Source organism: Martinezella lusitana (assembly GCF_900094565.1).
Lineage (GTDB): Bacteria > Pseudomonadota > Alphaproteobacteria > Rhizobiales > Rhizobiaceae > Rhizobium > Rhizobium lusitanum.
Window position 1 is genome coordinate 115,034 of sequence record NZ_FMAF01000011.1, and the last position, 57,671, is coordinate 172,704.

Consider the following 57,671-nt stretch of genomic DNA (forward strand, 5'->3'; position numbering starts at 1 on the left):
CGTGGGACAACGTGTTCTCCTGCGAGCTTTTCCAGCACTACAAGCCCGATCCTGAGACCTACCTCGGGGTCTGCAAACTCCTTTATCTGGAGCCCGGGGCCGTCATGATGTGCGCTGCCCACAACTACGATCTTGCCGCCGCGCGCAGCCTTGGCCTTAAAACCGCATTCATCGCACGACCCACCGAATACGGCGAGGGCCAGACGACCGACCTCACAGCCGAGCAGCGCTGGGATTACGTCGCCGACGATCTCGAAGACCTCGCCCGACAACTCGGATGCTAGAAGAGAGAAAGACAATGCAGACATACAAGATGTTCATCGACGGCAAGTGGGAAGACGCTGCCAACGGAGATACGTTCGAGACGAAGAACCCTTTCAACGGGCAGACCTGGGCCGCTATTCCGAAGGGCGGCAGGGAAGATGCGGAACGAGCAGTCGAGGCTGCGCACCGCGCCTTCACGAGCGGTCCGTGGCCGAAGCTCACCGCGAGCGCCCGCGGACACCTTCTTCGGCGTCTTGGCGACCTGATCGCCGAGAATGCGGAGCATCTCGCGACGATCGAGGTTACGGACAACGGCAAGCTCATCAACGAGATGCTGTTTCAGCTCAAATACATCCCGCAGTGGTACTACTACTTCGGCGGGCTGGCGGACAAGATCGAAGGAGCGGTCATCCCGATCGATAAGGCGGACACCTTCAACTTCACTCGTAATGAGCCGCTCGGCGTCTGCGTCGGGATTACGCCGTGGAACTCCCCTCTCCTGCTGCTCGCCTACAAGCTGGCACCGGCACTCGCCGCAGGGAACACATTCGTGGCAAAGCCCTCGGAGTTCACGTCTGCTTCGACCCTTGAGTTCGCAAAGCTCGTCGAGCAGGCTGGCTTTCCCGCGGGCGTCTTCAACGTCGTCACAGGGTTCGGCGCAGATGTCGGCGAGACGCTGACGACCCACAAGTACGTCGCCAAGATCGCTTTCACGGGAAGTGAAGGCACCGGGCGCAAGATCGGCGAGCTTGCAGCGCGCAACTTCAAGAAGGTTACGCTTGAACTCGGCGGCAAGAGCCCGCACATCGTCTTCGACGATGCGGAGATCGACAATGCCGTCAACGGGGTGATCTCCGGCATCTTCGCTGCCACCGGACAGACATGTATTGCGGGCTCACGATTGCTCGTGCAGCGAAAGATCCACGACCAGTTTCTCGAGAAGATCGTCAACCTCGCAAAAACGGCGAGAATGGGCGATCCGCTCTTGACGTCGACGCAGGTTGGCCCCGTGACGACGCCGCCGCAACTCGAGAAGATCCTCGGCTATATCAACATCGCAAAAGGCGAAGGCGCCGAATGCGTTCTCGGTGGGGGGCGGCCGGACAATGCCGAGCTCTCCAGGGGCTGGTTCGTCGAACCTACGATTTTCTCCGGGGTCCGAAACGACATGCGCATCGCGCAGGAGGAGGTCTTCGGCCCGGTTCTGGCGGTCATCCCCTTCGACAGCGATGAGGAAGCCGTGCATATTGCCAATGACACCAATTACGGGCTGGCCGCGGGCTTCTGGACCCAGGACATGCGTCGTATCCTGAAGGTTTCGGCCGCTATCCAGGCTGGCACCATCTGGGTCAACACTTACCGCGTCATCAGCTATATGTCGCCGCTGGGAGGCTACAAGCACTCCGGCATCGGTCGCGAGAATGGCATCGCCTCGATCCAGAACTACATGCAGACGAAGAGCGTGATGATCTCGACCGCTGAAGACGTCGCCAACCCCTTCATCATGAGGTGATTCATGGTGGCCGCCGGAAAGTTGCTGGTCGGCTGCGTCGCCGACGATTTCACGGGAGCGACCGACGTCGCGAACATCTTCGCGCGCGCCGGCCTCAAAACGACGGTGCTGATCGGCGTTCCTGAAGACGACAGGGACATTGACGCCGACGTAATCGTTGTCGCCCTCAAGACTCGAACGACACCTCCGCAAATGGCGGTCGAGCAGTCCTTGGCCGCGCTGCGATGGCTGCGTGGCTGTGGCGCGCAGAAGTACTACTTCAAGTACTGCTCGACGTTCGATTCCACGGCGAAGGGCAACATCGGCCCGGTCGCCGACGCGATGCTTGCGGAGCTTGGCCAATCCATAACGATCGCCTGCCCCGCCTTCCCTGCCAACGGCCGGACGGTTTACAAGGGCAACCTGTTCGTCGGCGACGTGCCGCTGGACGAGTCCGGCATGCGCAATCATCCGTTGACGCCGATAACAGACGCGAACCTGCTGCGGGTGCTCGGGCCGCAGTCGCGGGCCGAAATCACCGGATGCTATTACGAGACGGTGAAGCAAGGGGCGTCCGCCATCGCCGAATGGGCCGCCCCCATTCACGGCGACGGCACGCGTATTGTCGTCATCGACGCCCTGGCTGACGAGGACCTTGTCGAGATTGCCCAGGCATTCAAGGATCTCGTGCTGTTCACCGGTGCGTCGGGCCTGGCATATGGGCTGGCTCGTGTTCTTCTTGCCGGCGGGAACAGCCGCGACGCTGCCGTTACGACTGACTTGGAAGAAGGCTACAGAGCCGTCGTCTCCGGTAGCTGCTCGGTCGCAACCAACGGACAGGTAGAGGCGATGCTCGCAGACCACGAGGGTTTCCGCGTCGACCTCTCAAAGCTGGCGGACGGCGGCGATGTCGTCGGCGAGGCCGTCGAGTGGGCCTCGTCCCGTCTGGGCCGCAAGCCTGTTCTCATCTATGCGACGGCTCTGCCCGACGAGGTGAAGGAAAACCAACGCAAGTTGGGCGCCGCGCAGTCCGGCGAGATGGTCGAGGCCGCCCTCTCCTCAATCGCGCGAAGGCTCGTCGAGAAGGGTGTGAGCGATCTCATCGTCGCCGGCGGCGAGACGTCGGGAGCGGTGGTGAAGTCGCTCGGCGTCGACCAGCTCTCGATTGGCAACGAAATCGCCCCCGGAGTGCCGTGGGTACACGCAAAGAGCCAGGGGCGATCTCTGTCGCTCGCGTTGAAGTCCGGCAACTTCGGCGAACGGGACTTCTTCATGAACGCTTGGGACCGGCTACGATGATAGGCTCCATATCTGAAGAGACGAAGGTCCGCGACGAGATAGTCGAGGTCGGTCGCTCGCTCTTCGACCGCGGGCTGACCGCAGGATCGACCGGCAACATCAGCGTCCGTCTGTCGGACGGTCGAATTTTGATGACGCCCACCAACGCTTCGCTGGGCGTGCTCGATCCAGCACGGCTGTCCTGCTTTTCGGCGGAAGGCGTGCATGTCGGAGGTGACAAGCCCACCAAGGAGGCGTTCCTCCACAAGTGCATGTATTGCGGTAAGGACAATCGCCGAGCCGTCGTCCACCTGCATTCAACCTATTCGGTTGCCGTCAGCTTGTTGAAGCAGGTCAACGAGCGCGACGTTCTGCCGCCCCTGACCGCCTACTATGTCATGCGTATCGGTTTCCTGCCGCTCGTGCCGTATTTTCCTCCCGGAGACGAAGCGCTGGCGGCGGCGGTGGGAGCCGCCGCCGCGAACCATCATGCGGTGTTGATGGCAAACCATGGACCTGTCGTCGCGGGCAAGTCCCTAAAGGACGCCCAGTACGCGACAGAGGAGTTGGAGGAAACGGCGAAGCTCTTCTTGCTCTTGCAGAACCACGAGGTCCGGCCGCTCACCGCCGAGGAAAGGGCCACCTTGATCAATCTCTCGAGGTGACAAGAGCGCGTTACGAACCAGGAGGAACCCAGCGGGTCTGGGTGCCGTAACCTGCACTCTCGTTCGTGCCATTGTGCGGCCCGTAAAGGGGAAATGCCATGAAACTTCTGGTCACTGGAAGCAGCGGACGAATCGGGCGCGCGGCGATTGAACGCCTTCTCGAAGAGGGGCACGAGGTCATCGGAATCGACGAGGTGCCGTCATCCGACATGAGGTGCCCGTTCGCCCGCGTCGATATGCGGGACTATGGCCAGGTCCTTGATGCGGTCGCCGATATCGAATCCGGGATTGATGGCATCGTCCATCTTGCTGCGATAGTAGGCGCGAAAGTCGCTGCGAGCACGCACATATTTCACACCAATACCGCCATCAGCTACAATGTTTTCCAATCTGCAAGGATCGCGGGCATAAAGAACATTGTTTCTGCGAGCAGTGAGACCTTGCTGGGCGTCCCGTTTGACGATCCACCTGCCTATTTTCCGGTCGATGACAAGCTGACCTCGAAGCCTGAGAGTAGCTACGCGCTTTCCAAACTTGTAGACGAATCCGTCGCAGCCGAATTCTGCCGCTCGGATCCCGCGCTCAAAATGATCGGCCCGCGGTTTTCTTGGGTAAAAGAGCCCCACCAATATGATGCAATGAAAGCTTGCGAAGATAATCCCGGCGTTCAGAAATGGAACCTGTGGTCCTATGTTGACAGACGGGACTGTGCCCAGGCCATTTCGCTTGCGCTCAACGCAAGCCTCAATGGTTTCCATCACTTCGTGATAGCAGCAGATGATACCGTGTTGGCGCGGCCCACACGTGCCCTTAGGGCTGCTTATTATCCCAATGTACCGCTACAAGGACAACGTGCTGAACATGGCAGTCTTGTCTCAAGCCTAGTGGCCCCGAGACGTTCTATGATATCGCCCGAAGTACAGCTGGCGTGACATACCAGCGGGGGTCTCCTAGCTTCTTAGGCTGCTGTGACCTTTCAAAAGAAGGTCGAACGCGGATCAGCAGATTTATCATATCCGGGCGGGCTTCCAAGTTGCTTGCATTCGCTTCATAAGGTTCGCCGGTGTTTGCACTTCTGAAAATGGGGAACACAGACGTGATTTCGAAGGGTGCGGAAGAAGCAGCGTCGGCAACGACGTCTCCTTGTGTACACATCTCTCGTCCAACTGCTTTCAAACAGCAGACGGCAGACTTCAACTCCGAGCTTCACGCTCGACCGTCGATCTATTTCACCGGTCCGGCAATTGTTGAGCACGTTGCTTTCATGCCCATAGACGGTGTGATCAAGGAGTTCCACGACAGTCTCGAAGCTGATGGCACGATTTCGGTTAGAGTCGAAAGGCACACTGAATTCGTGACGGTTACGCGCGTCCGGAAACTTGACAGCGAGCCAGGGGGCTGGCCGGAATCTGACCTCCTTGAAAGTGATTTTGCCGAGCTCGCAGGATTGAACTCACCGCTGCTCGTTTGTCACGTCAGCATCCTTGTCCTCGGGAACCCTCCTGACAAGCTGGGACCGGTGCTGGAAACCTTCGGCTTCGGTGATACCGCCGCCTCATTGATCGGTGGGGGCGCGGCGCAGGTTTGCTCCGATTTTCGTGTTCGAGGGGACAATTCAAGTAGAATTATCCTGTTCAACAAGGACCTGAACGCACACCGACTGGGGCGCATGGTACGCCGCATCTTCGAGATCGAAACCTACAGATCCATGGCGCTTCTCGGATTGCCGGAAGCGCGTCGTCTCGCCCCGCTTCTCGGCGGATATGACACGGAGTTGGTTCAACTGACCAATCGCAATCTTCGTACGCCCGCACATCAGCACAAGCAATTGCTCGAGGAGATTACCGCTCTCTCATCCCATGTCATTTCGGCCACCGCCGAGACCAGAAACAGATTCGGCGCAACCGCAGCCTACGCCAAGATCGTTGAGGAGAGGATCGCGCTTTTACGGGAAACGCACGTCGTCGGCTTTCAACGCTTCGGTACCTTCGTGGAGCGGCGGTTCAAGCCAGCGGTGCGTACCTGTGAAGCGACCGCCTTGAGGCTTGAGCAACTATCGAGGGCCGCGATGCACTTGCTCGACTTGTTGCAAACCCGAATTCAGGTCGAGATCGAATTCCAGAACGCGACACAGATCCAGGCCATGGCTGATCGCGCCGCGACGCAGGTCAAGATCCAGCGCGCGGTCGAAGGCTTTTCGATCATTGCAATAAGCTACTATTTGTTGAGCTTGCTGAAGTTCGTGTATGAAACGGCAGACCACGCTGGGTTCCATTTCGATCCAATGATCATGCTCCTCGCTGTTCCGGTCGTTGTGGGATCTGTTGTGATCACTATTCTGCGCGTCAAGCATGCGCTGAAAGCAGAGAGCTAGCGGCGCGCAACCTCGCCTCAACAAGCTCGATCAATCAAGCAGCTCTTGAGTATCTCCACGAGGCGGTTCAGCGGAGGCGGTCATCTCTTCTTCAGGTAATGGCTCGCTCGGGGACTGCGTTTTGAATCTAAGATTTGGCAGGCATTCTCGCCACCACGACGTCGGCGACAATCAATAATGCCAGAGACGACGCACTTTTAGCTTTGCCGAAAATTCCGATGGGAGCTTTGATCCGGTTGATCGGCCTACGCAATAGCCGTCGTCGGCCAGAGCCTTGATCCGCTCGCCAGCCGGCTGAGGGTTCTTTCGATCGTATCCTGCATTGGCCTTTGCGCCCTTCAATTTCGGTTAAGGTATTACGTATAAGGTTATACCTCATACGGAGTTCAAAAGGTTTGCTCGGGCGGAGGGGAAATAATGTGGAGGATTCGGAAATTTGGCGTGGCGATACGTTTGTCTATCGCATTCGGGTTGCTGTTGTGCGCAATGGGAGTTCTGTCTCTTTCGTCAATCAGCCAGGTCGACGAGATCAACGGGAAGCTCAGCCTCATAAATGGCAGTAATAGCCAAAAATTTCGGAATGGCATCGATATGCTGGGCTCGGTCCGCGATCGAGCGGTAGCATTGCGCGACATCGTTTTGACTGACTCGAATACGGATCAAGCCACGACAATCGTGATGATGAGAAAGCTACAGGCATCCTACGCTTCCAACTTCGCGGAGTTGCAAAAGGCCGTTAATTCCGACGTCGCCAGCACCCCCGCAGAGCGTCGCCTCGCTGAGGGTCTGACGGCTTTTCAGAATGACGCCGAGCCTTTGATTGCCGACGTCACCAAGTTGACGCTCGACGGAAAAAGAGACGAGGCAAAGCCGCTGCTCTTAAATGAACTGAGACCCAAGTTGACGGCATGGATTGGTGCTCTGAACAAGTTGATCGATTACGAGCAAGCTCTAAACCAAGGCGTTGGTGGCAAAGTTAAAGCAGCTTCTGATGAATTTAAATTTCTGACGCTAGCTGCGCTCGGCATAGCTGCCTTGTTCGGAGTAACCGCGGCATCGCTCACTATCCGCTCCATCATCGTGCCTCTGGCGAAACTACAGCAGTCAGTCCTGCAAATGATCGCCGGCGACATGGAAATTGACCAAATACTCGAGCGACGGAAGGATGAAATCGGTCAGCTCGCGCGGCAGATATCCGGCCTTAAGAATCATCTTTCAGAAAAAGCGGAGCGCGATGCGGTCGCCGAGCATCATCGACAGGATGCCGAGCGGCGGCGTTTGGAGAACGAAGGAGAGGAGCGCCAGCGGGCTGCCGAACAGACCAGTTCCGCCGTCGAACAAGTTGCCGATGCACTGAGGCAGTTATCGAAAGGCAACCTTCACATTCAGCTTGATCGGCCTTTCACGGGAGCTCTTGAGCCGCTCAGATTGGACTTCAATTCAGCGATTAGCCAGCTTCGCGATGCAATGTCCGAAGTAAACGACAATGCGCAGGCGATTGCTGCGGGGGCTGAAGAAATCCGTACTTCCTCGAACGAACTCGCGGTGAGAACGGAGCAGCAAGCTATAGTCGTCGAGCAAACGGCTTCTGTCCTCGCAGACATGACAAGGCAGGTGGTGGACGCAAGCCATAAAGCTCACGCAGCAGGGATCCTCGTCGGCGAGACCAAGGAACATGCCGAGAGGTCAGGCACCATAATGCGCGAGACTATTGAGGCCATGACAAACATTCGGTCTTCTTCGGTCGAAATAGGCAATATTATCGGTGTCATCGATGAAATCGCATCTCAGACAAACCTTTTGGCTTTGAACGCAGGCATTGAGGCGGCTCGGGCCGGGGAGACTGGCCGAGGGTTCGCGGTAGTAGCGCAGGAGGTCAGAGACCTGGCGCAAAGGTCTGCGGCGGCGGCGAAAGAAATCAAGTCTCTGATCAAAATATCCAACCTGCATATCAATGATGGGGTCCAGCGTGTGCAACAGGCCGGCAACGCTTTGGGCCAAATCGTTGTTCAGGTGCAGAGCGTCAATCAGAACGTCGACGCCATTGCTCAGGTTTCTCGCGTCCAAGCCGACGGGCTCAAGGAAATCAATTTCTCAGTCGGTAAGATCGAATCAGCGACACAGCAGAACACAGCTATGGTGGAAGAGTCGACTGCTGCCGTGAACAATCTCGCGAAGGAGACCGCATCGCTTTTCGAGATGCTATCCAGGTTCCAAATTGCCGATGGGCCGGCAAAGACGAACCGCGCAGAGGAGCCAACGCTTTATCTAGTCGTGGCATAGCAGAGCCGATGCAAAGCAGGACTTTCATTTTATGCCCGGTGTGATCTCCCTCCCCCAGAGGGACTAGCATCTGCCGAGGACCGAAACCCGACGACGCAGCAATCTACGGAGGGGAGATTGGCGGCGCTGGAAACTCAGAGGGCCGCTGACCTGCGGTAAGCGGCCGGAATTTTTGAGACGCCTTTTTATTAACCGGAAGGTCAATAAGGCGGCCCGGCGTTTTAAGCCGGCAAGGCACGTTCTCCACTTAAGACGCGCCAGGTTCGCCGCTCTCGAAGGACTAGGGACGGAATAGGGACATCGAGCCGGCACAAGCGTTCGGTTGCCGTTTTCGGGAGTCGAGTTGCGACGGCGCGATGATAGGATGCGGCTTGCCCTGGTCGCCAAACAGGACTCGTCGGCTCCAAGATCTCCTAACATTTGTGCACACAAGGCAGTGGAACCTCGATGTGGTCGAGGGCAATTCTCTGCGATCAATCCAGTGACCGATCGATGCCTCGACGGAGGCCGTACTCGTTGCCCTTCAAGACTCCACCAAACGGCAGAAAAAGTGCTTGCCATATTGGGTATGACATCATACCTTATACCTACGCGCAGAGGAGCACAGTGCGCGGAATTCGTGGGAACGCACTTTAGAGACCACTCCGGAAACCGATCGGGCTTTTCCGAGAGGAGCAGTGCGCCCGCGCGAGCGTGGGAGGACAGGTTTTGAGAAATACCCGACTGCGTTGCATCCGCACGCAAACGATCAGGCCTTACCTAATGGGGAGGCCACTATGACGGTTCACGGAGCCATCGAAGATGTCGCAAGGACCTCAAGCCTGGCAGCAATGGCACGCAAGATCGAACATGCCTTGGTAAGGTGCCTGGAGATACCGGTAGCACTTCTGGTGCTTTGCGAAATTCTTCTACTGTTTTCAGCCGTTGTCGCCCGGTACGTATTCCACGTCCCGCTGGTTTGGTCGGACGAACTGGCGTCAATCTTGTTCCTCTGGCTTGCTATGCTTGGTTCCGCCGTCGCTTTTCAGCGGCAGGAACACATGCGCATGACGGCGGTGGTCACCGCATTGAAGGGCGATACACGCCGCTTCGTCGAACTGGTTTCGGTCGCCGCAGCACTTGCCTTTCTCGTACTAATCCTGCCCGCATCTCTGGAATATGCCACCGAAGAGTCCTACGTCTGGACGCCCGCGATGAATATTCAGAACTCATGGCGCGCCTCGGCGTTGCCGACGAGCTTCGCTTTGATGCTTGTTTTCGCGGTGTTGCGGCTTCTGCAGAGCTCGAATCTCCGTCTCGCGCTCGGTGCGATTGCTGCCGTGGCAGCGGTCTTCTGCTTGTTTTGGGCGCTGAAGCCGGTCTTCGCCGGTCTCGGAAACCTCAATCTTCTCGTCTTCTTCGTCGGCGGCGTTGCGGCGTGTGTTTTCGGCGGCGTGCCGATCGCCTTTTCATTCGCGATCGCTACATTCGGCTACCTTATATTGACCACCAGAACGCCGCCTCTGATCATTGTCGGCAGGATCGATGAAGGTGTCAGCCATCTGATCCTTCTTGCGATCCCTCTGTTTGTGTTTCTCGGCCAACTTATCCAGATGACGGGTATGGCACGGGCGATGGTTGCGTTCCTCGCCAGCCTTCTTGGCCATGTGCGCGGCGGGCTTCACTACGTGCTGGTGGCTGCGATGTATCTTGTATCTGGGATTTCAGGATCGAAGGCCGCCGACATGGCCGCCGTCGCGCCCGTGTTGTTTCCGGAGATGAAGGCGCGCGGCGCAGACGAAGGCGATCTTGTCGCACTTCTGTCGGCGACGGGCGCCCAGACTGAGACAATCCCGCCTAGCATCGTCTTGATTACAGTGGGATCCGCTACCGGGGTGTCGATCGCCGCGCTGTTCACCGGCGGTCTTCTCCCCGGCCTTATTCTGGCGGTAACCCTTTGCTTCTTGGTCCGCTGGCGCTGCCGCAACGATGATCCGAGCCACGTCAAGAGGGCAAGTCGACGGCAGATCGGCAAGCTGCTTCTCGCTGCACTGCCTGCCCTTGCGCTTCCGTTCGTCATCCGCTCAGCTGTCATCGAAGGTGTCGCCACGGCGACGGAAGTTTCGACAATCGGCATTGCTTACTCGGTAATCGCGGGCCTTCTGTTCTACCGTCAGTTCGATTGGCGCCGACTCAAGCCGATGCTTGTCGAGACGGCGAGCCTATCCGGTTCGATCCTTCTGATTATCGGCGCGGCCACGGCGATGGCTTGGGGCCTGACGCAATCAGGCTTCTCGACAGCGCTGGCTCAAAACCTTTCAACGCTCCCGGGCGGTGCGGTGACCTTCATGATCGTCTCGATCGTCATTTTCATCATCCTCGGCAGTGTGCTCGAGGGGATACCCGCAATCGTACTGTTCGCACCGTTGCTGTTCCCGGTTGCTCAGCAATTGGGCATCCATCAGGTGCATTACGCCATGGTTGTCGTGTTGGCGATGGGTATCGGCCTCTTCGCTCCACCCTTCGGTGTTGGCTACTACGCTGCCTGTGCAATCAGCCGAGTCAGCCCCGACGCCGGCATGAAACCGATCGTCGGCTACATCGTCGCCATGGCCATTGGTCTTGCTGCGGTTGCTGCGGTTCCGTGGCTCTCGATCGGCTTCCTGTAGCCCGACCTCGACCAACCAAAATTACAGAGCTTATTTGGAGGAGAACGAAATGGTAAATCTGACAAGACGCGCATTCACAGTGACGACGACGCTTGGTCTCAGCGCCACGGCGCTCGGGTTTTCGATGAAGCGAGCGGCCGCAGCCGAGTATTCCCTGAAGTTCGCGTTCAATCTGGCCGAGACCCATCCGATCACCACGCGCGCAAGGGAGGCGGCAGCACGCATCCAACACGAGACAAACGGGCGGGTGGAACTGCAGGTCTACCCGAACAACCAGCTTGGTAGCGACACTGATATGCTGTCGCAGGTGAGAGCAGGCGGCATCGATCTGTTCCTGAACTCTGGTATCAATGTACTGTCCACGATGGTCCCGGCGGCCTCGATCTACGGTCTCGGCTTCATTTTCCCGGACTATGATACGGTTTGGAAGACGATGGATGGTGAACTCGGTGCCGCTCTGCATAAGCTCATCGAAAAGGTGAATCTCCTCCCGATGGAAAAGATGTGGGACAACGGGTTCCGGCACATCACCACCAGTACGCACCCAGTCAACTCGCCCGCAGATCTCGCCGGTATGAAAATCCGCGTTCCAGTCGGAGCGCTGTGGACCTCCATGTTCCAGACGTTTGGGGCAGCTCCGGCGTCCATTAATTTCAACGAACTCTATTCTGCACTTCAGACGAAGGTCGTCGATGGACAGGAAAATTCGCTGGCCAACATCAAGACCGCAAATATTGTCGAGGTCCAAAAATACTGCGCATTAACCCGGCACATGTGGGACGCGTTTTTCTGCGTTGCCAACAAGCGCAACTGGGCAAGCCTGCCGGCGGATGTGCAGGAGGTCGTGAGCCGCAACATCAACCTAGCCGCGCTTGATGAGCGCCAAGATATGGCCAAGTTGTCGGAGTCCCTCAAAGAGGTCCTGGCCAAACAGGGCCTTGTATTCAATCAGCCCGACACTGAGGCGTTCAGGCAGAAACTTCGCGACGGCGGCTTCTACACCGGCTGGCGCGAAAAATATGGCGAGGAATTGTGGGCAATTCTCGAGAAGACGGTAGGGAAACTCACGTAGGCCCCTAGAAGGTATATGTTCTCCCAGAGGCCGGCTGTCCGGCCGACTTCCGGGTCTCGTGAGAACATCACGAGACCCGGCTTTTTTCGTGACTTTGTGGCAATCGCGTGCAGCGGGTGGCGCCGGCGGATCATACTCGGGCGCCTTGAAAGGATCGGAACCTTCGACCCTGTTATTGAAATTGAGCTAACACCGAAATTCCTCAATACAATAGGGAAATGGGCCAGAGCGGACTGGCTGCTAGTCGGCATTGAGTACAGATAGCTTCCGATGACCCCATCAGCCAAGGTGCCACCGACTGCGCCTTCCTAGTCTACTGGGTGGCTTAGAAACGCGGTCCTCATGCGGGCGGAAGTTAGTTCTTCGAGCGTTCTCTTGTGACAGAAAGAGGCAATGCGGATATTCTCGGCAAATGCCCCCAGGTCCCGCAAGACCTCCGTTTCATTCCCATCACCTAGTCGGGCGCAAGTCGGCCGGGAGACACTAGCCGCGCCAATCTAACCGTTCGGCCTGCTCGTCCTCGCGTCTCGCGTCTCGCTCGTAATAGTCAGCAAGCCGGATCAAAGCGTTGGCCGTGCGGGGATAATCAAAAATGATCGCATCCGCCGACTTACGATAGCGCGCTTCCTCTCTTCGCTCCAGCAATCCGCCGTCGCGAGGCATACGGGTCGTCATGCCGCGGCGGTTCATCTTGCCCACGACAAAGCCGTCGATCATTTCCTTGCTGTGGAAGAGATCAATGACCTCCCGAACAGCCTCGGCTGGCCAATTGCCATCCTTGCCATCTGGTGACGAGGAGAGCATATGCCCGATGCGGCTGTCGCCAATATCAAGGCGGCCCGCCTCGCGGGCGAGCTTCCTCGCCTCTTTGATCCATTCGGTCAGTCTGATCGGATCGATTGAGCTATCGTTCTGTGTCCCAGGAATTCTGTTCCAGTGTCCGAGCAATGCATAAGCGCGGCTCGCCACTGCTTTCGCCATTTCAGGTGTCGCGGGCACAGGCTCGTCCGCGTCACCGTCTTCATCATCGCTTTTTCGATAAACGGCTTTCAGGAGATCGACAAAAAGCTTTGGTTGCTCCGAGAGCTCGGCGAGGAGCGCTTTTGCAGGTCGCTGGGAATGCTCCAAAACTTCGAGATAGTTCCATTCAAGCGTCGCGAGCGCTTCTCGTTCGACATCATCGCGATTGTCCAGGATCTGCATGAGCTCCGCAACATGATGGCGAAACATGCCGAGTTCATTATGACCTGGATCGCCAGTGAAGGGTTGCTTTGCTGCCTCGGTCAGTACCTCAATGACTAGGTCCGAAGGAAGATCGGACTCCCGCATCCGGCTAGCGAGCCCCACCGCTCGCAGTGGCGCGCCCGTCTGAATGAGCTTGCGTACCGCATAGACGATGTCGTCCTCGCGATCATCAATCCACATGACCCGCGCGGTCCGCCAGTATGTCGTTTCGATCGCGCCGCCAATTTCGGAGATTTGGTTCCAGACCCAGCGCTCGATAGGCAGGGCGCGTAGCAATGTGAGCAGTGCCTCATCGGCCCACTTTTCAGCAAGTGCTTTCTCAATCAAGCCCGTGGACCATTCTCTATCGCGATCACGTGACGAGCAGACAACGAGACCATGCGCGACATCCCGCTCCAAAGCGTTATCGGATTTCAGGAAAGACTGAAGCAGGTCGTCGAATTCCGGCGGAGACAGGCCGGCGTCGTAGAGCGCCTTGCCGATATAGCCTGGGGCTTCCACTTGTCTTGCAAGTTTCTCGATCGCCGGAATTCCTCCGGCTTCGAAAACTGCCGCAGCGGCACGCTGGCGCGTTTCCTCAATATCGCGCTGCTCCGTTTCCCACCCAGCAGAGCCGCGGTCAGGGAGCTCCACGGTCTGGTTGAATAGCCATGCTACCCGCTCGATCGGATCGGCAGGAGCGAACCGATGATAGACTTTTTCCAAGGCAATCAAGACAGGCTCGTCCAGCGACCAATCGGCATCGGGGAATTGCCGATGTCTGTGGAGAGTTGAACGGAGCTTGCGCCACAGGGTAGCGCGAGCGTCCTCGTCGATCATCTTCGGCTCGGCGGCGGCAAGGTTCACCAGTGCGACTTCCGTGCCCGGAACGAGGTCGGCGAGGCAGTCCAGCAGGTCCGACCACCGCTGCGGATCGAGCCCTGCATCATCGAGCAAACGCTTGCTGATTTCCGTTGTACCTCGTTCTACGAGCCCCCAAGTGAGGGCTTCCTCGTCATCAACCGAATAGTCACGCCACCGCGGCACGGCAGACGGCGTCATGTGGTCGCGTCCTTGCGGAAGTATCCCGATCATCAGCTTCCAGGCACTGGCTGGCTCGCGCTTCCTGATCAGGTCAAGTGCTTTCAGCCGCTCGTCGAGTGTCGCAAATGTCTCTGGATGCCATAGAAGATGGATGTTGCGGAGGCTGTTGGCCGGACCGTTCGTGAAGCGACGCGGTTTTGTATCAATCGCGTCGAGGCGCGCGAGCACATAGGTGACACGCGGCATGAGTTGCTTTGACCAGGCAAGAGATTCGAGTGCCCACATCAGGTCAGCCAAATGTTCCTGCCCGGTAATCCCACCTCCATCGCTTCCGAAAAGCGCCTCGATTGGGGGCTGATCACGATCAAGGCTTTCCTCGATAGCGTCCAGGAATGCACCCGGAGAGGCTTCCGCGAGGAGCCTGAAATCACCTGAGAGAGACCACCATCGATGCCCGTCGGCTCCCTGAAGGAGTTTTCGCACGATATGATCAACACGTCGCCCCACGTCTGGAACCGTCCGGACCCTGTCGCCCCATAGCGCCATCAGTATCATCGAATGGCCGATCCCGTGACGCAGGAGGCCAGAGTACGGAGGTTGAATTCCGCGGACGTTGGCCATCCAGCGGTCATCTGGTTCCATCTCGAAACGGGGGTCCGATGCGCCCAAAACATCCAATGCCGCAGCCTCATATCGGGAGATGTCATCATTGGTAAGATTCTGAGCAAGCAGAAACCAGGCATCGATTGGCGAGGTTACACGCCATGCCGGCCCGACTTTCTGCAAGGGGCTGTCCAGGTCGCGAACCATAGGAGTGAGCTCCTTGATGATTTCTTCATACGGCTGGCCAGCGATTTCCTCAAGAATGCGGCAATCATCCTTTCTCTCATCGTGCCAGCCGCCGATCAGCAGCGCTGCCAGCAGGGCGCGAGGGGGTGACGTGACTGCCCAAGCCGGCAGGCGGCCTGGTGCACCCGGCAGGCGTCGCCGCAGGACCGACAGCTCGCGCGCACTGTCGCGCGCAAGCGTCTCCGCCCGCGTATCGGACATGCCCGCTGCAATAAGCGCGTTTGCAATGCCTTCGCGAGATGGCCGGGCAAGCGTCCTCACATCTCCATCGCCAGCCGCACGCTCATCATAGATCTGAAGGACGAAATGGCCCTTCCCGGCTAGGACCCGGCTGAGGCCTGGGTTTGGAGCCGTCAAAACGAGTATGAGAGACCCCGAAGCATCTCCAAGCTGTCGCGCAGCATCCTCGGTGGTAGCCACAAGGCAGCGTGCGCGGTAAGTCTGTGCAAATTCATCCGGCAACTCGCTCAATGCCGCGTGAAAAAACGCCACCGCTTCGTCGGCCGTCGTCGCCCGGAGGGACATGACCGACGGGGGGCTTCTCAGCCATCGAAGCACGGCCGCGACATCCTCGTCGCGGTCGGTAAGGACGAGATCGGCCGTGAGCGGCAGTTCTGTTGCCTGCGACCACTCGCTCCACACGTCCTCCAGTTCACGGGTTTCGTCGGGGCGCTTGCCGAGCCTTCTGGCCAGCCAGGCACCGACGGCCGGGCTTTGCTCGATCCAATGCACCAGGTCGTTTGCATCATAGACCCGAACGTCGCGCCACGGACCCTCCTTCTTTCGCGTCTTCGCCCATTCGTCTTTCCCCGGCCAATGCCGGGGTGTAACGAAGATGTAGGTCGCATTGGCAGGCTCGATGGGTGACGGATCCAAGCTGCGCTTCGCGTAGTCTTCGCTGGCTTTATGAGAAACATTCTTGCGCTGGGCGCCGATCTCCCAGCCAGTCTCACCTTGCGGGACGTAAATACTTCCTTTGGCAGCAATTGTATGCCCGTCCCAGCCCGAATGCCGGACACCTTCATCGGAAGGAAACCGCAAGTGGGCCGATCCGTGTGTGGCACGGACGAGGTTTGCAATCAGAGTCGGCAGACCGGAGACGCCGTCATTGCGGTCTGCCCAATCCGAGAGATCCTGTGCGCTGACCCAACGAATGGGAACGCCCGGTCGATCGGACACGTCCATTGGGGGAATGGCTGGACCGATGACTGCTCCTGTTGGCAAAAACCGAACGCCGGCGCTTTCAAGCGCACTCCTGATCGCTTGGGCGTTGTTGGCGACAGGTGTGCGTTGTCCCCGTTCGAAATCAGCGATCGTAGAAGTCGCTACGCCAGCAGTCTTGGCGAGGTCCTGCTGAGACCATGCCAAGAGGGCGCGCGCGGCGCGCACGTGTTTAGGTGTCAGTTCGGAGGTTTGGCTCGACTTCATCATGGTCATACGAAATATATGACGTCACGAAATTAATTCAACCTGTTATTTTTTGACGGCAGGATGTATATATATGCCGACATAAGGTAACAACCGAGGCCACGATCATATGAACTATCGGGATAGCGCGCTCGAACTGGCCAGATCTCGCGGCATCGTGCGGGCCCGTGATTTCAAGTCGGCCGGCATTCCCCTCGTCTATCTGAAACGCCTGACCGATTCCGGCGACCTCGTGCGACTTGGACGTGGACTGTATCAGGATCCAGACCGTGTTGGTGAGCACGTCGCGCACGATCTGGCAGAAGCTACCCGGTTGATGGCGAATGGCACAGTCTGCCTGCTCAGCGCACTTCGCCAACACGAATTGACCACTCAGCTACCGCATGCGGTCTGGATGATGATCCCTCATAAGGCAAGAGCGCCGATATCACCATCGTTTCCAGTAAAAATCGTGCGGGCAACCGGTGATGCCCTAACATCCGGCATTGAGAGGATTTCGGTCGAAGGCGTCGATGTGCCTATCTATGGCGTGGCAAAAACCGTAGCGGACTGCTTCAAATATCGGCGCCTTGTTGGCGAGGACGTCGCGATTGAAGCGCTTCGCGATGCCCTGCGATTTCGCAAGACGACACCGAACGAACTCATGAAATACGCAGCGATCGACCGGTGCTCGGCGCGCATGGAGCCTCTGATCCGGGCGCTACAGGAATGACTAAAATCATCAAGGACAAATCGGCGTCTATCCGCGCAAGACTGCTCATGCACGCAAAGCGGTCTGGTGAGGAATATCAGCGTACACTAACGCGCTTCGCCATTGAACGTTTGTTGTTTCGCCTCAGTCAATCGGGCGTGCGCGACCGCTACGTTCTCAAAGGAGCGATGCTCTTCGTAACCTGGCCAGAGAATGTCTTTCGACCCACCGGCGATCTCGATCTGTTGGGTCACGGCGATCCTGACCCCGAGGCGATAGTTGAAACCTTCCAGCAAATCTGTGCGGTCGAAGCCGACGACGGTTTGCACTTCGACCTCGCTAGCATCAAGGTCGATCCGGTCCGGGAAGCGGACAAGTATCAGGGCGCTCGTGTCATGCTGAATGGCGAGCTCGCCAAGGCGATCATTCGAGTGCAAGTTGACATCGGCTTCGGAGATCATGTCTATCCGGCGCCTAAGCTGGCGTCGTTCCCGAGCATTCTTCCGGATCTGCCGACGGCCAGCATACTGATGTATCCGCCCGAGACCGTCGTCGCGGAAAAGTTTGAAGCAATGATCCGTTTCGGACTGGCAAACGGCCGGATCAAGGATTTCTATGACATCTGGCTCACTACACAGATTTTTCAATTTCAGCTCTCGACTGTGATCGATGCGGTCGCCGGCACATTGGCGCGCCGCGGAACGGCCGTCCCAACCGCGAGGCCCGAGGGATTTTCGCAGGCCTACGCTACCGTCGCTGCGGAGAAAGGTTTGTGGAGCGGTTTTCTCGAGCGCAACCCGCCAATGCTGGCACCTCCCGCCTTTCCTGAGCTTCAGCGCCAGCTCACGCGTTTCTTCGAGCCAGTCATTGCGGGCGTTAACGCCCCCGGCGGCGACAGTCGCTGGGACCCAGTCGAATACAGCTGGCGATAGCCGATCGGAATCTCGCCTGTCCGCACTCCGCAAGCCACTCGGGCGTCGCCCACCCCATTCGACATCTGGCTTTTACAGTTGATGGGATACGAACCCGCGACCCAATACTATGATTTGCCATCCACATGATATCGTTGGCTCTTCGCATTAACCCGTGCCGTGGTAGCTGCATCGAACGCTGCGGAGTATTGTGGGAAGCAGCTACCAGAGAACGGGTTGGTTAAACCTGGATCGCCTACGATTGCTGACTGATCCGCACGATCAACACCACGTTCTCTCCTAGTTCTGACATTGGACATCAAGATGCAACGCATTGCCAGCTCAGTTGGTCGTGAACTTCTCAGAAATGGAAATAATGCGCATGGTCTTCGTGGCGCGAGTGAGAGCCACGTACCAGTCCCGATTAGTCATGGTTTCCGAAGACACAATAATTGCACGGTCAAATTCCAGCCCTTTGACCAGAAGAGTGCTTCCGATGCTGCGATCACCTAGCCGCCGACCTGCATGGCGAACTCGATTTTGAACGTCCCATACAGAGTCGCTAAGAGTGGCGAGTTGGCGGGCCGCCTTGTTCTGCAGGGCGTCTCGCATCGCGTAGAACATCTCGCGTCGATAGAGATGAGCGTCAGGCCGATCCCGCATTCCCTGAAGAAACGCCAGCATGGCCAGTTCTCCGCCTGTGGCGACGACGTCGTCAATTGCTGGGAAAAGAAAGCCAAACTTCGTTTGACCGCGACGCCGGCCCTGTTGGCGAGCGTCGATGGCCTTATTCAGCTCTGCTTTGTCGGCGCCAGTCATGCACTTGGCGGCGAAGTTGAGCAGTAACTTCAGGCGCGCGACGCCGGTCGTGGCGTCAATTGTGCGCGCCGCCGAATGCAGCGTCTTGCAGCTAACGGCCTCGATATTTGAGAAGCCTTGTTTTGCAAGCTTCTTGCCAAGGGCGGATCTGCGATTTTCGCTGACGCTGTCGCCGATAACGATGAGGTTGCCGAGGTCGTTTTCGTCCATCGCCTCGAGGCACTGGCCGACAACCGTTTTTTGGTGAAGTTTGGCGTCAGCGGGCAATGCCTTCCAGGTCACGCATTTGGGTCGGGAGCTCAGGTCGATCTGATTGTTGCGCTCCAGTCCGGCGCGAACCGCGCCGAGCCACTCAGCCAATTCCTCGTTGTTCTCCCTCTTCCAACGCCAGGGCGTAAGCAGCTCTGCAGCACGTGCGAATGTGGGGAAGACGTCAGTGGTCCAGTCGACGGGCTGCTGATTGCGAAAGTCGAAGATCGCCTGCATCGGATCGCCAAAAACGCATGTCGGGAGAAGGTTCGCCAAACGTTCAACGACCTGATGCTGTTGCACGGTGCAATCTTGGTATTCATCGACGAAGCAGCCGCCATATGAAGCGATCAGCACGCCGTCGACTGCGCCGCTGTCGAGGAGGCGTGCTCCGGCCGAATAGACGCCGTCCCATTCCGCGGTTGTTGTCGGAACGGTCGCAGTGATCCCCGAGCGCTGCGGAAATGAAGCGGCGAACCTCAGGCACCAGCCAGCAATGGTGTCGACGCGGTACTTGTCATTCGGAACGCGATATTTCTTCATCCGCCGAGTGATTGCGTCCACGCCGGCATGCGTATGTGTGAGGATCAGCCGTCGCCGACTGGAGATCGCAACGGCGAGAGCGATCTGTTCGGTCTTGCCACATCCAGCGGCGGCGACGATGCTCCCACGGCGGATGCCGGCGGCGAGCCGGGAAATTTCTTGATCATCCGCCATCGACCCAGCTCCGTATCGCGACGATACCCTTTGCGAGGGGCGTTTTGGGGATGGCTGTGAGGTTTGGCCCGATCACGGTGGAGAGCCGCTCTCCCCGCGTGATGTCCTTGAACCAGCTTTTATCTTTCGCGACCTTGCCGAGAACGCGGCGCACTTGCTCAGAATCACGGTCACCGCCCAGCTTCGCGTCGGTGGCTGTTGGCTGACCGGCGGCGGACAAGGCGTTGTCCATGACGGCCATGACGCTGATCTGTCCATTGAAGTCGATAGCGAGTTTGATCATAGCGCGAACACCTTCCCAGGGTAGGTCAAGGAAGAGCCGTTCTTCCGTCGAGCATTCGTCCGGCCACTGATGGACGACTGCCCCTTTGTCTTTGGCTCTTTTTAGCGCGTCTTGGTTCGGTGGTTCATCGGAATCAAGAAGGAGGAAGACGTCATAGCCGAGATCCCGGAGGTGCTCGGCGACGAGCGGCGCGTTGTCTTTGCCACCGCCATCGATGGCGACGACGCTTTGCAAAGCGAAGGAGTCCTGCTCTAGCGTTTGCCACCAATCGTCCAGACCGCGTGCGAGGCCTTGCTCGGTCCGGCCTTCACCTACGATGACTTTGCGAACGAGGAACGCTTCGGGCGTCCCTCGAAGATGTCGTTGTGCGGTGTTGGGGTCTTTCGCCGTCGCTGCGACTGAGGCGACCGTCGTGGTGCCGCCTTTTGCGCGGACGGCAAAGATGTCCGCGGCGGTTAGCTCTCGAATGACGACCGGCGAGTGCGTCGTGGCGAATATCTGAGGCTGTCCGGCGCCTTCGTTCGTCTTGGGCGTTTTCAAGTATTTAAGGAGGCGCGCGACGCGATGCGGCTCTAGGCCGTGTTCGATCTCATCGATGATCGCGATGTGAGGTGGGCCTGCGTCATGTTGCAGGGCCGACACCAGCAAGCGGGCGGAACCCGTGCCCAGTCGGCGTAGGGGGAGACTGCCGTCATGAAGTGAAATACCCCCAGACGTGAGGCTGACACCCTGGACGTCGAGTTCAGCAGTAAATTTGCCTCGAACTGGAACCGCAAACAGCTTGCTGAGTTCTTCGGCGCGGTCCACGGCTTTCTTGAAGACACCTTGATCTGCCGCCTTGAAAGACATGCGGGCCGCGCGGCCCGCCTCTGCGAGCTGAAGACTGAACCCTTCGCCCGCCTCGCCAATACGTGTGAGCACTGACGTTCGGCCCCAGCCGAGATGCCTTTCGGCGAAAGGGCCTAGCCGATTGGTGGCCAACTGCTTGGCGTCTTTGTACCTTACGGTCGGCGGATCGATCTCGGCAGCGTCTATACGATCGTTGTGAATGGACCATCGCGCTTCGAGCGATTGGTCGATTACGACCATAATAGAGAGAGCCTCGTCGAGGCCTACGACCGGCTCGTCGATGATCGTTGCGGCCACTGGATCCCAACCGCGCAAATGAAGGCCGTAGCGATCTTCAGTGATGAAGCTGGGAGGGAGCCCAGACAGCGTGATGATGATCCGTATGGGATCTTTGATATTCAAATCGTAGAAATCGCAATCGTCTGCGAAGATAAACGAACGCGGATTTAAGCACAGCTCGATTGCGTCAAGGATCGTAGTTTTGGTGGAGTCGCCTGGCCCGATAAGGCAGTTCATACCGGCGGCGGGGGCCCATGTAAGGTTCTTGATGCCTCTGAAGTTCTCGATCTCGATGAAGACGATGCGCATTCCATGCCCCCAACGGCTAACTCATGTGGTCAGTTCCAATTTCGTCTCTACTTGACGCTCGAAACTCGGTTCAGCCGAACTTCAAGTTTTTCATATCCCCAAACGCTCGTTTTCACTTTAAAGCGACGTGGGTTGCTCACTCGGATACCCAGTATTGGCGCCCCTGATACTCAATCGGCCGGCGGTTCGCTTGCCAAGGCTTCCTTGCCACCCGAAGGATAGTCGACGCCGGATATGAAGAGAGAGACTGTGTCACCTTCGACGAAGATGCTGTCCGCTTCGCTGGTATGGGAGCCAGTGAGAGGATCTCGCGCTCCCGACATTTGACCATGTGCCGTGTTAAACGTGATGCTTTCACCGATGACGTAGCCGTATCGGACATAGTCGGACCCGTGCAAACCGTCTGCGCCCTTCGGGTAATTGGCGAACTTCACGACGTTGTACTGCGGTTTCAGGAGGCTGACGAAGGCCTTCTCGGCATCGGCGACGATACGCTTGTGATCGTAAGCCCCGCTGAAGTCCTCGTTTTCGAAGTCGTGGTCCGGTTCGAAAGTGGTCATGATCAATGGCTGAGCGCGAAATAGGAAGAGCATAATCTCGTCCGAAACGCGTGCGCCAGGGTATCGTTGCGGTTCGTTGGAGAGGATCTCCATGCGCGCTTTGTGGCCGCGGCTGATGAGGCGGTCGAAGCTGTCGCCGACCTTCGCGATACCCACATAGAGCAGATCATAGGTGGCCGCTTTTGTGTAGCGCTCGAAACCGGTGATGCCGGAACGTCCGCGTGAGCGATCCCAGATTAACTTTTCCGTCGTGAACCATTCGAGGACTGTCGATCCCGGTTCGTCGACCGGCCCATCCCAGAGTCGTATCAGCTTATTGCCGGCCTCTATCCAGTAGGTACTGCTTGGAGCTGCGGCAACGCCGGGGAGCGCGCGCAAATTGAGGGCAACTGCATCGACGCAGTCGTCGCCGACAAAGAAATCCAGCGTCATCACGTGGGCATCGGCGTCGACGGCAACGTTCCGGAAAGTTGCCTCGGCGCGACCGCCGATCATGTAAAAGTCACTCCCGCGCCAGAGCTCCTCGACCTCGGGAACGTGCTGGAGCCATACTGCCTCTTGGCTGGATATAGGCGGATAAACCGTCTCCATGACAGTCAGCTTAACCTTTTTCTTCGTTGATGCGTTCGTCATGGTTCAACGACCGTATCGTAGCCGAGTCGCTCTCTCGAAAAGAATAGGTCGGAAAAATGTAACGTCATAAGGCCAAATGTCTTTCACGAGCCTCCCTACACTTGCAGTGCCTCGGATTGATTCGCAATATAATTGCAAATGATTCTTTAGGGTGGGGGAACATGGCAGAGATCACCGGTGAAGTGCTTGACGCAATTTTATCGGGCGATCCAGACGAGTTGGGCGTTCATTTACATCTCGTCGAACGTGACATTGTAATCGATGGCCACAAGGTTACGGTGTACTGCCATTGTTTGGCGACTGATGGAAACGGCAAGGTAAAGCTGAAGCGGCTCGCCGAATTCATGCGCCATGCAGCTGCCGATTACGCCATCCCTCGGACACGCATTGAAGAGGCAAGGCAGCGGGATGCAAAGTTCCGATCCACATCGGCAATCGCAGCGTTGCACGAAAAAGCAAGAGCGGTGTTCACCGATCTGGCCAAGACCGGCGAGGGAGGCGAAATGCTCTTGTTCCTCTTGGCAGAGCGATTTTTGGGTATCCCGCACGTCCTCTGCAAGATGGATCTCAAGACTGACAGCCGGATGCACTATCATGGCGCCGACGGCGTCTATGCATCGGTTTCTGACGACGGGAAATTGAAGCTCTTCTGGGGCGAATCCAAGGTCTATAAGGATCCCACTGACGCAATTCGCGACTGCCTCAGTTCCCTGGCGCCATTTTTGATTGAGGAAGACCATCTTGGATCATCCCGAGAGCGCGACTTGATGCTTTTGAGTGATAAGGCGGACCTCGGCGATCCGGAATTGTCGGGCGCCTTCCGTCGCTTCTTCGACACGAGTTCACCACTCTCGAACAGAGTCGAATACTGCGGGGTAGCGTTGGTTGGCTTTGATGCAGATTTCTACCCTGAAGACGATGGACCAGGTGTACTCGAGGATATGGTGGACGCCGCAAAGAAAGGTCTGAAAGTCTGGTCGACATCGGTAGGACGAAGGCTGGCCGCAGAGAAGCTTCAGCATTTCGATATCCATTTTCTCTGCCTGCCGCTTCCTTCCGTCGACAAGTTCAGAGAAGCGTTCCTTGAGGCGATGGGCGCTGATGTCTGAAACCGAACTTCAAGATTGGCTTTACGAGACGTCGTTGCGCAGCGAGTTACAAACGCTTGGCCTGGTCACCACTCTTCTGGAGCTCGACAATGTAGCTCAGGAGCAAGCGCTGGCGGATGTCACGTTTGATTGGCAGCGTTTGCTGTTCGCCGCGAGCATCCTTTCGCGCTCGAAGAAGCGTCTGCACCGCGAAGCAAGCCTTCGCATCGCGACCGGAGCGATGTTGCTTCCGACTTCAGATCCAGTTCGCGACGCAGCCGCGGTGTTGTTTGATAAGCTGTCAAACCGCCGTTCGGTGGTTTTGGCTGAGCAGCGCGGACGGCTAAAGCCGGATCTGGAAGCAAGGCTCGGCGTCGCGCTCAGAATTGAAGACCAACGTAAGCAGCTCGAGAGCTCTATCCTCTTGGAGGCGACGGGCGAGCGCTTGCCAGTCAACGAATTTCAACTTGAGTTCTGGCGCGCAGCTGGTCAGGAGCGGGCTTGGCTGTCTGCCTCCGCACCCACTGCATCTGGCAAAACCTTCCTTGTCTTGAAGTGGCTTGTCGATTGTATAGCAACCGAGAAGATCCGGCGGGCGGTCTACCTTGCGCCGACGCGCGCTCTTGTCTCGGAAATCGAGTCGTCTCTGGCTGATGTCGCCGCTCAGTCCGGGCTCGATATCGAGATCTCGTCACTTCCTTCGGCGCAGAAATACGCTGCCGCGGAGAAATCTGGCAAGCGATGCGTCTTCGTCTTCACCCAAGAGCGATTGCATCTTCTGGCCAACCTGTTGCACGAGCGTGTCGACATCGATCTCGTTGTCGTCGACGAGGCTCACAAGATCGGTGATCCACAGCGCGGTGTCATCCTGCAGGACGCCATTGAGCGCCTGCTCCGATCAAGCCCGAAGATGCGTGTAACATTCGTAAGCCCTGCCACACAGAATCCGGAAGTGCTGCTCGACGACGCACCGGAGAGCACGCCAACAATTCCGATAGACAGCGATGTGGCGACCGTGTTGCAAAACATCGTGGTCGCTCATCAAGTTCCGGCCAAGCCAGCTAAATGGGCACTCAAGTTTCGGCACAATGAAGAATACCTGCCTCTTGGGACGCTAACGCTTGCAAATAAGCCAGGCACCCTGACGAAAAGGCTGGCCTTCATTGCAGCAGCCATTGGTGAGCGGGGCGGCACGCTTGTTTACGCGAATGGGGCGGCCGAGGCCGAGGACGTCGCGGATCTCATCAGCCAGTTGCTTCCGAAAAGGAAAGAGATCGACCAGGAACTGGCCGACCTTGCAGACCTTGCGCGAAAGTGCGTGCACAAAAGCTACAGGTTGGCACCACTGGTGGAAGCCGGCGTCGCTTTCCACTACGGAAACATGCCTTCACTTATCCGCTTGGAAGTTGAGCGTCTATTCAAAACAGGAAAACTCAAGTTTCTCGTCTGCACGTCCACGCTGATAGAGGGCGTCAACCTGTCCTGCAGGACCATTGTGGTTCGCGGTCCCCGCAAAGGCAAAAAGACGCCCATGGAGCCGCAGGATTTCTGGAACCTTGCTGGTAGGGCTGGCAGATGGGGAGACGAATTCCAGGGTAACATCATCTGCATCGACGCTTCCGATGAAAAAGCGTGGCCATCCGGCGTTCCACAGCGGACCCGGTATCCGATCCGGCGAGAGACAGATACCGCTCTTTCGAAACTCGAAGAGCTCGCCGCTTACATTGAACAGCGACCATTGGGTGTGGACCTTGACCCCGCGCAGGTCCGTGCCTTCGAGCAGGTGGGCGCCTATTTGACGACGGCTTTCATTCGCGATCGCTCTCTGATGGGTGCGCCGTGGGCGAAGCGCCAGCCCGTCGCCAACTTGCAACGTCTCGAACAAGCACTCGCCAAAGCGACAGTAGGTCTCGATGTCGCGGCCGACACTGGCGCTCGAAACCCCGGTGTAAGCCTGATCGGGTTGCAGAGGTTGCTGGAATTCTTTCGTAGCTACCCGGGTCCGCCTGAAGACCTGTTGCCTGCACCATCCGAGAGTGATGATGCATATGACCGCTTTTCGAACATGATGGAGAGGATCAATGACAACGTCCTTACCGTCTTCTTGCCGAAAACGCTGATACCCTTGCATTCGCTGACAGTCTTGCAGTGGCTCAAGGGCTTCTCTTTGCCGACGATCATACGCAAGAGGATCGAGTATCTACAACGCCGCGACGGTGAGGTCGATACGGCCGGCATCATTCGAAATACGCTCGAGATGATTGAAGGCACGGCTCGCTTCTTAGCTCCTCGGTATTTCTCTGCGTATGTCGATGTGTTGAACCAGCATTTGAAGGCAATAGATCGGGAAGACCTGATCGACAGCGACCTAGATATCGGCGTTGCCCTGGAATTTGGCGTGAGTTCCGTGACCCTGCGCTCATTGATGGAGCTTGGCATGTCACGCATTGGCGCGGTGGCGCTTTACGAGATTGTGGCCGTGGATGACCTCGACGAGGCGGCGTGTATTCAATGGGTCGTTGACCGGCGTGACCAGTTGGATGCCATCGGCTTGCCGTCAATCGTCGTCCGCGAGGTACGCGAGAAAGTCCTCACAAAAGCGTTGTTGAAGGAGTAGCAGATGGCAAAGTCGGTGGAGCTGTCGAACGGTCGGGTATGGAAGACCAAGAAGGCTGCTGAGCAGCATTTCCGAGATATGCTAGCGCGCTATCGCGATGGCGACCACATATCGGATTATCAGGACCACATCGATCTGTCGGCGCTTCTGGAGCGTTTCGACCTGCTCGTTTCTGACGGTCCCTCAAAAATCGGCGCCGGAATAAAGCGGTTTGAGAGGCGGTTGAACAAAGGAGACGGTTGGTCGAGCCCAGGATTTTGGGTCGTGCGGGTGGACGGCACACCAACGGATTTCAGTTACGTCCAAGCGGTCGTCGGCCGTCCTAAGAGCGACGCAGACGAATTCTCGGTAGCCTGCCATAATGCTGTGTCGCGCGACTTGCTGGGTATGAAGCAGAAACAGTTCGACCACTTCGCCGATGCTGACGGACTGATCGCGTGCGATATCACCGGCAACCTCGTTGCATATTCCGAGGCGCAGCTCAGCCATGCTCACCCTCCTTTCGGGATCATCGTGAAAGAATTCCGGAAATCCAAAGGCTGGGGGGACATTGTCCCACCTGGTATACTTACCGCGTCGGCCGACGCCCAAATATCAACCCACTTCGCAGATGACGCGATTGGTCGGGAGTTTCTGAATTTCCATCACGACCGGGCCGTTCTCAGGATCGTCGGCAAGGACAGACCTCCAACAAGCATGTCCGCAGCAATCACTGTTAATCGGCCGCTTCGTTTTCGATAGCGAGTATTAGAAGAACGATGCTGCCAATGAGAATGGCTACCGGAAGCTGGCCAAGAAAGGCAATATCCGGGATCATGCGCAGAAAGCGGTGGTGTGTCAGCTTACGCTCAGATCATTTCTGGTCATGCACAAGAGCTAAGGCTGTCGGTTGCGCGCACGACCAGGAAACAGACATGAAATGCGAGCAGGCTCACGAGCGAGATCCATAATGCCATCGGCCTCGGCGGCGCCTCGGAAGACGAGGAGAAGATGATGCTTCTGGCTATTGCGAAGCTGGAAGAAGAGGGCCTGATAAATATCGAAGACGCTCCCTTGGATAAGCCGATCGCGGAGAGGGAGAAGGCGGCCGGCTAGCGAACATCCGTTCGTTTAACGGTGGAAGAGCTTTACTGGCTGCTGGCATAGATCTCCCTTCCGGACCATCCCGGTGAGGACATGAAGCACAGTGTAGCAAATGGAGCACATGAAGCACCGAGAGCACTATGATCGGTCTCGCAAACGTTTGAAATCATTAACGAATTCGGAAAACCCCGTCACAGACGTAACAACTCGCAATAGTAAGATGCACCATCTTGCGAAAACCTAGCGATATGAAATGATAGATTTAGAAACTCATCTTACATGAGTAAATATCTAAGTCATTGATTTTACTGTGTTTTGCTTCTACCGTATGGACAAGGTCATCGACGCAAGGGGGTCCAAACCTCTTGCAGGCCGACAAAGGGCCGGGTCCACACCGGCCCACCCACCTTTCAGGAGAATGGATATGGCAAAAGACGGATCGACTATCGCAAAAAAGCAGCTACTACAGCGTGAACAGCTCTGGCCTGGCGCAGAACCCTGGCTGTGGCATCGCAAGGCAAACAAGGGCTTCGCCACCATCCCGAAGACTATGCCCCTGATCCTCCAGATCATGGACGACCTCAGCAACGGCAAGCCGCTGTCCGCAACTTATCTGGGCCTTTGGTGCGAGACTTGGGACAATTCCATGGTGAACGTCTCCAAGCATCAGGAGATGGCCCACGCGGCTGGCTTTACAGGACAGCGCGCCGTTTACACTTGGAGCGGCCGGATGCAGCTTCTGCAGTCGCTGAATTTCATCGACATCAAGCCGGGCCGCTCCGGGGCGATTAGCCACGTCATTCTGTGGAATCCGCACCGCGTAATCCGCTTCCACCACGAAAAGAAGACTCCCGGCCTCGTCGAGGCCAACTACAATGCTCTGCTTGAGCGTGCCATCGACATCGGTGCGAACGATATGATCGACCAGGTTGTCGTTCCACCTCCGGCGCCGGTCCCTCCTACGCCAAGCCCTCCACTTTCGACGACCCCCTCGGCAATGGTGTTGCCTCCTCAACCGATTGCTCCCGCGCCGCCGGCAATGCCGACGACATTGGAAGAATTGGGTAATATGAACACGGATAACCTTACGAGCCGCTCCTAGAATAGCTCACGTCGGACGCTCTTATGAAAAGCTTTAAAGAATTTAATGCCGAGCTGAACGCGCGGCCGGTCCTGGATGAGATCATACTGACCAAGGACGGTAAGATTTTTGAGTTGTTTGAGGATCGAAAATGGATCTCCGGACGGTTCGATCGCAATATCGGAATCGATCAACCGGCGAGCGGCGCCGGTCAAGTCCATGCCCATGTCTACGGCCGAAAGAACAACGAACTTGTGGTCGTGAATTTCGACGGAACCGCGAGCCATGGCGTCAAGGGCAAGCTTTCCGACAAAGATGCGGATGCGCTTCGAGCTCGCGGCTTCAAAATTCGGTCTGGAAACCTAGTTGAATGGCTGGTTGTGAAATCACCGCCTAAATTGCTCTTCGGGTAGTGTTTAGATAATGCAATTGCACTGCGCAGCCGAGCTCAGTTCATGTCTCGGCCCATGCCCTGAGCAACTGGAATATTCGTGAGACTCACAATTTCCGAACGACGTCGATCATCGGAGACGGCACCCCAATGTCAATCTGGTTCACCGGAGCCTTATATTTCATCCCGAGTGTGATGAGCCCTTGATCGCTGTCACGGAAGAACAAAAGCCTTTCCTTGTGTTTAGCCTGGTATTGATTTGCGAGCTTTGCACGCTGTCTTTCGAGCTTGAACTTCTTCCAGGCCCCTTCAGGGCGCCAGTCAAGACGAAGTATTACGCCCGGACTTAAGGGAAATGGTATAACCGCGAAGCGATCGCCCAGGCCAGCCCCATAACCCTGCAGATCTGGCGGGCCACCCCCCTTGACCCAGAACACAGGATTGTCGCTTGTGACCAGTTGTTGTTTCTCGCTGACCTCAAAGCTCCAGCTCATCCGCGCCATCAGATGCATCAAGGTCTCGGCTTGTTGAAAAGCCAGAAGACCGACCCTCCGATCAACGTTCATCGTGAACATTTCGTTGCTGTGAAGTATCTCCCGCACGGCCGTATCCGCAGCCGTTATTTCGCCCTTTGCCTTCTTCTGACGAAACTCACGCTCCATTTCATGCCTGCTGCCCCATAGGGCCATTTGACCCATCGTTTGAGCAAACTGCCGAAGCTGCGCGGGGCTTCGCGCAAACATGGTCGCGAGAAACGCCGCAAAGTCGAGCTTTGCAACCGGTGTCAAAGGCCGGAAGGCTAGAAGTTCGGGATAGATCTTGGCGGCTTGCGACTCGATCTTTGCGAGGGTGTCCTCGATCACGTCAATCCGGGCGCCATCCTCACCTGTCGGCGTGTAGATGTTGGTCTCGAATGCAGTCTTCTCAGGAGTTGTCTTGCGAGCACTCCCGGTGACACAGTCATGGGTCCAAAGCTCTCCATCCTCCTGTGTGAAATGCCTCAGGTAGAACCGGGGTACGACATGCTGTCGTTTCGTTCGTTCGCTCATGTCATCACCACTGTTGCAGCCCTCGAGTTAGCAAAATCAAAAGATCCCCCATGCTCGAAACCTCCCCCTCCCCGTCATCTCGCGCAAACCGAGTTCCTCAATGATCCGAAGCGCCGCCCGCGGCGTCACCTCGAGCGTTTCGGCGACCATGCCGGCCGAGACCAGCGGCCGGGACATAACCAGCTCGATCAGGCCCGGCAGATTTGAGGACGAGCGCCGGCCGACCAGGCGCCGCTCCAGCATCGTCCGCGCCAGCACCAGCCGGTCGTGCTCCCTGAGGCCGAATTCCGCAGCCGCAATGATCCCATTGACGATTGCGAGCAGCCGGGTGTCTCGCGCGCGATGACGGCGGCGCTCGACGGCAATGGATTTCAAGCCGAGATTGATCGCGACCAGATGCGCCGTCGTCGTCAGGCCCGCTTGCCGCAGCGCCGCGGCCGCCAGCAGCCGGCCAAGCCACGAGGCGTGCTGCAGGACCTGCAGGCTGTTCCAGGCGTCGAGCAGCAGCGCCGCGCGCAGCACCGGCGGCAGGCCTTCGGTCCCGTCCACCGCGACGCGCCATTCCGCCAGCCGCTCGTCCTCGTCCCAATCAAGATCGTAGACCAGCGCATCCTTTTCGAGGGAGGTAATAGGTCCCGGCGCGCTTGCCTTTGTCAGCGCCGCATCCGACCTGGCCAACACCGCGTCCATCGCGGCAATCTCAACAGCGAGTGGATCGGACGTGTCAGGCCCCTCCCCGCTCGGCGCAATCGCGGCTGGTTTCCCAGACGCGACCTCGGCGCCGTCTCGCGCACCAGTCCCGGCTGTCATATCGTCTCCATGACTGCGGAGTATCCTGATCCCGTCAGGGCTCAGTGCCCAGGCGGCGGGTTGCCCGGCGATCCGCCGTCGGCTGCGCAGCACGTCGGTGGCGATCGTCAGCTCATGGGTCGGGGCACGGACATCGAGATGGGCGTCGTGAAGCACCAGGTCCTCGAGATGGACCAGTTCGCCCTCGATCCACAGCGAGGCGCACGCGTCGCTAAAATGCGCTCGCTCGATCAATCCCGACCCGACCGCCGAGCGAGCGATGCGCTCGTCGAGGCGAGCGAGCGCTGAGGCCGCGTCCGAAATCGGCCGCAGCAAGCTGTTCAGAGGCAACTTGGACAAATCATAACGCATTGAAACTATGGTAAATGATTTGTTAAACGGACGCTATCTGATATTTAGTGTCCGTCACTAGGCGATGTTGCCGGTTATCGCCATCGCTTCCGATAAGTACTGCGTATCGGGGGTGTAAGACAGGCCGCAGCCTAGGTTGGCACCTCCCCTCTCGCCGGCACTACGCCAACGGCACTCTTGCCGCCAATTCGCTTCCCCTCCCCTCCTCAACTTCCCTTGCTTTCCGGCGTTTCCGCCAAGGAAGCCCGCTGGCGCACGTTTGTCGCTGCGGACGCTCCGATACCCATGCGCAGCCGCATTTCGAGTCTGGTGGGCCGTTCTCAAACAGATAAAACACGCTTGCAACTGACCATTTTCTCACGCGTTCTTTATCTGTACAAACTAACTTGAAACGAGACTGTTAAAGGCGCCATGGCAAAGCGACAAACCGTTAACATCCACCAGCCTCCTAAGCGGCTGATCGGCTACGCCCGGGTGTCCACGGACGATCAGATCCACGATGCCCAGATCGATGAGTTGCGGGCAGCCGGCTGCGATCGGATCTATCAGGAGCACGGCTCCGGCGCATCGCGGGCTCGACCGGTGTTGACGCGGATGCTCGGCGAACTCACCGCGGGCGACGTCCTGGTCGTCGTCCGCCTCGATCGACTGGCCAGATCGGTGAGCCATCTCTTGTCCGTCATCGAGGACCTCGAGGAGCGGGTCGTGCATTTCCGGTCAATACGGGACCCGATCGATACGTCAACGCCACAGGGCATGTTTTCCCTCCAGGTCCTCGGCGCGGTCGCGCAGCTCGAGCGGGCGCTGATCGCCGAACGCACCAAAGCCGGCATCAAGGCGGCGAAGGCTCGCGGTAAACTTCCTGGCAACCCGGGCCTGCGAGAACGGCGTCCGGAGGCGATCAGGGCAGTTTCACGAGCGCGGGAGAAACTTTATCTCGATGAGCTCATCGCGTCGGCGCAGATGTGGCTGCCAATGGTGCGACAACTGCGCCCGCAACATAGCTGGGATAATGTCGTGCGGGTACTCAACCGTCGCGGTCACGACTGGACCGTCGAGCGCCTTCGTCGCGCCGTTCATCGCCTGGTTCGCGAAAAGCTCGCGGAGAAAGAACTTCTGGCCCGCTCCCCGCGTCGCGCCCCCGAGGACCACCTCATGAAGTTGGCGGCGGCGATCTCTATTGCCGATCCCGATCTGTCACTTCGCGACATTGGCGCGCAACTGGACCAGATGGGAGAACGGCCTGCGCGTGGCGGCAAGAAGTGGCAGCCCTCATCCGTTCGAGACCTGCTGGACGAAGCCCACCGCTCTGGCCTTATTCGCCGGTGACAGCGCAATTCATCGGGCGAGCGCCGGCTGGGTGTTTCGCGCCGCTATCCGATCGCATCGACGTCCACACTTGGCTTTTGAGGATCTGGAGCGCTAGGCAACGGTATTCGCCATCGGTCCGCAGCTACGGTGGACAGCTTTCAACCTGGCACACGGGCGCTAGTTCTTCCGGCGCCTGCGATGGCGGCGGCCCGCCCATCGAGAGGGAGCGTGGATCGCGGCGCAGGTGCCCGCGGTGATGGCGGCGACTTCTCATACGGAAGCGAACCCGCCGCCGAGCCGTCGAGACGGGCGTCTCCCCATGTTAGTCCCTTTCAGCTTGCCGAATTGCGCGCGGCGACGATCCGCGCCGTGTCGTCAATCATCACCGACCGCATGCCGCGGCGGCCGCGAAGGCGACGCGGGCGGGGATGTCGCCAGGCTGATAAGCGAGCGCGCGTGCCAGCGGGCCGCCGTTAGGATGCCCTGGTCGCCGAACAAGAAGGGCCAGGCGCTTCGGGATCGGGCGGCGCCGTCGACGGGACCATGCCCATGATCGCGCCCATCGAAGCGCAACCAATCGTTCTCGTCCGCGCCGCGCCAGCAGACGAAAGCGACCCACCCGCACGGCCGCAGCGCGCGGCGCATATGCGCGCGAATGCCCCTTTAGAATCGTCTAAGAACATCGCTCCGAAACGAGAGAACAGGATGTCGAACGCGCCCTGGCCGACCGGCGTTCCTGGCGTCGGCCACCGGGCACAGGACTGGCCTATCCTGCGGCGCTAACGCGCGCACTGCTGATCAACGGTCGGATACGTCCACGCCCAGCACGTTTCCCCCCGACGCCAGTGGCCAGATGCCAATCAGCTTAGCTCTATGATTAGCGCATCGAGGCAAGCCAAAGCGTCCCGGCTGCAGATCGCTTGGAAGGACTGCAGCGAACGCTGGCCGCTTTCAAACTCGGCTCGCATCTTTTCCAGAACGTCATTGTGATAACGCGCAAGCCACACGTATTTACGATGGACGTTCGGTCGATGCGTTGTGCCTAAGTTCCGGCGCAGCAAGTCAGCGTGCCTTTCCATGAATTGAAGGTAACTCGCGAAGTCGTCGAATTCCCCCTCGCCGGCAGTCAAATAGTCTATGTACCGCGTACCGTCCTCGCCAACTCGAAGAAGTCCGTTGACATAACTCGCTTCCTCCTCCGGATCGTGATTTTCATTATGTAGGCGACTGTCCGCGAGGAAGAGCCTGTATGCGGCTTCGTCAATGACAATCCGCGGATACATGGCTTCCTCGCTCTCGATTTCGTAAGCGCGCACCATCGCCGGTCCGAAGATTGGGCCTTTTCCATTTAAGCCAACATGCACGTCTCCGATCGCGACCCCGGCTCGGATCAATACTCCGCTGTTAATGCATTGTATCTGGATGTGGAGAAGGTCTAGCAACTCGTTGAACAGCGCCCCATCAGCATATTGCGTATCAAAAACACGGACACGCACCACCGCGTCCGACACCGACTCCGCGAACGCTCGACTGCTCAGCCGGACGTCCTTCATTCGTCTCGCGGGTAACTCATCTGGCGTGGAAAATTCCCGCAGATCGAGAATGATGTTGTGAATCTCGGCAGGAGTTCTCGAATTGAGGAGCGCCTGGAAACCCAGCACGTCGATGAAACTTACGATCGCAGGTTCATAATTGGAGGCATTGGCGCGAGCCTTCGATTTCTCCCGCTCGACCTTTTCTCGCTGCCGCCGCCCTTGCGCAACAGCTTTATCTAATTTCGCACGAAAAGCAGCAATTTGATTAGTTGGAGTTGGTTCGGTCACTTTATCGCTCTATTGATGGAAGCACGGTGCAGGACGCTGATAACGCCTTGCCGCTAGTAGATCGCCTAATATGCGGATGGCAAGTTATGCCGGCCTGCCCAGCCCCAGCGCTGCTTCCAAGTTTACTGCTCCCCTCTAGGATCCGCTCGGAACCTCTTTCGTCGATCACCATTGAGGGGCATACCTCACCTCACGACTTATGCGCTCCAGCTGCCTATACGTCTCTTCCAGAATCCATCTCGGGAGTACACTCAGATTTACGCGGAAGTAGAGGTCATTGAGTTGAAATGGCCGTCGCCGAAAGCCCTTTTATTTCAAGATATTAGGACGGTGGTCAGCTGACCACCGAGGAACATGCCATCGCGCACCCGCATCAGGCCTCCCTTTTTAGCGGCTTCAAAGGGATCGATTTGGTCAAGCGAGCCTTGAGGAATTTGCCGAGATAGAGCCGAGCATCAAGCCTCTGACCGACTTGCAGTGGCTCTCATAGCCCCGCGTTGCCTGTCCGCCAATAGAAGAGGTCGTCCTCCACTACTCGCCGCACCGGGCACTAGGAGGCAGTACGTCGAACCACACAGAGACGCCGACACAAGGTAAGCCTCCGCTCAGACGTCCCTCGTTCCTGGCCGGCCGATACCGTTGGCCTTGGCCTTCCGAGGTGCGATCGATTGCCTTCGCCACCAAATGACATGACAGCAAGACTTGACCGCGTTTGCGGTGCTCATCTTCGAAAGCCATTGTCCGCCAAAGTGTTAGATTTGTGGTCAGCTGACCACGACCGAAATCGTGAAGGCTTGGATGCCGATCGGGCAAACCTATCCAGCTTTCAAATTCTTCCCCTGCCCGTTGGCCTTCAGCAATGCCATTATCATCGGTCCAAGCGAGAATTCCCCCCGCTCACTGCGCCGCGTCAAATCACGCAGGTAGCCTCCCGCCGAGTTGATGAAATTCGCTCTCTCCAGGATGCACGCAACCGCCACCGCCGCATTTTCCGGGCCCAGCCCCTCGCAGGCATCCTGATAGGCGGAAGGGCTAACCCCCAGCACAGATCGAACGACCACCGCAGCAGACATCAGATCACGCCAGCTCGCGATGCCCCCCGGCGCGTAGTCCACGATCGTCGGGCATGCCTTGAGCACCAACCCTAATGGGAAAGCCCTTTGCTGTTCATTCTTCGGTTGGCGGCTCGAACTCGACTTTGCCCCCTGCTCCTTTTCAGAGCTAGGTTCAAGTTCACTGAAGGATTCGGATTTTGAATTCTGTATGTGCTGCTCGCTATGAGCGCCATTGGTGCTAGTATTTTGAGAATTTTCGAGCGTTTCCAATCGATTGAGGACTTCCTCGCGAAGCATCTCCATTTCATCAAGGATGGTCGTGGTGCCTGCGAGCGTCGGAACCCGCGGAATTCGTCCTACAAGCGCCACGTAGACGTCCTCGATCGATTGCCAATCTCCATCAACACCCTCTTCCATCGCTGCGGTGATGAGCTTGCGGACATCGCGGCGGCAGATGGTCAGGTTTTCTCTTGCGTGTCTCAATGCCGCTCTATCGGCCGTCACTTGCTGCGCCAGCATCGCCAACTCCTCGGCGCGTGCCAGCAGCGGCGACAAATCGAAGCCGAAGGCGCTCTCGATTTCGCCATCACCGTTCTTGCGGGCGTAGCGCTTACCATTGGCGCTATCCTTCCGAACGATGAGACCCGCTTCCACCAAGATGGCGATGTGTCTGCGCAAAGTCGCGCCCGCCATTGCATGCGCCCGAAGTGCAAGCTGAGCATTCGAGGGGAAGACGATCAGTTGCGCGTCCTGGCGCAACTCATTCTCAGGATAGAAACTCAACAGCGCGTCAAGAACCGCGAGGCTATTGGACTGAATTCCCAGCAACTCCATAGCCGCGGAGGCATCTCTGAAGACCTTCCACTTGTCCGCTGTCTTGCCTTGCTTAATCTCAGCCAAGGCCGCCTGGCGCCGCACGAGCGCGAGCGTCATCGGCCGCCGCCCGAATGGCGTCGTCACACTTCCCGTCTGCATCGTCTTTCACCTTTCAGCAGGCAAAAGAAATCCGCTCACCAAAACGGTGCCAAAGACTCTTGACGAAGATTCGAGGAAATGCGATTCTGTTCGTGCTAAAGAGACAGAAGGGCTTCCACGACGGCAACGTTGAGGGGGCTCTTTTCTTTTGCGGGTTACTCTCCCTGTTTCTGTTGATGCTTGGCACGGTGCTCTTGATAAAGCGCCGGCAAATGTTCGAGTACAAAGGCGGCAAACTCAGGCGTCGCCTTCCTGTCGATCGTGATCTCCAGCTTGCTCTTGCTCTGTGTCACCTGCGCAAGTCTGTTCCCATCCGGGGTCGACATGACCTCCGGCAGACCGCGCGCAATACGACGCGGCTTCAGGTGTCCGATCACCGCCTTGAACCGATCCGCTGATGGCAGCGTCTGAGCCTCTGCCGAACTCGCAAATTTGACGGCGTCCGCTGGCGACCCTGCTTTCTCGACCAGTTCGGCGAGTTGTTGCCAGCTGGGGCGACCGACTCCTGGAGCGGCCCCAATTGCGTCGATCAGCTCGGAGGGGAGGGCGTCGACAAGTAGGAGCATCTTCGACAGATTGCTTTTGTCGATCGACATGGCAGCGATGACGATTTCTCGCGAGAACTGCTTGTTCAGCTGATGCGCGAAACGCGCCTTTTCAATAAAGGTGAGGTCTTCGCGTTCGTTGTTTTCCTGACCCTGGGCCACGACCAATTGCTCGTCCGTCAAGTCGCGAACGACCGCCTTGACCGGCAGTCCGAGCTCTGACACGGCGCGCAGGCGGCGATGGCCGAAGGCAACCTGGTATCGGCCACCTCCTTCCGGATGAGGCCTCACAAGGATTGGGACCTGCTGTCCTTGCTCCCGGATCGACACAAGGAGACCGTCGATATCACCTTGCATACGATCTTGAACGAACGACGGCTCGATTGATGATGGGTCCAGTTCAACGACGGCCTGACCTTCCGCGAGCCGCCGTTCAATCTCCTCGGCACGGCCAAGACGATCATTTTGCTCACGCAGTGCGTTGCCGATATTTGCCGTCAGCTTGGTCGCAGGATCACGTTCTTTTCTCGCCACGCCGAGAAGCGGCATCGACCGAGTCTTGGCCGCTCTATTGTCAGCGACTGATGTAGTGTCGGGCGCGTCTGTGGAGACGCCGAGAAGGTGCTTCCGACTCATGTGGTTCTACCCCAGGCTTTTTTGATCAGAGTCTCGATCTCGTCGTTGACAGCGTTCATCGCCTCCAAGGCGCGATCGTAGGTCGAGCGCGTAAACTGACCACGCTCAACCTCGAACAGCGTCTGGTTTGTCAGGCCAGCGTCAGAAACAGCAGTTGTCTTGAGCATCGGAAAGTTGAGCACGTTTTCACCGAAGATCGAACGAAGATAGCCAACCATCTGGTTTTGGGGCCCGTCACTCGGTTCAAAGCGCGTGATTAGATAGCGCATCCAATTAAATTTGAACTGAGCGCCCGCATTCTCGATCTCGCGCAGGAGATTCGAGGTCATCGCCAGGAACTGGTTCATCGACATCACGTCCAACATCTGCGGATGGACAGTGACCAGGATCGACGTCGCGGCGGTCAAAGCCGAAAGCGTGAGATAGCCCAGTTGAGGAGGGCAGTCGATGACCACGACATCGTAGTTGTCCGCGATGTCTTCGATGACTTGACTGATACGACCATAAAAAAGCGTGTCGCCTTCCTTCCGGCTCATCAGGGCGCGCGGGGTGTCGTGCTCGAACTCCATCAGTTCAAGATTACCCGGAATGAGATGGAGGTCCGGAATGTAGGTTCCTCGCACAACCTGCTCGATCGGAACCTGCTCGTCATCGTACCTGATGGCGCCATAAAGAGTCTCATTCGGACCGACGTCCGTTTCTGGCTGACTGCCGAAGAGTGCGGAAAGGCTTGCCTGGGGATCGAGATCGATTGCCAGGACGCGGTAGCCACGCATCGCCAGATATTGCGCCAGATGCGCGGCTGTCGTCGTCTTGCCCGAGCCACCCTTGAAATTCATCACCGAGATAACTTGAAGCTGCTCGCCCTCGCGACGATGGGGCAGGTAGCGCCGGTTCCCGCGGCCGATCTGGTCCAGGTGCTTGCGGATTGCATGGATATCTTCGATCGTGAACGTGCGTCGACCGCCGGGGCTCATGCTCACGTGCAATTCTGGCATTTCCGAAGCAGTCTGCCTAAGATAAGACTCACCGATGCCGAGCAGTTTTGAGACCTCTGACGGCGCAAAGGATCGAATGCCTTTTTCAGCCGTGGGCGGGAATACCTTGAGATGATGCGCCTGAAGTTGGCTGGAGAGGGCGTCGGCGTGACGCTCCATCAATGCGGTCAGTCCTTCAACGACTGGCGCTGTTTTTGCGGCGGTCTTCGCCATCTCAAAACCCATTTCCTGCAAGTGGCGGTATTTTTCGCGAAACCGGTAAAGTTCCGCCACTAACCATTAGAGCCGATTCTGAATTTTGAGCAAGCGGTTTTAGGTTAACGAAAGGTTAACGCCGCCGCGCCAGAAACATTGATAGCCCCCGATTTTCCGTTAATATTCGCGGAGTTAACAGGCCCGGCCTTTGGCTATGTTCTCGATCTGTTTATCTGTGAATCCTGCAACCCTAACTAGCCGCATTGGGCGTGATGGGACCTGATTTCACCAAACTCCGCGGCCACTGCCGCCCGACTCACTCGCAAAACATTGCAGGATCCTCCAACTACCACGCAATTCCGTTCCATGCTGACTTCTCCGCCGATCAACGACGACGGAGAAATTCATGCAGGTTTTCGCGCTCAACAAACCGCGGAATGTTCACGAAGCTCAGCTCATCCAGCAACATCACCAGCTACGCGCTCGCGTCTTCTCGGAGCGGCTGGGCTGGGAGGTCAACGTCGTAGATGGTGAGGAATCGGACGGCTTCGATTCTCTTGACCCCACCTACATCCTGGCCGTTTCCGACCTGGGCAACGTTAGCGGTTGCGCCCGGCTTCTGCCGGCCGCCGGCCTAACGATGGTGGCGAACGTCTTTTCGTCGCTGCTACCGAGCGACGGACTGAACGCACACCCTGCAATGATCGAGAGCTCCCGCTTCTGCGTGGACACGACCCTTGAAGAGGGCAGGGGGGCAGGCTCGGTGCATGAGGCAACGCTGACGATGTTTGCGGGCATCATCGAGTGGTGCCTCGCAAACGGCATCACCGAGATCGTGACTGTGACCGACCTGCGGTTCGAACGCATTCTCGGACGTGTCGGCTGGCCGCTTCAGCGCATCGGCGATCCGAGCCGTATAGGCGTGACTACAGCCATCGCGGGGATCCTTCCGGTGAACGTAGAAACATTTCTGAGGCTCCGTCCGTCCAGCTATCGCTCGCAATTTGATGGTCCGCTGGGTCAGGCAGCATAAGGGAGAAAACCGTGAACCAGCTTCGTTCTCATCCTCGACTCGTGCGCAAACTTCAGGAGGCGCTGGGCGATCAGCTCTGCGTCGCGCTCGACGATTCGACTGTTGTCGAAATCATGCTCAATCCGGACGGCAAACTGTTCATCGAACGGCTTGGTCATGGCGTTGCACCCGCCGGAGAAATGTCGTCCGCAAGTGCTGAAATGATTATCGGAACCGTGGCGCATTCGCTCCAGTCCGAGGTCGACAGCGAGCAGCCGATCGTCTCCGGCGAACTGCCGATCGGTGGCCATCGCTTCGAAGGACTGTTGCCTCCTGTGGTCTCCAAGCCGGCCTTCACCATTCGCCGTCGCGCCTCACGCTTGATCCCGCTTGAGGATTACGTGCGCTCGGGCGTGATGAGCGAGCAGCAAGCGTTGACGATCCGCAGCGCGATTTCGTCTCGGCTCAACATCATCATCTCCGGCGGCACCGGCTCGGGCAAGACGACGCTTGCCAACGCCGTCATCAACGAAATCGTCAAGTCGGCGCCGGACGACCGCCTCGTCATCCTCGAGGATACCGCGGAGATCCAATGCACAGCCGACAACGCTGTCCTTCTCCACACAAGCGATACTGTCGATATGGCGCGGCTCTTAAAGAGCACGATGCGGCTGCGTCCCGACCGGATCGTCGTCGGCGAAGTCCGTGACGGCGCTGCGCTCACTTTGCTTAAGGCCTGGAATACCGGCCACCCTGGTGGCGTCGCGACCATCCATTCCAACACTGCAATGTCGGCGCTCCGCCGCCTTGAGCAACTGACCGCCGAAGCCAGCCAACAGCCGATGCAGGAGGTGATCGGCGAGGCGGTCGATCTCATCATCTCGATCGAACGGACGGCAAGGGGCCGACGCGTTCGCGATGTCATTCAGGTCGAGCGCTACGCACACGGCCAATACGAAATCGAATCCGATGAGCTCACGGAAGAACAGGAGGCGCGTCATGTCGCGTAAGAACGCTACTATCGCCGCCGCGCTCCTTGTAGCGCCGATCGTCCTGGCGTCGGTTGCCCCTGCATTGGCGAGTTCGGGCGGCAGCCTCCCATGGGAAGGACCACTGCAACAAATCCAGGAATCGATCACCGGCCCGGTTGCCGGTGCCATCGCGCTTGCAGCAGTGGCGATCGCCGGCGGCATGCTGATCTTCGGGGGCGAACTCAACGATTTCGCGCGGCGGCTCGTCTATGTGGTGCTTGTCGCCGGCATCCTTCTCGGCGCGACGAACATCGTCGGCCTTTTCGGCGCCACCGGCGCCTCGATCGGAGCGCCTGACGAGCGCGCCACGTCCATCGATCCAAGCTCAGCAGGGGAGGGGGGTCATGGCTGAGACCTTGTCCGGACTGCAACGCAACCGCATTCACCGCGCCCTGTCGCGCCCGAACCTGCTGATGGGCGCGGACCGGGAGCTGGTGCTGCTCACCGGGCTTGCTGCCGGCATTCTCATTTTCGTAGTGCTGACGGCATACTCCGCCCTTTTCGGCGTTGCCATTTGGATCGTCATCGTCGGCGTCTTGAGGATGATGGCAAAAGCAGACCCGCTCATGCGGCAAGTCTATGTCCGCCATATCTCCTACAAGCATTACTACAAGGCGACCTCCTCGCCGTGGCGTCGGTATTGAGGAGGAGACATGGTCGCGCTCAAACGCTTCCGGGCCACTGGCCCGTCCTTCGCGGATCTCGTTCCCTATGCCGGTCTGGTCGACAATGGTGTGCTCCTGTTGAAAGATGGGAGCCTAATGGCCGGCTGGTACTTTGCCGGCCCGGATTCCGAAAGCGCGACGGATCTGGAGCGCAACGAACTCTCGCGCCAGATCAATACAATACTGTCGAGGCTCGGAAGCGGCTGGATGATCCAAGTCGAAGCGGTCCGCATTCCGACGTTCGACTATCCGTCAGATGATCGTTGCCACTTTCCCGACACGGTCACGCGCGCGATCGACGCCGAACGGCGGGCGCATTTCGCGCGCGTGCAGGGACATTTCGAAAGCAAGCACGCGCTCGTCCTCACATATCGGCCGCTCGAGTCCAAAAAGACGGCGCTCAGCAAATACATCTACTCGGACGAGGAGAGCCGCAAGAAGAGCTATGCGGACACGGTGCTGTTCGTCTTCAAGAACGCCGTGCGCGAGATCGAGCAGTATCTTGCCAACACCCTGTCTATACGCCGGATGGAAACGCGCGAAGTCGTCGAGAGGGGAGGGGAGCGGGTCGCCCGTTACGACGAGCTGCTGCAATTCGTTCGCTTCTGCATCACCGGCGAAAACCATCCGATCCGACTGCCGGATGCGCCGATGTACCTCGACTGGATCGCCACCGCCGAGCTTGAGCATGGGCTGACACCAAAGGTCGAAGGCCGCTTTCTCGGCGTCGTGGCGATCGACGGTCTGCCGGCGGAGAGCTGGCCGGGGATTCTCAATAGCCTCGACCTGATGCCGCTTACCTATCGCTGGTCATCGCGCTTCATTTTTCTCGACGCACAAGAGGCGCGGCAGAAACTCGAACGCACCCGCAAGAAGTGGCAGCAGAAGGTAAGGCCGTTCTTCGATCAACTCTTCCAGACGCAAAGCCGCTCAGTCGATCAGGACGCCATGAGCATGGTGGCCGAGACCGAGGACGCCATTGCCCAGGCTTCCTCACAATTGGTGGCATACGGCTACTATACCCCGGTCATTGTCCTCTTCGATCACGATCGCGAAGCCTTGCAGGAGAAGGCAGAGGCTGTCCGCCGGCTGATCCAGGCCGAGGGTTTCGGGGCGCGGATCGAAACGCTCAACGCGACCGACGCCTTTCTCGGCAGTCTGCCGGGCAACTGGTATTGCAATATCCGCGAACCGCTGATCAACACCAGCAACCTTGCCGATCTCATTCCACTCAACTCTGTCTGGTCGGGCAGCCCTGTCGCACCGTGCCCATTCTACCCGCCGAACTCTCCGCCGCTGATGCAGGTGGCCAGCGGCTCGACGCCGTTTCGCTTGAACCTCCATGTCGACGACGTCGGTCACACGCTGATCTTTGGGCCGACCGGTTCGGGCAAGTCGACGCTGCTGGCACTGATCGCAGCGCAGTTCCGGCGCTACGATCGCGCCCAGATGTTCGCCTTTGACAAGGGGAACTCGCTCCTGCCGTTGACACTCGCCGCAGGCGGCGATCACTACGAGATCGGCGGCGACGCTCACGAAGAGGCGCTGGCCTTCTGCCCACTCTCGGAGCTCGCGACCGATAGTGATCGCGCATGGGCGACGGAATGGATAGAAATGCTGGTTGCGCTGCAGGGCGTTGCCATCACTCCAGATCACCGCAACGCTATCTCGCGTCAGATTGGTTTGATGGCGAGCGTAGCCGGCCGATCGCTTTCGGACTTTGTGAGCGGCGTTCAGATGCGCGAGATCAAGGACGCGCTCCATCATTACACGGTCGATGGACCGATGGGTCAGTTGCTCGACGCCGAACAGGACGGTTTGACCCTCCGCGCCTTCCAGACCTTCGAGATCGAACAGCTGATGAATATGGGCGAGCGCAATCTCGTGCCCGTTCTCACCTATCTGTTCCGCCGGATCGAAAAGCGTCTCGATGGCTCGCCTAGCCTGATTGTCCTCGACGAGGCCTGGTTGATGCTCGGTCATCCGGTGTTTCGCGACAAAATCCGCGAATGGCTTAAAGTGCTGCGCAAGGCCAACTGCGCCGTCGTGCTTGCCACGCAGTCCATCTCGGACGCTGAGCGCTCCGGAATCATCGATGTCCTGAAGGAATCCTGCCCGACGAAGATCTGCCTGCCGAACGGCGCCGCTCGTGAGCCTGGGACGCGCGAATTCTACGAGCGGATCGGCTTCAACGAGCGGCAGATCGAGATCGTCTCGAACGCTACTCCCAAGCGCGAATACTACGTGGTCACCCCCGAAGGCCGGCGGCTATTCGATATGGCGCTCGGCCCTGTGGCGCTCAGTTTTGTCGGGGCCTCCGGCAAGGAAGACCTGAAGCGCATCCGCGCGCTCCATTCCGAACATGGCCACGACTGGCCGATCCACTGGCTTCAAACGAGAGGAGTTCACGATGCCGTATCGCTGCTCAACTTCGAATAGATTGCTCGCCGGTCTGGCGGCAGTCGCATTGATGGCCGGCACCGCCGTGCCCGCAGATGCCGGCACCGCCACTGGTGCCGCCACAGAATGGACGCAGGTCCTGAACAACGGCGAGTTGGTCGCGTTGGTCGGGAAATCGGGCGAGCAAATTCAGAACCAGCTCACCCAGATCAGCCAGCTGGCGCAACAGATCGAAACCCAGCTCAATATCTACCAGAACCTGCTGCAAAACACCGCGACGCTTCCCTCGCATACGTGGGGACAGGTCGAAAGCGATCTCAATCAGCTTCGCAGCATCGTCGACCAGGGCCAGAGCATCTCATTTTCCATGGGCAATGCCGACGATGTGCTGCAGCAGCGCTTCCAGAGCTATTCCAGTCTCAAGACCAACCTGCCTAACTCCGAGAGCTTTTCGTCAAGCTATCAGACCTGGTCCGACACCAACCGGGACACGATCGCCAGCACGCTGAAGGCCGCGAGCCTGACGGCAGAGCAGTTCGACACCGAAGAAGGCACGATGTCTTCGCTGCGGTCCATGTCCGAGACCGCCGACGGGCAGATGAAGGCTCTGCAGGTCGGACACGAGATCGCCGCGCAGCAGGTCGCACAGATGCAGAAGCTTCGTGGCCTGGTATCCCAGCAGATGACCATGATGGGCACCTGGCTCCAGACTGAACAGACCGACAAGGACCTCGCGCAGGCGCGTCGCGAGAAATTCTTCAGCGGAACGGCACCGTCCACCTCCGGCGGCGAAAAAATGAAGGTGGAATGGTGAGAACAAAATCGATCCTAGTCGCAATCGCGATTTTCCTGGCGGCCGGCAGCGCTGGCATCTGGCTGCTCATCTCCGAAAAGCAGGTTGCTCAGGAGCGTCGTGACCAGTTCTTCGGCTCGTCGAAGAAATATCCGACCTCTGGCGGCGAAAAAATGAAAGTCGAGTGGTGAGGAGATGACGGCAATATCTCTTCAACGGCTCAGGGCTGCGATCCTGCTCACGACCTTATGCGTGCTGGCGGCTCAGCCAGCCCTCGCCCAGGAAGGCTCGGTGCTAACCTCATTGCAAAGCCAGATTACAACGGCCGCGAAGGGTTGGGAAACAACCGTCATGGATGCGGCGAAGTCGCTTTTCTGGATCCTGGCAACGATCGAGATCGGCATAGCTGCCGTCTGGCTCGCGATACAAGCTGCATCGCTCGACAGCTGGTTCGCCGAGCTCGTCCGGCGGATCATGTTCGTCGGCTTCTTCGCTTTCGTGTTGGCACAAGGGCCGACCTTCGCCAAGGCAGTAGTTGATAGCCTGTTCCAGATCGGCGCCGGAGGCGGCACCGCTTCGCCGGCCGATGTCTTCAATGCCGGACTCGCCGTCGCCACCAAGATGTCGGAAAAGATCCAGTTTGGGCTTTTCGAGGACAATGCGCTGGCGATCTCTGCCGCTTTTGCGATGGTCGTCGTTGTCATCTCGTTCTCGCTCGTCGCCGCGATTTTCGTGTCTGTCATGGTCGAGATGTATATCGGCCTGCTCGCCGGCACGATCATGCTCGGCCTGGGCGGTTCCTCCTATACCAAAGACTTCGCTGTCCGATATTTGATCTATGCTTTCTCGGTCGGAATGAAGCTCATGGCACTGGTCATGATCTCGCGGATCGGATCGGAGGTTCTGATCGGATTGGCAAACCAACCCGACATTGGCGAACAATTCCAGACCGCGCTTGCGATTGCCGGCATTGCCGTCGTCGTTTTCATTGTCGCGATTTATGTGCCGAACATCATGCAGGGCGTTGTCCAGGGCGCCTCGGTTTCGGGCGGAATGGAGGCGATCCGCCACGGCGGCCAAGCGGCATCCTTCGCCACGGGCGCCGGGTTCCTTGCAGCGGGTGCGGCGGGCGCAGGCTTTGCGGCTGCCCAGGCTGCTCGCGCTGCTGGGTCATCCGTTGCAGGTGCAGCTCTTCGTGGTTTCGGTGCAGGAATCGGGTCCGCGGGAAAAGCGGCGGGGTCCGCTGCCAAGGAAAAGGCCATCGGTTCTCCCGGAGCCTATGCCGGATCGATCCTCGGTCTCGCTAACGCCAAGCTCGACCAAGCGCGCAGCGGGCATAGCGGGCCGAAGCCACCTCCCGAACGCAAAGACTAACAGCAATCAGAAAGTGATCGATCGATGGCAGCGAACCGCGCCCCCGAAAACCCCTATCTTGCCGCGCGCCAGGAATGGAATGAGCGATACGGTTCCTATGTGCAGTCCGCCGCCGCTTGGCGCATCGTCGGCATCCTCGGTTTGACCATGGCCGTGATTGGATTCGCATATGCGATGTATCTCAGCACCCAGGTCAAGCTGGTTCCCTATATCGTCGAGGTCGACAAACTCGGGACCGCGGTGACGTCTGGTTACCCGCAACAGATTGAATATGCCGATGTTCGGGTAGTACGCGCGACGCTCGGAAACTTCGTAACCAGCTTCCGTTCGATCACGCCGGATGCAGTGGTGCAGAAGCAGTATATCGATCGAACCTACGCACTCCTTCGAACATCGGATCCCTCGACCGAGAAGATCAACGCCTGGTTCCGCGGTAACTCGCCGTTCGAAAAGGCGAAGTCTTCGACCGTTGCGATCGAGGTCAACAATATCGTGGCGCTCTCGAACCAGACCTATCAGATCGACTGGACCGAATACGAACGCGACCGCAAGGGCAAGGAAATAGGCACGCGCCGGTTTCGCGGCATCGCAACGGTGACGCTTACCGCACCGCAGGATGAGGCGACCATCCGCCTCAATCCGATCGGCCTCTATGTCCGGGATTTCGACTGGACAGCACAGCTTTAAGGCAGGGGATTCACTCAATGCACAGAACAGGATTGATCGCGGCCGGCTGCCTGGCCGGACTCGTCTTCGTGAGCGGTGCGCAAGCACAGAGCATGTCGAACAATGAGGTGAAGGGGACGAACATTTCCAGGAAATGGCGTGGCACATCGGGACTGGTGACAACCGGCCCCGATGGCAAGGTCATTTTCCTATTCGGGGAGACGCAGCCATCGGTCGTCTGCTCACCGCTGCAAGTCTGCGATATCGAACTCCAGGGCGGCGAGATCGTCCGGGACGTTTTGGTTGGAGACACGGTGCGTTGGAAAGTCGAGCCCGCGACCTCCGGCGCCACCGGCGGCCAGGCGATCCATCTGATCGTCAAGCCGTCGGAGGCGGGTCTCGTCACGTCAATGGTCGTCACGACCTCGCGGCGCACCTATCACATCCAACTGAAATCGCATCCGAGCCAGTACATGGCCCGCGTCGGCTTCGAATATCCGGAGGATGTCTCGACCAAGCTTGCCGATATCAACTCACGGCTGGAGACCGGCGGCATTCCTGGAACCGCGCCCGACAAGCTGAACTTTTCTTACTCCATCAGTGGCAGCGCGCCCTGGAAACCGAAGCGCGTCTATTCGGACGGCGCCAAGACCTACATCCAGTTCTCGAAATCGGTCTCGAGCCAGGATGCGCCGGTTCTTTTCGTCGTCAGCGGTGGCCAGAATCGCATCGTAAACTATCGAATGAAGAACGACTTGATGATCGTCGACTACGCGGTCGACAAAGCAATCCTCGTCTCCGGTGTCGGCTGGCGCCAGCAGAAGATCACCATCCGGCGGGGAGGCTGACCAATGCGAAACCTTGTTGTTGCGATCACGATCGCTTTTGTACTTACGGGCTGCCAAACGGCTGAGGACGGGCTGACCACCGGTTCGACGCCGACCACCCTCACAGGTTCGGCGGCAAGTGCAATTGCCGGCGACATGGCAAGCCGGCTTGCCGAGCAGGTCGGTCCCGCGGGCACGACGACCATCAAGATGGAGAAGGACTCATCAGACTTTGCAACAGCGCTCGAGGCTGCGCTGAAGGGTTGGGGCTATACGGTCGTAACCGATGGCAAGGTTGGCAAGGACGTCAAACCCGTCGAACTCGCCTATTCGCTCGACGACGTCGACGGCCAGGTTCTTGCAAGACTGTCGACGCCCTCGATCGCCCTTGGCCGCGCCTACACCGCAACGACCGGGGGTGCCGTGCCGGCAAGCCCCCTCTCGATCATGCAGCGCAATTGAGAGGAGGCGAGCATGGTCCAATCTCTGCAGCTGGGCACCTCCAGCCAGGCCGACGATCAGAAGGGTATGCGCCGTCTGAACCGTCTGCCAATCATCGTCGCCATCATCATCGTTGCGCTATTTGTCGGCGTCGTCGTCATCGGGCTGTCATGGCGCGGTCTCCCCTTCAATCGGAACAACGATCTCGACAGCGCCTCGAATGCTCCCGCAACCAACTTCGGCGACCAGCTCAAGCGTGGTGTCACCGACGGCATCATCGGCGATCCGGAACAACGCGAAGTGTTCCAGCCGACGCCCGCCGTCGAACAGAAAGTCGCGAAGGAAACCGCCGTTGTTGATCGCACACCCACCCAGCGAGAGGAGCGGCGCCCTAGACTTGAATCGGAAGCGGAATGGAAGGCACGCCTGAAACGGGAGCAGGACGAACAGTATATCCGTGAAGCGCAACGGCAGCGCATGGCCCGGCTCCAGGCGCGGGCGACAGCGTTGGACTCGCCGTTGAAGGTGGATATTTCCGACATCGACAAGGCAGCCAACGCCTCCAGAGAGACCGACCGGCGGGCGACGACTGCCAATAGCGCCTCGGACCTATACGCCGCTGCCATGAAGTCCGGTCTGATGGGGCAGAATGTCGATCCCAACGCTCAGACATCAAAGGAAGATTTCTTCAACCAGGACATCAAGGACCTTGGCTATTTGCCGAACCGGGTGGTGCCGCAAATGTCAGCCTATGAGCTCAAGCGCGGCTCCGTCATTCCCGCCACCCTGATCACCGGCCTGAACTCCGACCTTCCCGGACGGATCACCGCGCAGGTCAGTCAGAACGTCTATGACAGCGCCACCGGTTACCGGCTGCTGATCCCGCAGGGGGCAAAACTGTTCGGCCGTTACGATTCCAAGGTCTCGTTCGGCCAGGAACGCGTCCTTGTCGTGTGGACCGATCTCATTTTCCCGAATGGCTCAACCCTGCAGATCGGCGGCATGGCCGGTACGGATGCCGAAGGCTATGGCGGCTTCAAGGACAAGGTCGATCGGCATCTCTGGCGCACGTGGAGTTCTGCTGCGCTGATCGCACTGATCGGAACCGGGATCGACATGTCGATGCCGCAAAGCTCGACGCTTGCAACGCAGGAGACTGCATCGGACGCGGCCCGCCGCAACTTTGCGGAATCGTTCGGCAGGGTCGCCGAGCAGACCATTTCAAAGAACCTGAATGTGCAGCCGACCATCCAGATCCGCCCCGGCTACAAGTTCAACGTGCTCGTGGACCAGGATATTATATTTCCGTCGACCTACAGCAGAAACTGACGAACATCGTCCGACGCCATTTCAGCCGCTGGCATGCCGCGCATGCCGGTGCAACATTGCAATTCCGCAATAACTTTCCTGTCTTTGTCATCTTTTTAGTTCAAGGGGACTTGAAACTTGTCTTTTCACAGGTAGTGCTAGGCGTACACGGCTAGAGGGACTGCTCCGCGCTGCTCTGGCACCGTGGGTTGCGTCGAGATGCCTGTGGCTGATTGTGGCTATGGCTTGGCCGCTGGGCGGCGAGGCCTGTTCGAGTGTCTCGATGTGCCAGATCATGACCGACCTACAGGTCGATAAGACAGGAGAAACGCTGGTGGATGGAGAATTTCGCTCGCTCGTCGACATGTTGGAAGCTGCGCAGGACGAGCTTACGATCAAAGGTGCCATGAAGCGCTTCGCAGAGGCCTGCGGCTACGAGCGGTTTGCCTATCTTCAAAAGGAAGGCGCCCAGATCAAGACCTTCAACACCTACCCAAAGCCATGGGAACGCACCTATCTCTCGGCCGATTACTCCAATATCGATCCCGTGGTGACGCAGGCAAAACGAAAAGGCGATATCTTCTTCTGGACGGCGGACGATTGGAGACCGCGCGGCTCATCTGAGCTCAGAAAGTTTCGCAATGAATCGATCGAGCACGGAATCCGTTGTGGCATGACCATTCCCGTGGAAGGCAGCTACGGAACATCGATGATGCTGACCTTCGCATCCTCCGAAAGGAATGTGGAACTGCCGGTCGCTTTTGACCCGAAAAAGGCTGTGCAATTGGTGATGATGATCCATTATCGCTTGAAGATGATCGGCGGCAAGACCACGCTCAATCCAAAGCAGGCGCTGTCGCCGCGTGAAATGGACTGCTTGATCTGGGCGGCAAAAGGAAAGAGTACGCTTACAACCGCCAATTTGGTCGGCATCGCTTTCCGGACTGTGCAGCACCATCTCGATAAGGCGCGTGGCAAGCTCGGCGCCGAGTCGGTTCCGCATCTTGTGGCGATCGCCAAGGATCGGGGTTTGCTGCCTCCCAGCTAGCTGACATCGTCATCGACCGGTACTTCCGGCACGAAGCCGAGTGCGTCGAGCATATCCGAAAGCTCATCCTGCTGAGCTGCGGCCCTTTTCTGGCGCGCAAAATGCTCCTCCTGAAGGGTCTCCAGAACCGAACTGGCGATCGTAGGATCCTCGCTTGCGCGTATCCACTCCTCGTAGACCGCCTGATCGGCGGCGAGCAGACGGCGATGTTCGCGAATGGCGGCCACTGTCAGCGTCTCCAATTCCGCCTTGTCCATCAAATTGTATCGAGATTTCTTCTGGTCTCCTCCGGCTTGCGAGGAACCCGCATCTTGCATTTCTTTTCCTTCCCAGATCGATGGATTGGCACGACTGCGCCGTATTCGCGCGCGCCTCTTGGCTCCTATGTCAGACGATCCTCTTGGAAGAGTAAACATCCGACCACCGGCAATATCACAGGCTTTGTCGAATCGGAACTATAGTTCCTAGAACAATAATTCCGATTCTGGTTCCGCTGATGTCATGGATCTCAACGAGGTCATGGCTAGGAATTTGCGTCGTATCCGCCATGGCCAGAAACTGACGCAGGAAGAATTGGCCCATCGCACAGGCCTAAGCGCGCGCCATATCGGTGCCATTGAGCGCGCCGAGATGTCTGCAACGATCACGGTCCTTGGCCAGATCTCCCAAGCGCTGGCTGTCGATCCAAGAGAATTCCTGACGGAGACAAATACGGGCTGACAATTCGAACGCCAACGTCAGATTCGGGATCGCCAACCCGTCGTGAAGTTCAGGGCCGACATCATTTCGAAACTGTTGCACCACCTGACACCGAGATCCTTGCAGACGTCGGGGATGCGGCGATTTGCGCGCTTTGCGCTTGGCTTCGAAGCCTCGACCGTCACCACGATTCGATCGTCGGACAGCGCCATCGCATAGGCGATCAAAAACGGATCTCGCCCGATCTCGATGACCTCAGCGTCGTTCAGATCGGTAGCGTATTTCTCGATAACAGCCTGCACCAAGGCCGGGTCGACATCTTCATCCAGCCGCAGAACACCGTAGTTGTCAGCTTCGCTCAGCCAGCGACCGATTTCCGAGCCCTCGGTGATTTCTTCGAGGATCTCCACGGGAACTTTGATCTCGCCGGCCTCGCCCATATGGACCAACCAATCCCAGAATTCCGGAAACCGGCCGATCGGGTAGTACAGATTATGGGCGGTGATCAGAACGTTTGCGTCGAGGAGATGCACGGCTTCTCCTTAAGCCGCGCTATCGGTAAGGGAATAGACGTTGCTGGCTTTGACACCGAGGATCGCGGCGGCCTTTGAAGGCGACAAGGCACCCTCCGCCAGCATTCGCCTGGAGAGTTCGACGAGCCGATTGCCGAGCTTATGGCGTTTGACCGTATAGTAACTTGGACCTCCCTCGTTTTCCCTCGCACGATCGCGTTGCGCGGCTCGGTTCCTCAGCCACTGCTGGCGGAATAGCGTGGTTACCGCTGACCATGTTTCCTGGTCGATGATGCCTTCGCGATAGAGCTTGTAGGCCACCATGGAGTGGCTGACCTGCCGAGCATCCGCGATTGCGGAAACCCGCGCTATTACCTGTTCCTGCGACGCCCCAACGAGCGAAGGCTCCTGGGCGATCTCTGCCGAGGGCAGCAGGATGCGCCCGGCAACATCATTGCAGAACGTCTCGATCGCGCTTGCCGGCCGTCCCCCGCTGACACCGGTCCGACCGAGCCAGATATGCGCAAGCTCGTGCAGAAGCGTGAATGACCACGCCTGCTCGCTGTCCTGATCGTTGATCACGACGAAAGGCGCGACAGGATCGGCGAACGCGAAGCCCCTGAAGAGTTCGACATTCAGGGTGCTGTGATGACTGCCAAGGTTGCCGATAAGAAGCACGAAAATGCCGGCCGCCTCGGCCCGCTCGCGAAGATAGGCGAAACCCTTGGGCGTTCCGCGGCCGCTTCCATGCCGGTACGTCTTCAGTTCGAACACAAGGCGCGTCCGAATGGCGCTCGCCAATGCCTCGGCGCCCTGGCTTTGATCAAACGACCCGACGAAATCAAGCGGGGTTGCCTCGTCCTCGGTTTCGAGCACGGCCCTGACCATTTCCTGACGCGCGCGGACTTCACGCAGCAGTGTGTCGACCAACGCCGCATCGCGCTTTGCGAACTCAGCCGGCAGGGTTCGAAAATCTTCGCCGCGCGCGGCCACCGCCGGTGGCTCTGCCAAATAGAACGTCAATAGGGGCCGGCGATATTGCGCCGCCATTTTCAAGAGCATCGGCCGTGTCGGCTCGCTGTCCCCGGTTTCGAGCATGGCCAGGCGATCGCTGCCCGCTAGTCCGCGAGCCTCGCCAAGACCGACTTTTTCAGCGGCATCCTCGAGAGTGAGCCCCGCGGTTTCGCGAGCCCAACGCAGGATCGATGGATTGACCTTGGGCACCGTTTTCCTCTGTTCGAAGCAGGCGATACGCCCTTTGATATGATCATGCAATCGTTAGGAAAGATATAGGAAGGGCAGAGCCGGTGGGCGAGCATGAAGCATTTTTCCCGGTCGCCGGCTCGCCTTCGATAGATCCGCAACGCCAGGCATCGATCGCGCCGATCATCCCGGACGAAGCTGTGCAGCTACTTTTGCCCACCGATACGCGAAAGATCGATCCGCATCCCCGCTGCGCCAACTTCCCTCTCATCTTGAGGTTCGGCGTCGGTCGGCAGGGAAGCGTCGTGTGGTGCGTCATCAGTTCCACCGCTGTCGATCGGCTCACGCTGATTGACGACTGAGCCCCCTGGATCGGGCGCCTGGAAAACGCTCACGCCCTCGAATTCCCCGGTCTTCCAGGCATAGACAGCGTCCTCGAATATTTGCGGGAAAACCTCATCGCTTTTCGGATTGCCATACCATTTGGCGACGATGCGCAAGACTTTCGCGAACATCGCCGTCCCCTTGCGAAGGTTTTCGCAACTGTCGAGCAGGTCGGGCTTCAGATCGGCGACATCCTTGATCCCAACGCCGGCGGGAAACTGGGTCAGGCCGACGCGAACCACCGCCTGACCGACATACTGCCGGACGATCGCCATCGCCTCGTCCGATGTTTTCGCCTTCGGAACGAGGATCAAGCGGCCACCGGATTTGACGGTGACGGCCAATGGATCGTTGGAGCCTGCAGCTGCCACGAACTGTTCGACGATCGCGGCTTTCAATGAAGGGTCAGCGCATTTTTGGATGAGGGCCGCGTCGAGCATGACGTCTCCTTGGGCAATCAGGTGTTGAAGGAAAAGACAATTGGCTTGGCAAAGAGGCGCGCCCAGGCTTGGGCGCTCGCGCGCTGAATGGCGACGATGGATGTCCCTTGCGTCCACCAGCCATTGCCGGCAGCGACAATGAGGTCGGGATCCTCGAGCATGGAGTGCAGGACCGGCCAGACGATCAGTTGCTCGTAGCAGATCAGTGGCGCTATCCGATGGCCAGCGGCAGTCGCGACAGGATTTTCGAAGACATGTGCCCGCGCACCGCCGCTCTGAGAGAGCAACGCGCGCCACGGCTGCCACATCGAACCCGGCACCGGCATGCGTTCGCGATAGAGGGTCCGCGCGCCCTTGGTGGAGATAGCGACCAGAACATTATCGTATCCGCCCGCATCGATGACGGCCGCGCCGGCGATGACGGTGACGTCAGTTCCCCGCAGAGCTTGCACCCAGAACCGTTCGACGGTGAGCGTCCAGAAGCCCAGCGAGCTTTCAGGAAGAACAATCGTGCGTGCGCCCCCCGATGCCCGATCCTTCACCGTGGCAATCAGATCACGATGACGCTCGATGCTGGAGTCACGGCCGAGCAATGCGCCCATTTCAAGGTCGACCCCCTGCCACGATTCAGCTAGTTTCGGTTCGTCCCAGGTTGCGGCGGACCCGATCCAAAAGCCTGCCACGACAATCGCGACAGCTGGCCACATGCGGGTTACGAGGCCCACGAGGCCGGCTGTCGCGGCAACCAGTCCCCACCATCCCCATCCCGGAAAGAGCACGCCCGCCGCGGTGATCGGATGCGCCCATCCGGTTATGCCGAATGGCGGAATGGCCATCAGAGCCGCCGCCAGGAGATAGTGGCACGGACGAACACCCGTCCTCTTTGTCCAGAGGACGGTGTGCACGATGATGAAGCCGACGGAAGCACAGAGCCAAAGCAGTAGTCCCGGCCAGAGGTCCGAGGAATAGAAGGTGGCAACGCCCTGTGGCAATCCATGGGATGCGGCGAGGAAGTAGCCAGCCGAGATCATTGCTGCCGTCAGCCTCGTTCGTGCATGCGCCCAGAGAACCGGAAACGCGAACGCGGCCGGAAGAAGCAGGACGTGGCCACTCCATCCCACCACTCCGGCGATGACTGAAACGGCAATCAATGCGCCTGGCTGGAGGTGCTCACGGCGCACAGGTGAGCACCGGTTGCGCCAGGCCGAGGATTCCTGAGGCGGGCAGAGGGCCGAAATAGCGGGAGTCATAGGAGCTCCGGAACGTTGAGTGGAGAAAGACGCTTTCGTCAGGCACGACCCCGCCGGGATAGGACGTCATTGGCCGGCCGTTGCCGTCCCGTTCAGCCAATTCGGAAAAAGCGATCCGGCGTCCATCGATCGTCACGTCGGCGTCGATTTCGACATGCTGCCCGGCAACGGCGACGACCGTCTTGATGAGCGGCGCAACGCCGCCCGGGCAGGTGCCGGCGCGGAGATAGCCACGCTCCCTTGCCTCCCGCATAGCTGTCGTTTGCGGGGGGCAAATGAAGATGAGGTCGCCAGGAGACACAGGGCGATCGAGCGCCACGATGCGCCAGAGGCCGAGGGGTTCGCTCGGTGTCAGGTTGATGCGCAAACCGCCGACGATTGCCGTAGCAACACCGCCCCCAACGATGGATGCCGCCAGGGCCAGGAGCAGGACAGCATGGGTCCTTTGACCGCGTCGCGTCCCAAACGCAAATACGAGTGTCTTCATTTGAGCGAGAGCCCCTGGCTCTTCGTCTGGCGCAGCGTCTCCGCCTGCTTCAGCGCCTCGGTCGTGCGCTCATGCGCGGCGAGCTGCTGCACCGTCCGCATCGAATTCCACGCCGCTCGCACCTCCGCTTTCTGTCCGGCTGTCATTCCCGGAGTGACGGCATTGAACGTCTGCCCGTTGGGGTCCTTCGCAGCGAGTGACAGGAAAGTTCGCTCGCCGAAACGCTCCGAGACAGCCTTTGCGAAACCCTCCAGTTCCGCCTTCACCATTTTGTCGGCGAGCGCATATTCGAGGCCGGCGGGCAGGTCGTTCCGGTCGATCGCATCGCGAACGCGTTCCAACGTTTGTTTTGCGTTTGGCGACAGCGCGGGAATATCGATCGAGACCTTCAGACGGACAGCGCGTTCTTCGACCTCGAATTTGCGTTCCGCCTCCGCCCGCTGACGCAGGTAGCGCTCAAGGTTGCGGGCCAGGGCCGGCGCATTCGTTTGAGCCTTTTCTCGCTCCTGCTTGTCGGCGTGGCTGGCGAGAATCCCGTTCTTGCCCTTCAGCGCGCCGAAGCTTTCGGGCTGCGATCCGATCTTGGCTATCGTGGATTTCGCAACGGTCTCGTCCTTCAGCATCGCGTCGACATTGACGGCCTTGAACGCGCTTTCCGGCTGGGCGTAGACGAGGTGGAAGCGGGTCGAGACCTCCTCCCATTGCTTCTTCAATCCCGGATCGGCTGCGACCTTGTCCTCTATCGCCTGGTCGAACGATCTGGCGAAGCTTGTGATGCCCGAGACCATCGGCTTTGCCTCCTTGGTGCTGTTTTGGGTTGGGGACTGCGCGGCGCCGCGGACGAGTCCGAGCTTGCCGGCGACGGCGGCAAGGCGGAGACCGAGATTGGCAAGTTTTTGCTTCTGACTGACGACCCATTCCAGCCGGTCGCGAACCAGGGTGCGGGCGACATTGACGAAATTGAGACCGCGGGCTTCGGCAAACTGAAGCGCTTGGCGGTAGAAGGCGCTCTTCTCGTAATCGAGCGTCGTTTCCTTCGCATTCCTTCGCGACAGGATTGGGATCAGCCCGCCGTTCCTCGCGAAGGATCTGCGGCCGTAGTAGACGGCCAAATCCTCGCGATGACGGGTCATGGCGACATAGGTGAGATGGCGGTCGAGCGAAAGGGAAGCGAGCACCTTGACCTGGTCGACCGTCGCACCCTGGCTCTTGTGGATCGTCGTGGCATAGCCGTGGTCGAGGTTGTTGTAGAAGCGATCTTCGACCAGCACGTGGCGGGCATTCTCCCCATCACCGATCAGCGCGGTGATGCGCCCCGGTCCTACTTCCACGACCTTGGCCAGCATGCCGTTCTTTACGCCGAGCGATCCCTCGTTCTTCAGGAACACGATCTGGTCGCCGACGGCGAAGTTGCGTTCGCCATCAGCGGTCTTGAACATGTTTCCCTGATCGAGAACCCCACGTTCGATGAGTTTGATCCGCGCCATCTGGTTGAGCATGCGGACGTCACGGCGCAGATGAGCGAGGATCAGCGACGTCTTCGCCGGATCGTAGTCGTGGTCCCACGCAGCGATGAGGTTGTCGACAGCGTCGGCTTTGAGATCCGCTCCGATGACCCTGCCATTGGCGCGATAGGCGTCGACCGCCTTGCCGACCTTACCGCGTGCTAGATCAAGCGAAGCGTCACGCATCCATTGCTGGCGCTGGCGGTAGATGGTTTCGAGTTCGGCATAGCCGATGCGATCGGCAATGGCGCGAAAGGCGGCACCTGCCTCGATCGGTTGAAGCTGCTCGGGATCGCCGACGAGAACGAGCTTGGCGCCAGTCTTCGTCACCGCTTCGACGAACAGCGCCATCTGCCGAGATGACACCATGCCGGCCTCGTCGAGAACGAAAACCGTCTTGCTATCGAGCTGATCCCGCCCTTGGTTCCAGCGCAGCTCCCATGACGCAAGCGTGCGCGAGATGATGCCCGCTTCCTTCTCCAGGCCCTCGGCCGCCTTGCCGGCAAGTGCGCCGCCGACGACGTGATAGCCGGCCGCTTCCCATGCCTCGCGTGCCGCCTTCATCATCGTCGTCTTGCCGGCGCCGGCACGGCCGATCACGGCGGCGATCCGCTCAGGTCCCGCCACATGTTCGATCGCCGTTTTCTGCTCATCCGAAAGACGCTCATGGCGCTCGAATGTCGCCGCCAGCACTGCC

48 protein-coding genes and 1 pseudogene (2 of these 49 running past the window's edge) are annotated in these 57,671 nt (G+C 58.6%); 31 read left to right on the top strand and 18 right to left on the bottom strand.

What is annotated here, in order from left to right; all coding sequences use genetic code 11:
• From GA0061101_RS21670 to GA0061101_RS21710, 9 genes are all read left to right on the top strand, one after another.
• Positions 1-284 carry the end of a haloacid dehalogenase type II gene (locus GA0061101_RS21670; RefSeq protein ID WP_004129810.1) on the top strand. 427 nt of this gene lie to the left of the window's left edge, so 284 of the gene's 711 nt are visible here — the last part of the coding sequence; the start codon falls outside the window, past its left edge; its stop codon occupies positions 282-284.
• Positions 285-298: 14 nt separating this feature from the next.
• Positions 299-1,777: an aldehyde dehydrogenase gene (locus GA0061101_RS21675; RefSeq protein WP_028753517.1), complete on the top strand. Its 1,479-nt coding sequence runs from the start codon at positions 299-301 to the stop codon at positions 1,775-1,777.
• A gap of 3 nt (positions 1,778-1,780) precedes the next feature.
• Positions 1,781-3,055, top strand: a complete 1,275-nt coding sequence (otnK, locus tag GA0061101_RS21680; protein WP_028753518.1) for a 3-oxo-tetronate kinase — start codon at positions 1,781-1,783, stop codon at positions 3,053-3,055.
• Positions 3,052-3,699: a 3-oxo-tetronate 4-phosphate decarboxylase gene (otnC, locus tag GA0061101_RS21685; protein ID WP_004129830.1), complete on the top strand. Its 648-nt coding sequence runs from the start codon at positions 3,052-3,054 to the stop codon at positions 3,697-3,699. Before otnK ends, otnC begins: the two co-directional genes overlap by 4 nt.
• A gap of 98 nt (positions 3,700-3,797) precedes the next feature.
• Positions 3,798-4,631 carry an NAD-dependent epimerase/dehydratase family protein gene (locus GA0061101_RS21690; RefSeq protein WP_081670363.1) on the top strand — a complete coding sequence of 278 codons (834 nt, stop codon included), beginning with the start codon at positions 3,798-3,800 and terminating at the stop codon, positions 4,629-4,631.
• A gap of 164 nt (positions 4,632-4,795) precedes the next feature.
• Positions 4,796-6,073, top strand: coding sequence for a DUF3422 domain-containing protein (locus GA0061101_RS21695; RefSeq protein ID WP_028753519.1), 1,278 nt, complete (start codon positions 4,796-4,798; stop codon positions 6,071-6,073).
• Positions 6,074-6,514: 441 nt separating this feature from the next.
• Positions 6,515-8,356 carry a methyl-accepting chemotaxis protein gene (locus tag GA0061101_RS21700; protein WP_245276592.1) on the top strand — a complete coding sequence of 614 codons (1,842 nt, stop codon included), beginning with the start codon at positions 6,515-6,517 and terminating at the stop codon, positions 8,354-8,356.
• A gap of 776 nt (positions 8,357-9,132) precedes the next feature.
• Entirely contained in the window at positions 9,133-11,004 is a 1,872-nt protein-coding gene (locus GA0061101_RS21705; RefSeq protein ID WP_028753520.1) for a TRAP transporter large permease, read from the top strand.
• A gap of 49 nt (positions 11,005-11,053) precedes the next feature.
• The gene (locus GA0061101_RS21710) at positions 11,054-12,076 is read left to right on the top strand and encodes a TRAP transporter substrate-binding protein (protein WP_028753521.1); all 1,023 of its coding nucleotides are present in this window, start codon (positions 11,054-11,056) and stop codon (positions 12,074-12,076) included.
• A gap of 483 nt (positions 12,077-12,559) precedes the next feature.
• On the opposite strand, the gene GA0061101_RS21720 is transcribed toward GA0061101_RS21710, so the two are convergent.
• Complete coding sequence (locus tag GA0061101_RS21720; protein ID WP_202595630.1) at positions 12,560-16,621, bottom strand: helix-turn-helix domain-containing protein; 4,062 nt, start codon at positions 16,619-16,621, stop codon at positions 12,560-12,562.
• Between the two features lie 109 nt (positions 16,622-16,730).
• On the opposite strand from GA0061101_RS21720, the gene GA0061101_RS21725 reads away from it, so the two are divergent.
• Positions 16,731-17,333: a type IV toxin-antitoxin system AbiEi family antitoxin domain-containing protein gene (locus tag GA0061101_RS21725; RefSeq protein ID WP_028753524.1), complete on the top strand. Its 603-nt coding sequence runs from the start codon at positions 16,731-16,733 to the stop codon at positions 17,331-17,333.
• Entirely contained in the window at positions 17,330-18,244 is a 915-nt protein-coding gene (locus GA0061101_RS21730; protein WP_051264140.1) for a nucleotidyl transferase AbiEii/AbiGii toxin family protein, read from the top strand. The genes GA0061101_RS21725 and GA0061101_RS21730 overlap by 4 nt, the downstream gene beginning before the upstream one ends.
• Positions 18,245-18,565: 321 nt before the next feature.
• On the opposite strand, the gene GA0061101_RS21735 is transcribed toward GA0061101_RS21730, so the two are convergent.
• The 3 genes from GA0061101_RS21735 to GA0061101_RS21745 all read right to left on the bottom strand — a co-directional run bounded on the left by GA0061101_RS21735 (position 18,566) and on the right by GA0061101_RS21745 (position 22,921).
• Positions 18,566-20,008 (bottom strand): UvrD-helicase domain-containing protein, encoded by a 1,443-nt coding sequence (locus GA0061101_RS21735; RefSeq protein WP_028753525.1) that lies wholly within the window; start codon positions 20,006-20,008, stop codon positions 18,566-18,568.
• Positions 19,998-21,728, bottom strand: coding sequence for an ATP-dependent nuclease (locus GA0061101_RS21740; RefSeq protein WP_028753526.1), 1,731 nt, complete (start codon positions 21,726-21,728; stop codon positions 19,998-20,000). The genes GA0061101_RS21735 and GA0061101_RS21740 overlap by 11 nt, the downstream gene beginning before the upstream one ends.
• Positions 21,729-21,898: 170 nt before the next feature.
• Positions 21,899-22,921 (bottom strand): hypothetical protein, encoded by a 1,023-nt coding sequence (locus GA0061101_RS21745; protein ID WP_028753527.1) that lies wholly within the window; start codon positions 22,919-22,921, stop codon positions 21,899-21,901.
• Positions 22,922-23,082: 161 nt separating this feature from the next.
• On the opposite strand from GA0061101_RS21745, the gene GA0061101_RS21750 reads away from it, so the two are divergent.
• The 5 genes from GA0061101_RS21750 to GA0061101_RS21770 all read left to right on the top strand — a co-directional run bounded on the left by GA0061101_RS21750 (position 23,083) and on the right by GA0061101_RS21770 (position 29,203).
• Positions 23,083-24,030, top strand: coding sequence for a HamA C-terminal domain-containing protein (locus GA0061101_RS21750; RefSeq protein WP_028753528.1), 948 nt, complete (start codon positions 23,083-23,085; stop codon positions 24,028-24,030).
• Positions 24,023-26,626, top strand: a complete 2,604-nt coding sequence (locus tag GA0061101_RS21755) for a DEAD/DEAH box helicase (protein ID WP_028753529.1) — start codon at positions 24,023-24,025, stop codon at positions 26,624-26,626. The genes GA0061101_RS21750 and GA0061101_RS21755 overlap by 8 nt, the downstream gene beginning before the upstream one ends.
• Positions 26,627-26,629: 3 nt before the next feature.
• On the top strand, positions 26,630-27,367 hold the full coding sequence (locus GA0061101_RS21760; RefSeq protein ID WP_028753530.1) for a DCL family protein: 738 nt from the start codon (positions 26,630-26,632) through the stop codon (positions 27,365-27,367).
• Positions 27,368-28,133: 766 nt separating this feature from the next.
• Entirely contained in the window at positions 28,134-28,811 is a 678-nt protein-coding gene (locus GA0061101_RS39875) for a hypothetical protein (RefSeq protein WP_183932626.1), read from the top strand.
• Positions 28,812-28,834: 23 nt separating this feature from the next.
• Entirely contained in the window at positions 28,835-29,203 is a 369-nt protein-coding gene (locus GA0061101_RS21770) for a hypothetical protein (protein ID WP_028753531.1), read from the top strand.
• Between the two features lie 85 nt (positions 29,204-29,288).
• Here GA0061101_RS21770 and GA0061101_RS21775 read toward each other — a convergent pair whose 3' ends face one another.
• Positions 29,289-30,230 (bottom strand): DUF4238 domain-containing protein, encoded by a 942-nt coding sequence (locus tag GA0061101_RS21775; RefSeq protein WP_028753532.1) that lies wholly within the window; start codon positions 30,228-30,230, stop codon positions 29,289-29,291.
• Positions 30,231-30,266: 36 nt separating this feature from the next.
• Positions 30,267-31,391: an RHE_PE00001 family protein gene (locus GA0061101_RS21780; RefSeq protein WP_028753533.1), complete on the bottom strand. Its 1,125-nt coding sequence runs from the start codon at positions 31,389-31,391 to the stop codon at positions 30,267-30,269.
• A gap of 411 nt (positions 31,392-31,802) precedes the next feature.
• On the opposite strand from GA0061101_RS21780, the gene GA0061101_RS21785 reads away from it, so the two are divergent.
• Positions 31,803-32,720 (top strand): recombinase family protein, encoded by a 918-nt coding sequence (locus GA0061101_RS21785; RefSeq protein WP_028753534.1) that lies wholly within the window; start codon positions 31,803-31,805, stop codon positions 32,718-32,720.
• A gap of 314 nt (positions 32,721-33,034) precedes the next feature.
• Here the strand turns inward: GA0061101_RS21785 and GA0061101_RS41115 are convergent.
• From GA0061101_RS41115 to repA, 5 genes and pseudogenes are all read right to left on the bottom strand, one after another.
• Positions 33,035-33,539 (bottom strand): annotated as a pseudogene (locus tag GA0061101_RS41115) (class I SAM-dependent methyltransferase); the annotation flags it as partial.
• A 23-nt stretch (positions 33,540-33,562) separates the two neighbouring features.
• Positions 33,563-34,525 (bottom strand): hypothetical protein, encoded by a 963-nt coding sequence (locus GA0061101_RS21795; protein ID WP_028753536.1) that lies wholly within the window; start codon positions 34,523-34,525, stop codon positions 33,563-33,565.
• Positions 34,526-35,340: 815 nt separating this feature from the next.
• A complete protein-coding gene (gene repC / locus GA0061101_RS21800; RefSeq protein WP_028753537.1) occupies positions 35,341-36,555 on the bottom strand; it encodes a plasmid replication protein RepC in 1,215 nt (404 codons plus the stop codon).
• Between the two features lie 155 nt (positions 36,556-36,710).
• A complete protein-coding gene (gene repB / locus GA0061101_RS21805; RefSeq protein WP_028753538.1) occupies positions 36,711-37,736 on the bottom strand; it encodes a plasmid partitioning protein RepB in 1,026 nt (341 codons plus the stop codon).
• Positions 37,733-38,947: a plasmid partitioning protein RepA gene (gene repA, locus GA0061101_RS21810; protein WP_028753539.1), complete on the bottom strand. Its 1,215-nt coding sequence runs from the start codon at positions 38,945-38,947 to the stop codon at positions 37,733-37,735. The genes repB and repA overlap by 4 nt, the downstream gene beginning before the upstream one ends.
• A 388-nt stretch (positions 38,948-39,335) precedes the next feature.
• Between repA and traI the strand changes: the two genes are divergently transcribed.
• The 13 genes from traI (at position 39,336) to GA0061101_RS21875 (ending at position 50,494) form a co-directional block, all read left to right on the top strand.
• Positions 39,336-39,962: an acyl-homoserine-lactone synthase gene (traI, locus tag GA0061101_RS21815; protein ID WP_028753540.1), complete on the top strand. Its 627-nt coding sequence runs from the start codon at positions 39,336-39,338 to the stop codon at positions 39,960-39,962.
• Between the two features lie 11 nt (positions 39,963-39,973).
• A complete protein-coding gene (gene trbB / locus GA0061101_RS21820) occupies positions 39,974-40,951 on the top strand; it encodes a P-type conjugative transfer ATPase TrbB (protein ID WP_028753541.1) in 978 nt (325 codons plus the stop codon).
• Entirely contained in the window at positions 40,941-41,324 is a 384-nt protein-coding gene (locus tag GA0061101_RS21825) for a TrbC/VirB2 family protein (protein ID WP_028753542.1), read from the top strand. Before trbB ends, GA0061101_RS21825 begins: the two co-directional genes overlap by 11 nt.
• The gene (locus GA0061101_RS21830) at positions 41,317-41,616 is read left to right on the top strand and encodes a conjugal transfer protein TrbD (RefSeq protein WP_028753543.1); all 300 of its coding nucleotides are present in this window, start codon (positions 41,317-41,319) and stop codon (positions 41,614-41,616) included. The genes GA0061101_RS21825 and GA0061101_RS21830 overlap by 8 nt, the downstream gene beginning before the upstream one ends.
• 9 nt (positions 41,617-41,625) lie before the next feature.
• The gene (locus tag GA0061101_RS21835) at positions 41,626-44,076 is read left to right on the top strand and encodes a conjugal transfer protein TrbE (RefSeq protein ID WP_028753544.1); all 2,451 of its coding nucleotides are present in this window, start codon (positions 41,626-41,628) and stop codon (positions 44,074-44,076) included.
• A complete protein-coding gene (trbJ, locus tag GA0061101_RS21840; RefSeq protein WP_028753545.1) occupies positions 44,048-44,851 on the top strand; it encodes a P-type conjugative transfer protein TrbJ in 804 nt (267 codons plus the stop codon). The genes GA0061101_RS21835 and trbJ overlap by 29 nt, the downstream gene beginning before the upstream one ends.
• Positions 44,845-45,021: an entry exclusion protein TrbK gene (gene trbK / locus GA0061101_RS21845; RefSeq protein WP_028753546.1), complete on the top strand. Its 177-nt coding sequence runs from the start codon at positions 44,845-44,847 to the stop codon at positions 45,019-45,021. The genes trbJ and trbK overlap by 7 nt, the downstream gene beginning before the upstream one ends.
• A 4-nt stretch (positions 45,022-45,025) precedes the next feature.
• Entirely contained in the window at positions 45,026-46,204 is a 1,179-nt protein-coding gene (gene trbL / locus GA0061101_RS21850; RefSeq protein WP_028753547.1) for a P-type conjugative transfer protein TrbL, read from the top strand.
• 24 nt (positions 46,205-46,228) lie between these two features.
• Complete coding sequence (locus GA0061101_RS21855; protein WP_028753548.1) at positions 46,229-46,891, top strand: conjugal transfer protein TrbF; 663 nt, start codon at positions 46,229-46,231, stop codon at positions 46,889-46,891.
• Positions 46,892-46,908: 17 nt separating this feature from the next.
• A complete protein-coding gene (trbG, locus tag GA0061101_RS21860) occupies positions 46,909-47,718 on the top strand; it encodes a P-type conjugative transfer protein TrbG (RefSeq protein WP_028753549.1) in 810 nt (269 codons plus the stop codon).
• Positions 47,719-47,721: 3 nt separating this feature from the next.
• Entirely contained in the window at positions 47,722-48,159 is a 438-nt protein-coding gene (trbH, locus tag GA0061101_RS21865) for a conjugal transfer protein TrbH (protein ID WP_028753550.1), read from the top strand.
• A 12-nt stretch (positions 48,160-48,171) separates the two neighbouring features.
• Positions 48,172-49,467, top strand: coding sequence for an IncP-type conjugal transfer protein TrbI (gene trbI / locus GA0061101_RS21870; protein WP_028753551.1), 1,296 nt, complete (start codon positions 48,172-48,174; stop codon positions 49,465-49,467).
• Between the two features lie 313 nt (positions 49,468-49,780).
• Positions 49,781-50,494, top strand: coding sequence for an autoinducer binding domain-containing protein (locus tag GA0061101_RS21875; protein ID WP_028753552.1), 714 nt, complete (start codon positions 49,781-49,783; stop codon positions 50,492-50,494).
• Here GA0061101_RS21875 and GA0061101_RS21880 read toward each other — a convergent pair.
• Positions 50,491-50,811, bottom strand: a complete 321-nt coding sequence (locus tag GA0061101_RS21880; RefSeq protein WP_028753553.1) for a transcriptional repressor TraM — start codon at positions 50,809-50,811, stop codon at positions 50,491-50,493. The genes GA0061101_RS21875 and GA0061101_RS21880 overlap by 4 nt on opposite strands.
• A gap of 184 nt (positions 50,812-50,995) precedes the next feature.
• On the opposite strand from GA0061101_RS21880, the gene GA0061101_RS21885 reads away from it, so the two are divergent.
• Positions 50,996-51,214, top strand: a complete 219-nt coding sequence (locus GA0061101_RS21885) for a helix-turn-helix domain-containing protein (protein ID WP_028753554.1) — start codon at positions 50,996-50,998, stop codon at positions 51,212-51,214.
• Between the two features lie 17 nt (positions 51,215-51,231).
• Here GA0061101_RS21885 and GA0061101_RS21890 read toward each other — a convergent pair whose 3' ends face one another.
• From GA0061101_RS21890 to traA, 6 genes are all read right to left on the bottom strand, one after another.
• Positions 51,232-51,726, bottom strand: a complete 495-nt coding sequence (locus GA0061101_RS21890; RefSeq protein ID WP_028753555.1) for a DUF4411 family protein — start codon at positions 51,724-51,726, stop codon at positions 51,232-51,234.
• A 9-nt stretch (positions 51,727-51,735) separates the two neighbouring features.
• Positions 51,736-52,929: an XRE family transcriptional regulator gene (locus GA0061101_RS21895; RefSeq protein WP_028753556.1), complete on the bottom strand. Its 1,194-nt coding sequence runs from the start codon at positions 52,927-52,929 to the stop codon at positions 51,736-51,738.
• A 185-nt stretch (positions 52,930-53,114) separates the two neighbouring features.
• On the bottom strand, positions 53,115-53,732 hold the full coding sequence (locus tag GA0061101_RS21900; protein ID WP_028753557.1) for a TraH family protein: 618 nt from the start codon (positions 53,730-53,732) through the stop codon (positions 53,115-53,117).
• Between the two features lie 17 nt (positions 53,733-53,749).
• Positions 53,750-54,913, bottom strand: a complete 1,164-nt coding sequence (locus GA0061101_RS21905; protein ID WP_028753558.1) for a conjugal transfer protein TraB — start codon at positions 54,911-54,913, stop codon at positions 53,750-53,752.
• Positions 54,903-55,469 carry a conjugative transfer signal peptidase TraF gene (traF, locus tag GA0061101_RS21910; RefSeq protein ID WP_028753559.1) on the bottom strand — a complete coding sequence of 189 codons (567 nt, stop codon included), beginning with the start codon at positions 55,467-55,469 and terminating at the stop codon, positions 54,903-54,905. Before traF ends, GA0061101_RS21905 begins: the two co-directional genes overlap by 11 nt.
• A protein-coding gene (traA, locus tag GA0061101_RS21915; protein WP_092574857.1) for a Ti-type conjugative transfer relaxase TraA crosses the window boundary here: on the bottom strand, positions 55,466-57,671 show its 3' portion. Its footprint extends 1,106 nt past the window's final position; the window shows 2,206 of its 3,312 coding nt (coding positions 1,107-3,312); the start codon falls outside the window, past its right edge; it ends in the stop codon at positions 55,466-55,468. Before traA ends, traF begins: the two co-directional genes overlap by 4 nt.

What these genes read in the sequence shown, in the direction of transcription:
- GA0061101_RS21675 (WP_028753517.1), top strand. Translation starts at nt 299, where the DNA reads ATGCAGACATACAAGATGTTCATCGACGGCAAGTGGGAAGACGCTGCC.
- otnK (WP_028753518.1), top strand. Translation starts at nt 1,781, where the DNA reads ATGGTGGCCGCCGGAAAGTTGCTGGTCGGCTGCGTCGCCGACGATTTC.
- otnC (WP_004129830.1), top strand. Translation starts at nt 3,052, where the DNA reads ATGATAGGCTCCATATCTGAAGAGACGAAGGTCCGCGACGAGATAGTC.
- GA0061101_RS21690 (WP_081670363.1), top strand. Translation starts at nt 3,798, where the DNA reads ATGAAACTTCTGGTCACTGGAAGCAGCGGACGAATCGGGCGCGCGGCG.
- GA0061101_RS21705 (WP_028753520.1), top strand. Translation starts at nt 9,133, where the DNA reads ATGACGGTTCACGGAGCCATCGAAGATGTCGCAAGGACCTCAAGCCTG.
- GA0061101_RS21710 (WP_028753521.1), top strand. Translation starts at nt 11,054, where the DNA reads ATGGTAAATCTGACAAGACGCGCATTCACAGTGACGACGACGCTTGGT.
- GA0061101_RS21720 (WP_202595630.1), bottom strand. Translation starts at nt 16,621, where the DNA reads ATGAAGTCGAGCCAAACCTCCGAACTGACACCTAAACACGTGCGCGCC.
- GA0061101_RS21725 (WP_028753524.1), top strand. Translation starts at nt 16,731, where the DNA reads ATGAACTATCGGGATAGCGCGCTCGAACTGGCCAGATCTCGCGGCATC.
- GA0061101_RS21730 (WP_051264140.1), top strand. Translation starts at nt 17,330, where the DNA reads ATGACTAAAATCATCAAGGACAAATCGGCGTCTATCCGCGCAAGACTG.
- GA0061101_RS21735 (WP_028753525.1), bottom strand. Translation starts at nt 20,008, where the DNA reads ATGGCGGATGATCAAGAAATTTCCCGGCTCGCCGCCGGCATCCGCCGT.
- GA0061101_RS21740 (WP_028753526.1), bottom strand. Translation starts at nt 21,728, where the DNA reads ATGCGCATCGTCTTCATCGAGATCGAGAACTTCAGAGGCATCAAGAAC.
- GA0061101_RS21745 (WP_028753527.1), bottom strand. Translation starts at nt 22,921, where the DNA reads ATGACGAACGCATCAACGAAGAAAAAGGTTAAGCTGACTGTCATGGAG.
- GA0061101_RS21750 (WP_028753528.1), top strand. Translation starts at nt 23,083, where the DNA reads ATGGCAGAGATCACCGGTGAAGTGCTTGACGCAATTTTATCGGGCGAT.
- GA0061101_RS21755 (WP_028753529.1), top strand. Translation starts at nt 24,023, where the DNA reads ATGTCTGAAACCGAACTTCAAGATTGGCTTTACGAGACGTCGTTGCGC.
- GA0061101_RS21760 (WP_028753530.1), top strand. Translation starts at nt 26,630, where the DNA reads ATGGCAAAGTCGGTGGAGCTGTCGAACGGTCGGGTATGGAAGACCAAG.
- GA0061101_RS39875 (WP_183932626.1), top strand. Translation starts at nt 28,134, where the DNA reads ATGGCAAAAGACGGATCGACTATCGCAAAAAAGCAGCTACTACAGCGT.
- GA0061101_RS21770 (WP_028753531.1), top strand. Translation starts at nt 28,835, where the DNA reads ATGAAAAGCTTTAAAGAATTTAATGCCGAGCTGAACGCGCGGCCGGTC.
- GA0061101_RS21775 (WP_028753532.1), bottom strand. Translation starts at nt 30,230, where the DNA reads ATGAGCGAACGAACGAAACGACAGCATGTCGTACCCCGGTTCTACCTG.
- GA0061101_RS21780 (WP_028753533.1), bottom strand. Translation starts at nt 31,391, where the DNA reads ATGCGTTATGATTTGTCCAAGTTGCCTCTGAACAGCTTGCTGCGGCCG.
- GA0061101_RS21785 (WP_028753534.1), top strand. Translation starts at nt 31,803, where the DNA reads ATGGCAAAGCGACAAACCGTTAACATCCACCAGCCTCCTAAGCGGCTG.
- repC (WP_028753537.1), bottom strand. Translation starts at nt 36,555, where the DNA reads ATGCAGACGGGAAGTGTGACGACGCCATTCGGGCGGCGGCCGATGACG.
- repB (WP_028753538.1), bottom strand. Translation starts at nt 37,736, where the DNA reads ATGAGTCGGAAGCACCTTCTCGGCGTCTCCACAGACGCGCCCGACACT.
- repA (WP_028753539.1), bottom strand. Translation starts at nt 38,947, where the DNA reads ATGGCGAAGACCGCCGCAAAAACAGCGCCAGTCGTTGAAGGACTGACC.
- traI (WP_028753540.1), top strand. Translation starts at nt 39,336, where the DNA reads ATGCAGGTTTTCGCGCTCAACAAACCGCGGAATGTTCACGAAGCTCAG.
- GA0061101_RS21825 (WP_028753542.1), top strand. Translation starts at nt 40,941, where the DNA reads ATGTCGCGTAAGAACGCTACTATCGCCGCCGCGCTCCTTGTAGCGCCG.
- GA0061101_RS21830 (WP_028753543.1), top strand. Translation starts at nt 41,317, where the DNA reads ATGGCTGAGACCTTGTCCGGACTGCAACGCAACCGCATTCACCGCGCC.
- GA0061101_RS21835 (WP_028753544.1), top strand. Translation starts at nt 41,626, where the DNA reads ATGGTCGCGCTCAAACGCTTCCGGGCCACTGGCCCGTCCTTCGCGGAT.
- trbJ (WP_028753545.1), top strand. Translation starts at nt 44,048, where the DNA reads ATGCCGTATCGCTGCTCAACTTCGAATAGATTGCTCGCCGGTCTGGCG.
- trbK (WP_028753546.1), top strand. Translation starts at nt 44,845, where the DNA reads ATGGTGAGAACAAAATCGATCCTAGTCGCAATCGCGATTTTCCTGGCG.
- trbL (WP_028753547.1), top strand. Translation starts at nt 45,026, where the DNA reads ATGACGGCAATATCTCTTCAACGGCTCAGGGCTGCGATCCTGCTCACG.
- GA0061101_RS21855 (WP_028753548.1), top strand. Translation starts at nt 46,229, where the DNA reads ATGGCAGCGAACCGCGCCCCCGAAAACCCCTATCTTGCCGCGCGCCAG.
- trbG (WP_028753549.1), top strand. Translation starts at nt 46,909, where the DNA reads ATGCACAGAACAGGATTGATCGCGGCCGGCTGCCTGGCCGGACTCGTC.
- trbH (WP_028753550.1), top strand. Translation starts at nt 47,722, where the DNA reads ATGCGAAACCTTGTTGTTGCGATCACGATCGCTTTTGTACTTACGGGC.
- trbI (WP_028753551.1), top strand. Translation starts at nt 48,172, where the DNA reads ATGGTCCAATCTCTGCAGCTGGGCACCTCCAGCCAGGCCGACGATCAG.
- GA0061101_RS21880 (WP_028753553.1), bottom strand. Translation starts at nt 50,811, where the DNA reads ATGCAAGATGCGGGTTCCTCGCAAGCCGGAGGAGACCAGAAGAAATCT.
- GA0061101_RS21885 (WP_028753554.1), top strand. Translation starts at nt 50,996, where the DNA reads ATGGATCTCAACGAGGTCATGGCTAGGAATTTGCGTCGTATCCGCCAT.
- GA0061101_RS21900 (WP_028753557.1), bottom strand. Translation starts at nt 53,732, where the DNA reads ATGCTCGACGCGGCCCTCATCCAAAAATGCGCTGACCCTTCATTGAAA.
- traF (WP_028753559.1), bottom strand. Translation starts at nt 55,469, where the DNA reads ATGAAGACACTCGTATTTGCGTTTGGGACGCGACGCGGTCAAAGGACC.